General features: G+C 36.0%; 56 protein-coding genes, 1 tRNA gene and 1 pseudogene (1 of these 58 only partly in view). 30 read left to right on the top strand and 28 right to left on the bottom strand.

Translation table 11 applies throughout. The features are described 5' to 3' along the window. The first annotated feature begins 722 nt into the window (after window positions 1-722). Window positions 723-977, top strand: a complete 255-nt coding sequence (locus RM539_RS07795; RefSeq protein WP_311502825.1) for a helix-turn-helix transcriptional regulator — start codon at window positions 723-725, stop codon at window positions 975-977. 198 nt (window positions 978-1,175) lie between these two features. Here RM539_RS07795 and RM539_RS07790 read toward each other — a convergent pair. Next, window positions 1,176-1,307 (bottom strand): annotated as a pseudogene (locus tag RM539_RS07790) (IS110 family transposase); the annotation flags it as partial. Between the two features lie 482 nt (window positions 1,308-1,789). Further along, a complete protein-coding gene (locus RM539_RS07785) occupies window positions 1,790-2,020 on the bottom strand; it encodes a hypothetical protein (protein ID WP_311502824.1) in 231 nt (76 codons plus the stop codon). 180 nt (window positions 2,021-2,200) lie between these two features. On the opposite strand from RM539_RS07785, the gene RM539_RS07780 reads away from it, so the two are divergent. The 14 genes from RM539_RS07780 (at window position 2,201) to istB (ending at window position 17,162) form a co-directional block, all read left to right on the top strand. After that, window positions 2,201-2,476, top strand: a complete 276-nt coding sequence (locus RM539_RS07780) for a hypothetical protein (protein WP_311502823.1) — start codon at window positions 2,201-2,203, stop codon at window positions 2,474-2,476. A gap of 170 nt (window positions 2,477-2,646) precedes the next feature. Then, entirely contained in the window at window positions 2,647-2,997 is a 351-nt protein-coding gene (locus tag RM539_RS07775; RefSeq protein WP_311502822.1) for a hypothetical protein, read from the top strand. A 552-nt stretch (window positions 2,998-3,549) separates the two neighbouring features. Beyond that, the gene (locus tag RM539_RS07770; RefSeq protein WP_311502821.1) at window positions 3,550-4,521 is read left to right on the top strand and encodes a bacteriophage abortive infection AbiH family protein; all 972 of its coding nucleotides are present in this window, start codon (window positions 3,550-3,552) and stop codon (window positions 4,519-4,521) included. 129 nt (window positions 4,522-4,650) lie between these two features. Further along, window positions 4,651-6,069, top strand: a complete 1,419-nt coding sequence (locus RM539_RS07765) for a hypothetical protein (RefSeq protein ID WP_311502820.1) — start codon at window positions 4,651-4,653, stop codon at window positions 6,067-6,069. Window positions 6,070-6,235: 166 nt separating this feature from the next. Then, window positions 6,236-6,865 carry an AbiU2 domain-containing protein gene (locus RM539_RS07760; RefSeq protein ID WP_311502819.1) on the top strand — a complete coding sequence of 210 codons (630 nt, stop codon included), beginning with the start codon at window positions 6,236-6,238 and terminating at the stop codon, window positions 6,863-6,865. A 294-nt stretch (window positions 6,866-7,159) separates the two neighbouring features. After that, complete coding sequence (locus RM539_RS07755; RefSeq protein WP_311502818.1) at window positions 7,160-7,513, top strand: transposase; 354 nt, start codon at window positions 7,160-7,162, stop codon at window positions 7,511-7,513. Window positions 7,514-7,548: 35 nt separating this feature from the next. After that, window positions 7,549-8,259 (top strand): hypothetical protein, encoded by a 711-nt coding sequence (locus RM539_RS07750; protein ID WP_311502817.1) that lies wholly within the window; start codon window positions 7,549-7,551, stop codon window positions 8,257-8,259. Window positions 8,260-8,392: 133 nt separating this feature from the next. Further along, complete coding sequence (locus RM539_RS07745) at window positions 8,393-10,267, top strand: ParB N-terminal domain-containing protein (RefSeq protein ID WP_311502816.1); 1,875 nt, start codon at window positions 8,393-8,395, stop codon at window positions 10,265-10,267. Between the two features lie 3 nt (window positions 10,268-10,270). Continuing rightward, window positions 10,271-12,163 carry an SNF2-related protein gene (locus tag RM539_RS07740; protein WP_311502815.1) on the top strand — a complete coding sequence of 631 codons (1,893 nt, stop codon included), beginning with the start codon at window positions 10,271-10,273 and terminating at the stop codon, window positions 12,161-12,163. A gap of 2 nt (window positions 12,164-12,165) precedes the next feature. Continuing rightward, window positions 12,166-13,095 (top strand): DNA adenine methylase, encoded by a 930-nt coding sequence (locus RM539_RS07735; protein ID WP_311502814.1) that lies wholly within the window; start codon window positions 12,166-12,168, stop codon window positions 13,093-13,095. A gap of 14 nt (window positions 13,096-13,109) precedes the next feature. Continuing rightward, window positions 13,110-13,874 carry a Shedu anti-phage system protein SduA domain-containing protein gene (locus tag RM539_RS07730; RefSeq protein ID WP_311502813.1) on the top strand — a complete coding sequence of 255 codons (765 nt, stop codon included), beginning with the start codon at window positions 13,110-13,112 and terminating at the stop codon, window positions 13,872-13,874. Window positions 13,875-13,930: 56 nt separating this feature from the next. Further along, on the top strand, window positions 13,931-14,563 hold the full coding sequence (locus tag RM539_RS07725) for an HNH endonuclease (protein WP_311502812.1): 633 nt from the start codon (window positions 13,931-13,933) through the stop codon (window positions 14,561-14,563). Window positions 14,564-14,859: 296 nt separating this feature from the next. Next, entirely contained in the window at window positions 14,860-16,413 is a 1,554-nt protein-coding gene (istA, locus tag RM539_RS07720) for an IS21 family transposase (RefSeq protein WP_311502811.1), read from the top strand. Between the two features lie 23 nt (window positions 16,414-16,436). Next, window positions 16,437-17,162 carry an IS21-like element helper ATPase IstB gene (gene istB, locus RM539_RS07715; protein ID WP_311502810.1) on the top strand — a complete coding sequence of 242 codons (726 nt, stop codon included), beginning with the start codon at window positions 16,437-16,439 and terminating at the stop codon, window positions 17,160-17,162. Between the two features lie 70 nt (window positions 17,163-17,232). On the opposite strand, the gene RM539_RS07710 is transcribed toward istB, so the two are convergent. The 10 genes from RM539_RS07710 to RM539_RS07665 form a co-directional block, all read right to left on the bottom strand. After that, on the bottom strand, window positions 17,233-18,264 hold the full coding sequence (locus tag RM539_RS07710; RefSeq protein ID WP_311502809.1) for a tyrosine-type recombinase/integrase: 1,032 nt from the start codon (window positions 18,262-18,264) through the stop codon (window positions 17,233-17,235). Beyond that, window positions 18,248-19,255: a tyrosine-type recombinase/integrase gene (locus RM539_RS07705; RefSeq protein WP_311502808.1), complete on the bottom strand. Its 1,008-nt coding sequence runs from the start codon at window positions 19,253-19,255 to the stop codon at window positions 18,248-18,250. Before RM539_RS07705 ends, RM539_RS07710 begins: the two co-directional genes overlap by 17 nt. Then, window positions 19,248-20,480, bottom strand: a complete 1,233-nt coding sequence (locus RM539_RS07700; RefSeq protein WP_311502807.1) for a site-specific integrase — start codon at window positions 20,478-20,480, stop codon at window positions 19,248-19,250. The genes RM539_RS07705 and RM539_RS07700 overlap by 8 nt, the downstream gene beginning before the upstream one ends. A 704-nt stretch (window positions 20,481-21,184) precedes the next feature. Then, window positions 21,185-21,688 carry a hypothetical protein gene (locus RM539_RS07695; protein WP_311502806.1) on the bottom strand — a complete coding sequence of 168 codons (504 nt, stop codon included), beginning with the start codon at window positions 21,686-21,688 and terminating at the stop codon, window positions 21,185-21,187. 2 nt (window positions 21,689-21,690) lie between these two features. Next, window positions 21,691-22,893, bottom strand: a complete 1,203-nt coding sequence (locus tag RM539_RS07690; protein ID WP_311502805.1) for a pentapeptide repeat-containing protein — start codon at window positions 22,891-22,893, stop codon at window positions 21,691-21,693. A gap of 120 nt (window positions 22,894-23,013) precedes the next feature. Next, a complete protein-coding gene (locus tag RM539_RS07685; protein ID WP_311502804.1) occupies window positions 23,014-23,748 on the bottom strand; it encodes a hypothetical protein in 735 nt (244 codons plus the stop codon). Window positions 23,749-23,758: 10 nt separating this feature from the next. Further along, complete coding sequence (locus RM539_RS07680; RefSeq protein ID WP_311502803.1) at window positions 23,759-26,317, bottom strand: DEAD/DEAH box helicase family protein; 2,559 nt, start codon at window positions 26,315-26,317, stop codon at window positions 23,759-23,761. 2 nt (window positions 26,318-26,319) lie between these two features. Beyond that, window positions 26,320-28,284, bottom strand: coding sequence for a site-specific DNA-methyltransferase (locus RM539_RS07675; protein WP_311502802.1), 1,965 nt, complete (start codon window positions 28,282-28,284; stop codon window positions 26,320-26,322). Between the two features lie 483 nt (window positions 28,285-28,767). Beyond that, a complete protein-coding gene (locus RM539_RS07670; protein WP_311502801.1) occupies window positions 28,768-30,033 on the bottom strand; it encodes a site-specific integrase in 1,266 nt (421 codons plus the stop codon). Window positions 30,034-30,248: 215 nt separating this feature from the next. Further along, window positions 30,249-30,320 (bottom strand) — tRNA-Arg (locus RM539_RS07665). Window positions 30,321-30,432: 112 nt separating this feature from the next. Between RM539_RS07665 and RM539_RS07660 the strand changes: the two genes are divergently transcribed. From RM539_RS07660 to RM539_RS07645, 4 genes are all read left to right on the top strand, one after another. Next, the gene (locus RM539_RS07660; RefSeq protein WP_311502800.1) at window positions 30,433-30,732 is read left to right on the top strand and encodes a hypothetical protein; all 300 of its coding nucleotides are present in this window, start codon (window positions 30,433-30,435) and stop codon (window positions 30,730-30,732) included. A 37-nt stretch (window positions 30,733-30,769) separates the two neighbouring features. Beyond that, window positions 30,770-31,465 carry a DUF2490 domain-containing protein gene (locus tag RM539_RS07655; protein WP_311502799.1) on the top strand — a complete coding sequence of 232 codons (696 nt, stop codon included), beginning with the start codon at window positions 30,770-30,772 and terminating at the stop codon, window positions 31,463-31,465. A gap of 69 nt (window positions 31,466-31,534) precedes the next feature. Further along, window positions 31,535-32,488 (top strand): DUF1028 domain-containing protein, encoded by a 954-nt coding sequence (locus RM539_RS07650; RefSeq protein ID WP_311502798.1) that lies wholly within the window; start codon window positions 31,535-31,537, stop codon window positions 32,486-32,488. A 21-nt stretch (window positions 32,489-32,509) separates the two neighbouring features. Next, on the top strand, window positions 32,510-32,881 hold the full coding sequence (locus tag RM539_RS07645) for a hypothetical protein (RefSeq protein WP_311502797.1): 372 nt from the start codon (window positions 32,510-32,512) through the stop codon (window positions 32,879-32,881). A gap of 67 nt (window positions 32,882-32,948) precedes the next feature. On the opposite strand, the gene RM539_RS07640 is transcribed toward RM539_RS07645, so the two are convergent. Continuing rightward, window positions 32,949-34,502, bottom strand: a complete 1,554-nt coding sequence (locus RM539_RS07640; protein ID WP_311502796.1) for a M20/M25/M40 family metallo-hydrolase — start codon at window positions 34,500-34,502, stop codon at window positions 32,949-32,951. A gap of 137 nt (window positions 34,503-34,639) precedes the next feature. On the opposite strand from RM539_RS07640, the gene RM539_RS07635 reads away from it, so the two are divergent. Together RM539_RS07635 and RM539_RS07630 are read left to right on the top strand one after the other, a co-directional pair. Next, window positions 34,640-37,036 (top strand): S9 family peptidase, encoded by a 2,397-nt coding sequence (locus RM539_RS07635; protein ID WP_311502795.1) that lies wholly within the window; start codon window positions 34,640-34,642, stop codon window positions 37,034-37,036. A 27-nt stretch (window positions 37,037-37,063) separates the two neighbouring features. Continuing rightward, on the top strand, window positions 37,064-38,290 hold the full coding sequence (locus RM539_RS07630; protein WP_311502794.1) for a cysteine desulfurase-like protein: 1,227 nt from the start codon (window positions 37,064-37,066) through the stop codon (window positions 38,288-38,290). 264 nt (window positions 38,291-38,554) lie between these two features. Here the strand turns inward: RM539_RS07630 and RM539_RS07625 are convergent, their stop codons facing one another. After that, window positions 38,555-39,697, bottom strand: coding sequence for a cystathionine gamma-synthase (locus RM539_RS07625; protein ID WP_311502793.1), 1,143 nt, complete (start codon window positions 39,695-39,697; stop codon window positions 38,555-38,557). 163 nt (window positions 39,698-39,860) lie between these two features. On the opposite strand from RM539_RS07625, the gene RM539_RS07620 reads away from it, so the two are divergent. The 3 genes from RM539_RS07620 to RM539_RS07610 all read left to right on the top strand — a co-directional run bounded on the left by RM539_RS07620 (window position 39,861) and on the right by RM539_RS07610 (window position 41,992). Beyond that, window positions 39,861-40,631, top strand: a complete 771-nt coding sequence (locus RM539_RS07620; RefSeq protein ID WP_311502792.1) for a DUF3298 and DUF4163 domain-containing protein — start codon at window positions 39,861-39,863, stop codon at window positions 40,629-40,631. A gap of 82 nt (window positions 40,632-40,713) precedes the next feature. Next, window positions 40,714-41,067, top strand: coding sequence for an arsenate reductase family protein (locus tag RM539_RS07615; protein WP_311502791.1), 354 nt, complete (start codon window positions 40,714-40,716; stop codon window positions 41,065-41,067). After that, complete coding sequence (locus RM539_RS07610; protein ID WP_311502790.1) at window positions 41,060-41,992, top strand: DMT family transporter; 933 nt, start codon at window positions 41,060-41,062, stop codon at window positions 41,990-41,992. The genes RM539_RS07615 and RM539_RS07610 overlap by 8 nt, the downstream gene beginning before the upstream one ends. Here the strand turns inward: RM539_RS07610 and RM539_RS07605 are convergent. From RM539_RS07605 to RM539_RS07595, 3 genes are read right to left on the bottom strand one after another with little or no spacing between them, the layout of a single operon-like run. Then, window positions 41,959-42,537 carry a hypothetical protein gene (locus RM539_RS07605; RefSeq protein WP_311502789.1) on the bottom strand — a complete coding sequence of 193 codons (579 nt, stop codon included), beginning with the start codon at window positions 42,535-42,537 and terminating at the stop codon, window positions 41,959-41,961. The genes RM539_RS07610 and RM539_RS07605 overlap by 34 nt on opposite strands. 10 nt (window positions 42,538-42,547) lie before the next feature. Next, window positions 42,548-43,189, bottom strand: coding sequence for a hypothetical protein (locus tag RM539_RS07600; RefSeq protein WP_311502788.1), 642 nt, complete (start codon window positions 43,187-43,189; stop codon window positions 42,548-42,550). A 5-nt stretch (window positions 43,190-43,194) separates the two neighbouring features. After that, on the bottom strand, window positions 43,195-43,683 hold the full coding sequence (locus RM539_RS07595; RefSeq protein ID WP_311502787.1) for an acyl-CoA thioesterase: 489 nt from the start codon (window positions 43,681-43,683) through the stop codon (window positions 43,195-43,197). Window positions 43,684-43,787: 104 nt separating this feature from the next. Between RM539_RS07595 and RM539_RS07590 the strand changes: the two genes are divergently transcribed. From RM539_RS07590 to nadD, 4 genes are all read left to right on the top strand, one after another. After that, the gene (locus RM539_RS07590) at window positions 43,788-44,756 is read left to right on the top strand and encodes a YheT family hydrolase (protein ID WP_311502786.1); all 969 of its coding nucleotides are present in this window, start codon (window positions 43,788-43,790) and stop codon (window positions 44,754-44,756) included. Window positions 44,757-44,925: 169 nt separating this feature from the next. Continuing rightward, window positions 44,926-45,783, top strand: a complete 858-nt coding sequence (locus RM539_RS07585; RefSeq protein ID WP_311502785.1) for a YicC/YloC family endoribonuclease — start codon at window positions 44,926-44,928, stop codon at window positions 45,781-45,783. 1 nt (window position 45,784) lies between these two features. Further along, window positions 45,785-46,369 (top strand): guanylate kinase, encoded by a 585-nt coding sequence (gene gmk, locus RM539_RS07580; RefSeq protein ID WP_311502784.1) that lies wholly within the window; start codon window positions 45,785-45,787, stop codon window positions 46,367-46,369. Beyond that, window positions 46,366-46,950: a nicotinate (nicotinamide) nucleotide adenylyltransferase gene (nadD, locus tag RM539_RS07575; protein WP_311502783.1), complete on the top strand. Its 585-nt coding sequence runs from the start codon at window positions 46,366-46,368 to the stop codon at window positions 46,948-46,950. Before gmk ends, nadD begins: the two co-directional genes overlap by 4 nt. Window positions 46,951-47,067: 117 nt before the next feature. On the opposite strand, the gene lysM is transcribed toward nadD, so the two are convergent. Then, window positions 47,068-47,580, bottom strand: coding sequence for a peptidoglycan-binding protein LysM (gene lysM, locus RM539_RS07570; protein ID WP_311502782.1), 513 nt, complete (start codon window positions 47,578-47,580; stop codon window positions 47,068-47,070). A 336-nt stretch (window positions 47,581-47,916) separates the two neighbouring features. Here lysM and RM539_RS07565 point away from each other — a divergent pair, with 336 nt between their 5' ends. After that, a complete protein-coding gene (locus RM539_RS07565; protein WP_311502781.1) occupies window positions 47,917-48,912 on the top strand; it encodes an NAD(P)H-dependent glycerol-3-phosphate dehydrogenase in 996 nt (331 codons plus the stop codon). A gap of 126 nt (window positions 48,913-49,038) precedes the next feature. Here RM539_RS07565 and RM539_RS07560 read toward each other — a convergent pair whose 3' ends face one another. From RM539_RS07560 to RM539_RS07540, 5 genes are all read right to left on the bottom strand, one after another. After that, window positions 49,039-49,434 carry a hypothetical protein gene (locus RM539_RS07560; protein ID WP_311502780.1) on the bottom strand — a complete coding sequence of 132 codons (396 nt, stop codon included), beginning with the start codon at window positions 49,432-49,434 and terminating at the stop codon, window positions 49,039-49,041. After that, a complete protein-coding gene (locus RM539_RS07555; protein WP_311502779.1) occupies window positions 49,431-49,607 on the bottom strand; it encodes a hypothetical protein in 177 nt (58 codons plus the stop codon). Before RM539_RS07555 ends, RM539_RS07560 begins: the two co-directional genes overlap by 4 nt. Before the next feature lie 68 nt (window positions 49,608-49,675). Further along, window positions 49,676-50,695 (bottom strand): phenylalanine--tRNA ligase subunit alpha, encoded by a 1,020-nt coding sequence (gene pheS, locus RM539_RS07550; RefSeq protein ID WP_311502778.1) that lies wholly within the window; start codon window positions 50,693-50,695, stop codon window positions 49,676-49,678. Between the two features lie 104 nt (window positions 50,696-50,799). After that, the gene (locus RM539_RS07545; RefSeq protein ID WP_311502777.1) at window positions 50,800-51,489 is read right to left on the bottom strand and encodes a hypothetical protein; all 690 of its coding nucleotides are present in this window, start codon (window positions 51,487-51,489) and stop codon (window positions 50,800-50,802) included. Between the two features lie 3 nt (window positions 51,490-51,492). Further along, window positions 51,493-51,849: a hypothetical protein gene (locus RM539_RS07540; protein ID WP_311502776.1), complete on the bottom strand. Its 357-nt coding sequence runs from the start codon at window positions 51,847-51,849 to the stop codon at window positions 51,493-51,495. Window positions 51,850-51,894: 45 nt separating this feature from the next. On the opposite strand from RM539_RS07540, the gene RM539_RS07535 reads away from it, so the two are divergent. Continuing rightward, the gene (locus RM539_RS07535; RefSeq protein ID WP_311502775.1) at window positions 51,895-52,422 is read left to right on the top strand and encodes a CvpA family protein; all 528 of its coding nucleotides are present in this window, start codon (window positions 51,895-51,897) and stop codon (window positions 52,420-52,422) included. A 124-nt stretch (window positions 52,423-52,546) separates the two neighbouring features. Here the strand turns inward: RM539_RS07535 and RM539_RS07530 are convergent, their stop codons facing one another. The 5 genes from RM539_RS07530 to RM539_RS07510 form a co-directional block, all read right to left on the bottom strand. Beyond that, window positions 52,547-53,113: a carbonic anhydrase gene (locus tag RM539_RS07530; protein WP_311502774.1), complete on the bottom strand. Its 567-nt coding sequence runs from the start codon at window positions 53,111-53,113 to the stop codon at window positions 52,547-52,549. 108 nt (window positions 53,114-53,221) lie between these two features. Further along, entirely contained in the window at window positions 53,222-54,772 is a 1,551-nt protein-coding gene (locus RM539_RS07525) for a SulP family inorganic anion transporter (protein ID WP_311502773.1), read from the bottom strand. A 163-nt stretch (window positions 54,773-54,935) separates the two neighbouring features. Next, complete coding sequence (locus tag RM539_RS07520; protein WP_311502772.1) at window positions 54,936-55,229, bottom strand: hypothetical protein; 294 nt, start codon at window positions 55,227-55,229, stop codon at window positions 54,936-54,938. Between the two features lie 80 nt (window positions 55,230-55,309). After that, entirely contained in the window at window positions 55,310-56,056 is a 747-nt protein-coding gene (locus RM539_RS07515) for an SH3 domain-containing protein (protein WP_311502771.1), read from the bottom strand. A gap of 1 nt (window position 56,057) precedes the next feature. Further along, window positions 56,058-57,671 carry the 3' portion of a BatD family protein gene (locus RM539_RS07510; protein ID WP_311502770.1) on the bottom strand. Its footprint extends 144 nt past the window's final position, so only the last 1,614 of its 1,758 coding nucleotides appear in the window; the start codon falls outside the window, past its right edge; its stop codon occupies window positions 56,058-56,060.

Genomic DNA, 57,671 nt, shown 5'->3' with positions numbered 1-57,671 from the left:
TGACCTATTAAAATGTAAGAGCGAAAAACCGGTCCCGCTTACCTACGAAATAAAACTTCGCGTTTGCACGAAAAGAGAAAACCTACTACATTTATAGCAGTGCGAATAACCATATAATATAGTGGTCTTAAGCTCCTGTAGCAAATCCTCTATAGTTTGCGCAGGAGCGGACCGGTATGACCGGGCAAAAGGCTGGACTTTTTGCTACCGGTTACGCCACATTATTCTGGTGCACAAATTATGTTCTTTAAGATAGATTGAAGGGGGTGAGATTGTACCTGTTTCTGGCCACAATTATTTATGACCGCTGTAAGTAGGTTGCGGAAAATGGGGAATAGTGGTTTTGCAAACTTCGTTTTCATAATCTTAGCAGTTATGATATGATGTTTACTCCGAAAGTTAAGGAAATGCTTTAATGATTTAAAAAACCAATAAAGCGAGCCTCAATGCTTTGCAAGTGGTACCGTCAAGAACCGCCACGACCAGAGCCGTGGTTCCCCAAAGACTAACATGAGACCCGCCCTATTGGTATATCGCAAGATACAAATTCCAATAGATAGCGAGCTCATGGTCTACTCATAGGGAAAATTGACGGTTTTCTTGCATGAGTGACATCGTTAGTGGTGCATCTAGTACACCACTTTATTATCGCTTTTATCAACAGTACAAATATATAATGTTTGTTGTTAAACGGCAAACTTTTTTGTTAAAATTAAAAAAAAATGAGTAACACTAATAGATTGGACGAAATATTTACAGAGAGAAAGATTAATAATAGGGTCATAGCTAAATATTTAAAAAAATCAGAAGGCACTGTATCTAGATGGCGCAACAACAAAAGACAACCTTCTATTAATGAGCTAAATAAAATTGCGGAAATTTTAAGAGAGGATATTAGAAACCTTTTGAATAAGAGCGATTGGTCAAAAAGCAAGACTCCTACTTATTTGGAATTCAAAAAACATTTAAAGGGATAATTAGACATCTATGATAGTAGTCGATGTCTTAAAATTTAGAGAGACCTGGAAAAGATTATGCACCTGGAGTTGCTGGAAGTGATTGGATATACAACGAAGAATTTTGGTTTAGTGTAGGTTTTGGAATAAACTTAACTTCAAAGAATAGAGATTTATAAGTACTGGCTTAAGAAAAGTTAAAATAAAATTTAACTACTTTTAAACTAATTTCGATCTATAATTTTTATGATAATGGATTATTGATTTGGCAATTGCAAATGCTTGTTTTAGTAGCTTAGTAGGCACAGCAATCAGTGCCAGTTTTCTACTCTTCTTCTTTACTATCATCCGTGCTATAAAAATTTGTAAAATTAAGAAAGTATAAACTATTTTTAGTTTTATTCCCATGTGTACCATAACGCCTGCTTCTTTTTTTTAGAAGTATGAGCCGTAAAAAAATTACCTCCTTTATTTTCTAAACTACCGCTAAAACTTAGGATGACTATGGCTGCATGCCGTTTGATAATTTAAGCTGTTAGAAAGAAGACCTTAGTTTTCCAAATACGGAAATTGTATTAAATGATACAACGATGGAGAAAATTATTATAATTATTTAAATTTCGAAAGAACCGAACTTCAATTGTTTGAAATGGCCAATGGAGAGAGAGCCTACATCTTTAATGTAGTAAGTAAGCAAATCTTTTTAAAAAACTGAAAAGCAGTTGAATCCGGCGAATACTACGAAAAAACATTCGACAGAAATGGCAAAAAATTAAATCCAGATGTTGCTGAAAATAATTAATATTTATTTTTACGTATTCCAACTAGAAATTTTAGTATTTCCCATCAGAATAAAGATCTAATTTTTCTCCACATATAAAACTCACCATATTTACAATCCTGTTATTTTTAGGGTTATACTCCACTTCAACACAGAATTTGTCTAAGGCATACAAAGCAAATCTTGCTTTTGATTCGAACCTATGGGTTATAAAATCACCTTCATTAAAAAGTTTTCGATATTGCTCTTGCTCTGGCAATAATTTGGATTCGTAAAGTGTCATAACTTTTAAATTAGGGGAAAAACCACCTAGTAGGTTAAAAATACTTTCTATATTTTTCCTATAAAGTTATAAGAAGTGTTTAAATTAATAATTTTTCTTCTCTTCCCTGTAATTATGCACGGCCAAATTTTTAAAAGTTCGGCAACAGCACATATCATAGAGTCCTATGAGATTGAATTTATGGAAAGAACATTAGAAATTAGTAATGATGAGATAATAATTATCTCCCAGGGGAAGGAATATAAGGATATTCAAACACTGAATGTAGTTGAAATAGAAGAGAAGGAATTTGGAAATTTCGGTGTTTGTTTCTGGTATTATTGTAACACTAAGGATATACCTGGGTCGGAGAAACTCATTATTGTTCCTATGCAGGAAAAACCTAAACAAATAAGCATTTTTGAAACTTCGAAGGATGGAGCAGGTACTAAGGAGTTTAAGATAATGTTGAATTAACTAAATATCTGCGGGTTTACCACATCAGAACATCGGACATAATTGATAAATTTATCAAAAATTTGGTTTATCCATGTTATTAAATAACCCTTTTTTATTTCATGCTATAATGCGATAGTAGTAATTTGGAAAGTACTTAAAAACATAAAAGAAAACGAAGAAAATTAATTATGACAATAGACGAAATAAGAGAGCAAATCTCTGAAGAAATTAGTATAGATATGGAAGTCTGGAATGATGTTCTGAACAATACGAGCCCTGGAAATTACGGATGTGATTTTTGGGAAAGTGAAATAGATTATGGAAATATTTTTGTTGACATTCCCAAACGAGAGTTTACAGTAAAGAACGGTAATTTTTCGGCTGATTTAGTAATGGGGGCGAGTAAGGGTGACCATAGCTTTAATGAAAATTATAATAAACCTTTTTCTGCCACAGGAAAGTTTGATTTCAAAAATGCAAAGCAAATTATGATCACGGAAATTTCGATTGATATCGATTCTGATATTTATGGGGAATAAAAGCAATCATTGGTATGAAATATCTGAAAAGAAAATATGCGCATGGTAAAAGAAAAAATATAGAAAATTAGGATTATACCCCTAGTACTATTTTAACTAAGAATATACCTATAAAGGAAAAACACCGAATTCAACCTATACAATAAAAAACCTAAACAATTAAGAATTTTTAAACCTTCGAAGGATGGAGCTCAACCATATAATAGATGTTGTAAGCAAAGGTGCAAAAATGGGAATGAAGGTTAATGAAAGACTTTGGAGTGTTTTATTGATGTATATTTTGATCAAGATTTAGAGTATATAAAAAATAAATTCAAATGTAAAGTGATACCATATAATGCCAGGACAGTAAATATTTGGAACAATTAACGGCGTATAACAGCGGTTCATCTGAAATTCCGGGTTTCATAACACAGTAAATTAGGTTTCTAACAAACAAAAGCGTTAGCCGACAAGTCCGTGTACCTACACCCGAAACTTGCGAGAGAAACCTAGCATGCAAACCGTAATCGTTGGCAGCAATTACCTTTAGAAAAACGAAAAACAAACAATTTGAATAAATTATATATAATTGGAAATGGATTCGATTTATACCACTGTTTAGATACTTGGTATTCATCATTCGGCATATACCTTCAAAAGACTGATGAAGAAACATATGATCATTTATTAGAATATCTTTATCTACCCGAATTAGATGAGGAAGATGAAGTTAGTTTAAAAGACCCTTTATGGTCAACCTTTGAGAATAGTTTAGCAGGTCTAGATATCGAAGAAGTTTTAGAGAAATTTTCAGAATACTCGGCTAATCCAGGTTCCGATGATTTTAGTGATGGAGACTGGGATACGATTAGAGTGTATGTAAGTGAAGTAAAAAAACATCTAACGGACAAATTACTTGAAAATTTTAAAACCTTTGTTCAAAATGTTCATTACCCTGATACCGATGATTTAACCTTATTAAATTTAGAAGAAAATGCTATTTATCTAAATTTTAACTACACCAAAACTTTAGAACTATATTACAACATACCCTCTGATCAAATTCTTTATATTCATAATAAGGCCGATGGAATATCACCTTTAATTTTGGGACATGGTTTACATCCAGAAAAGTTTCGAAAAGAAGAACCTAAAATGCCAGAAAACATGAGCCTGGAGGAACAGGAACAATGGATGGATTTTCAGTCTAATAATTACGATTTATCAATTGAAAATGGACGGGACGAATTAATAGATTACTTTCAAACCACATTTAAATCAACAGAGAAAATAATTAGCAATAATATTTCTTTCTTTAATTCATTAAAATCAATTCAAGAGATAAATGTTTTAGGACATTCTATTTCCCAAGTCGATGCTTTATATTTTAAAACAATTATTGGTATGCCTAATAAGAATAAAATTACTTGGAATGTATCATACCATAAAGAAGATGAAAAACTGAAAAAGAAACAATCTTTAATTGATTTAGGTCTAGATGCATCTCAAATCAATCTTTGTAAAATGGAAGATTTTATCTAATTACGGTAAGAGCTGTCCATAAAAAGCTTATAGAAAGCAAAGATACTAAATCTGACAAATCCGTAGCTTCACCACCGCAACTGACGAATATACGTGACCGTAACCCCCTATTAAAAACCACAAATATCAATGATGAATGAAAGGACAATATTCAACTTAAAAATAGATATTAAGGATCTGAATATAAGTTCAGAAAACACAGAAAAAATTTTCAAGACAGAATTGCTCGTAGATGAAGCAAAAAATAATGAAATTTCTTTAAAAATTTTCTACGATGACGAGTTAGGTAGACAGATAATGTCGTGGACACAATTTCATTCAGATAATATTTTAAAAAGATTTCACTTTGTAGATGTTCAAGAACCTGAAAATCTAAAGAGAATCGAATTCCTGGATTATCGAGTAAAAGGAATGCATACGAGTACGGATTTTCATGAATCGGGTAAACAGTTTATAATTTTAAAATTAACCGGAGTAAAGAAAATATTTTACAATACATATAAGGATTCAAGCATTATCTACTTGAATAGAGAAGCTTTCAAATTAATAGAATTAAATTACATATATACCCATAGTCTTTTTTGGGACAAAGAATATAAATGGAAGCCGGTTAATAATATTCAAAATAATATTGAGTTCAATAAAATTAGTTTTGTTCCAAAGCACAAATTCACTCATGAGAATAATTCATCTCAAAAGGTTGTTATTAAAAAAGATCCAATATTTCATATTGAGTATAGTGAACTTAAGGTAAATGATATAAATGACCATGTCAAATTACTTTGCAAACTATACTCGTTCATAATCCATGAGAACATAGATTATTCTATTTCAAGGATTTTTACAGAAAATGAATTACATGTTGAAATCAAAGATGTAACTAATAATGAAGTAAATAGTCATGGTTTATTTTGGTTTGATTTTGGTCAAAATCCTCTAAATTTTATATTAAATGTAGATAGTCCACACCTATTAAAAAATTTAAATTTCCTTTCTAAAATTATAGATCGCTTTAATTATGCATTGAGAACTAGTGATGAATCTAAGTTTATGATACTATATAATATACTTGAACAAATTCGAAATGAATATATTTTATCCGGAAAAATAGATACCAATTTAGCTGGAGAAAAACCAAATCTTAAGAAAGTTGTTGAAGAATACAATTTTAATATAAGCAAAAGAAAAACGGATAAATTCATCTCTCAAAGCTTAGAAACAATAGCAGATATTATAAGCGAAGAAGACAAAGAGTTATTTATAAAGGAAATTAAATTTAAACTTACACCTATAAAAGTCAAATCGATGTCTAACCAGTTTAAAAGTCTATTTGAACATTTAAATATTAAACCGGAAGAATTTGAAATTGATTTTAAAGAATTAAAATCATTGAGAGACGCAATTTTTCATGGTCGCCCTATAAATGAAAATTTAAACGCTTTGAGAGAGATTAATCGATATGATAAACTACCAAAATTTGTGGGAAGAATAATTCTAAAATATTGCGGTATAGAAGATCTAAAAAATATTGAAAGAATTCCACTATAATAATACTGCATCGGGACAGCATACAATAACGGGTACTGCCGAAAAGTGTAATTTTAGAAACCAAGAAAGAAAATGATTAATCCGACAAGGCCGTGTCCTACTCCCGTAATTTACGAACGGTAGAGTTCTATGTAATGCTAAAATATAATCCAAATAAATTTTACTTATGGGTAAAAAGAAAGAATTTGAAGAATCTTTAAAAAGAATAATAAATATTTACTTTTCTGCGCAAGAAACCTTTTTGATAAATAAAGAACTTCATAAGAAAATTGATACTTCTGATTATGAAAGTTATTTGAAAAATATGAATCCATTTTTCTATTACTGCAAAATATACTTTTGGAGGAATACTGTAATAGAACTATCAAAACTTTTTAATGAGAACCTAAATGATAAATTCAACATTCCAAAATTCATATCAAAACTTAAACCTAACGGGCACTTTAGATTACTGAAGGTAGATGAAGAATTCTTGAAGGATATTTCAACCCGAATTGAATCTAATCAACATTTGATTGAAAATCTTATTGATCAAAGAAACAAGGTATATGCACACGAAGATAGAGACAACGAAGGAATAAGAAACTTAGTTAATCATAATCAAACTGAAGAACTTTTAGAAATTGCTAGAGATTTCATCAAAGAACTATATAGATTTCATTATAAAACTTCCTTGCAATTTGATGTGATATCATCACCAGCTATTAGTCTTAAAGATATAATAAACAAGTTATGCAGAATGGATTCTATAGAAAAAGATGAAGAGACTAAACTTTTTAACAATCTTACGAAATAGTACTGCTTAAAACAACGACTCATCGCAAATAAACGGCAGCTTTAGTAAGAAAATAATTAATTTCATCAACAAACCAGGTCTAAGCATACATTTACTAAAAACCAATGGGAACTATTACACCAACCACAGGGGAAAATCCAATGAGTCAAAATTCAAACAATATAAAACAAAAGCCTGCAAGGGATGCTCGGTGCGGGAATTCTGTACCACGGCCATAAACGGGAGGATCCTTGCCAGGAATATATTTACCGCTATTTATGAAGAAAACCGAAGTAATATGGAGGCCATCCTGAATTGTATCGGCAAAGGAAGGCCATCGTGGAACACCCCTTTGGGACTATGAAAAGGCAATGGGGCTTTGACCATATCCTTTCCACACAAGGCAAAAAACGTGCTTCTGCAGATGTTGGCTTCATCTTTATTGCCTATAATCTCAAACGCATATTGAACCTATTTTGTAAAAAAGCCCGGGATATACTCCTGAAGACTATTCATAGCTATTTTACAACCTGGTTACGCAGCCATAAATCGATTTTAAGGACTAAGAAGCATTTTGATTTAGCAGAATACATATTAGCGATCATTTTAAAACCTTCAGTAAAAAACCTTATTTTAGTCCATAATTGGCAGAAACTAAGAGGTTCTTAGACAGACTGCCGTTTGCAAGCATTTTTAAAAATAGAATGAACACACCATTATCTGACTTAATTACTGCGCTTGATAATATTGACAGAAAATATTACCAGATGCAAAATGTAGCTTTCAAAAATGGAATTCTCGAATTCGATTCTGACGAAGAACTAAAAAGTTATGAACGAAGATTTATGATGGAATTCGCGGTTCAATATTCCAAGATATTTGTAACGGATGCCGACGAAATTTATAAAGGAACTCAAAGGGACTTTGAAATTCCAAAAAAATTTATGTATTACAGAGTTCCAGATATCACAATTAAAGAAACATTTGAGAGATTAAGTAAAAAGGAATATAAGAAAAACTCAAGCTCAGAAGTAATGTCTCAATATTTCACTACTATTCCTGATTTTCTAATTCATAAGAGTCAAAATAATTCTAATGAGAAATTTCAAAAACTAATTGTCGAAGCCAAGACAAACCCTAATCCATCAAAAGTTGAAATATTTAAAGATATCTTCCACATAAACATTTATGCAGAAAAGTACAATTATCAGAATAGCGTTATTCTTTTAATTAATTACACAAAAGAGAAGTGGTTGGCTGACTTGAGAAGTTATCTGGCTAACCGCTACTATTTAGCAAGTGTACAAAATCAGCATCGCATATTTGTGGTTTTTAAAGAAAATTACGAAATGGAACCAACAATAAATTCATTAGTGGGACTAAAAACGATTTGCCAACATCGCTTTAGCAAATAGCGGGTTTGGCAAAAAAGTCTAATTTTATAAATCAAGAAAGTTAATATTTAATGCGTAAAATTTGTAATACCTAGGAAATTGTCCTTCATCCTAATTAATAATTATTAACTACCATCAATTAAAAAGAATCTGAATGGCACGTTTAAAACCAAAAGAATCAGTAATAAAGAGGTTATTCGCTTTATCAGGAAACCAGTGTGCTTATCCATCTTGTAAAGAACATATTGTTGATGAATTAGGCACTGTCATTGGGGAAGTTTGTCATATTGAAGCAGCAGAAATTGGAGGGGAAAGATATAATATAGATTCTAATGATGAATATCGCAGAAGTTTTGAAAATTTGATTTTAATGTGCAGTAACCACCACAAAAAAACCAATAATACTCAAAAATATCCCACACCTATATTAATCAAATATAAACTGGAACACGAGAATCACTTTGTAAATCAGCCCTATATCGCTACTGATGATGTGATAAACAAATCAATCCAAAACTTTATGCAACAGAAGAATAATAATACAGGACAAGGCTCCCAATTTAATAATCAAGCAAGTAAACAAAATATCAAAAATCAAATCGGGGTTCAAAATGTATACAATAACAGCCCCAAAATTGGATCACCTAATGTAGATGGTGCTAGACCCATCATTCAAAAATTTAAAACAATAATAGATGGCATTAACCAAGATGCGACAGCCCCTTCTAGCGATGTTATTGATTTTAGGAATGAGCTTAAGGAGAGATTTCCAAGGGATGTTAAGTCTATACCTACAAAGTATTTACGATTTAGAAAAAATAATGGGAGAATCATTGCAGATGTTGAAAGTTATGAAAAGGAAAACAACGTCGTTTTAAATGAAGAGGATGATTCTACTCAAGAAAAACTTCGTGAATTTTTACTTAATAATGATAAGGAAAAAAATGAAGAATTAAAACGATCATTGTCTCAAAAAGGACAGCAACGTCCCGCTATTATTACCTGTGATGGTTTTTTGATTAATGGAAATAGAAGAAAGATGGCTTTGGAAGAACTCTATAATTCCAAAAATCAAAATTCTCAATATGAAATGATGAGGGTTATCATTTTACCTGAAGAAGTAACAGAGTTAGAGATTCAAAGAATAGAAAACCGATATCAGTTACAAAGTGAAGGTAAATCAGAATATCAAGGTTTAAATAGAGCTATTAAATTTAAAAGAAATATTGAAAATGGTTTTACTCTCGCAGCTCAATTAAGAGATGATCCTAATTACCACGAACTATCAGACCGAGATTTTAAAAAGCAGGTAAAAAAATTTGAAAAAGACTTTATAAAGCCGCTAGAGTGTGTAGATAAATATTTAAATACTTTTGAAAGAGATGGGATGTATAATACCATTTCCGAAAATGCTAAAGATAGAGAAGGTAGATGGCAGGCATTTATAGACTACAGCAATTTTAAAACTGGAACTTTAGAAAATGAGAGGAAAACAACTCAACTAAAAATAAAGGAAAATGAGAAAGGAAGAATTGAAAATGCAGTTTTTAAAATTATTAGAAAAAGAAGTTTAAGCGTAAAAGGAACAGATTTAGGTAAAGTTCATGAGTTCGTTAGAAAAGTACCGAAATATTTAGCAAATGATGAAGCAAAAAAGTTAATCCTAGAAATTGCAGATGTTCCTGAAGATATTCCTGAAGAATTAAAATATGATAAAAGTGGTAATAAATTAAGTGAAAGAGAAATTGATGAAAAATGGGGTGCAAATAATAGGGAGAAAATTTTAGGCAATCTTATTAAAGCATATGGTCACCTTTCTAACCAAGAACAAAGAGATAAGCCATTGGAATTATTAGAGGACGCCTTAAAAAAGCTTCAACATGATAATCTTAAAATAGAAAATATGGGAATAGATTATTATGGTAAAGCTTTAGATTTAACCAAAAACATTATTGAGGAGGCTGAAAAAATTCATAAGGCAATTGATGATGCAAGATATAAAATGAAAAAGCTAAGTAAAAAGAAATAAAGTTTGAGAATAGTTGTTGAAAATAACCAAATAAGCTTATTTAACATTGAAGATTTAAAAAAGTATCAAATCTCTCAATTAGAGTTTTATGGGTTTATAAAAAATCAAAACTTTATTATAAAACAAACGCAAAATGTTGAAGGTGAACTATTGAAAATCATCAATTATTTAGAGGAGGAAAACATTGTATTTGATTTGTCCAAAACTACTGATGACATAATCAGGAAATCTATAAATAATAAGAAAGAATTAAATAGAGCTTTTTCTAGTGCAAAAAGAATAAAAGAGGAAGCCATTTTAGATTCAGATTTTGAACACTTTAAAAATTTCACAAACACATTACCAAGAAAACTAAAATTACATCAACTAAAATCAGCTTATCACTTTTATACGTTAAAAAATGGAGCAAATTTTTCTGTTCCGGGAAGCGGTAAAACAACAACCTTGTTATCTGTGTATGAAAAATTGAAATTAGAAGGTAAATGTAATTTACTCTTTGTGGTAGGTCCACCATCTAGTTTTCAACCTTGGAAAAATGAATTTCATGAAACTTTGGGAAGGAAACCCAAAGCTGTTATATTATCTGGAGGGAACAAATCTTTTCGTAAAAGTGAATATTACAGATCAAGCCAAAATATTCATGAACTTTATTTAAGTACATTTCATACAGTATTAAATGATGTCAATGATATTGTAAAATTCTTTTCACAAATAGATATTAATGTTTTTTTAATTATTGACGAAGCCCATTATATGAAACAAGTTGAGGGTTCTTGGGCAAATTCAATTTTAGAAATTGGAAAGTATTCTACTTATCGAGGTGTACTAACAGGGACTCCAATGCCTAAAAGTTATATGGATATTTTTAATCTATTTGATTTTTTATGGGAAGAAAATTCACCTTTAACTCAAAATGACAAAATTCAAATAAATATTTGGGAAAAGGATAAAAAAAATGAAGAAGTAAAGAAACTACTAAATGAAAAAATAGGACCTCTGTTTTATCGAGTAAGGAAAAAAGATTTAGGACTAGTCCCAGCAGTATTCCACGAACCAATTAATGTTATTCTAAAACCAATTGAAAAGAGCATATATGATTCTGTTAAAGCAAAAATTTTTGAGCTAGACAAAGAAGATTATTTTAGAAATGAAAATATATTAAATAAACTATGGAAAGGCAGAATGATGCGTTTAAGACAGTCAGTATCTTATCCAAAATTACTTCTTACTGCAATCGATGATTATGCTGAAAAATTCATCGATGACTCAGATTTACAGTATAAAATTCAAAATTACGATAAAATAGAAATTTCAGGCAAACTCGAATCACTGAGTAAATTAGTTTTAAAATTAAGAAGAGAGGGTAAGAAGGTTTTGATCTGGTCTAATTTTGTTGGTACGTTGAAATTAATTTGTAGGCATTTTAATTCCAAAGCAATGCGTTCTGAAATTATTTATGGAAAAACTCCAGTTAGAAAAGATGATATGGATTTGATAAATGAGGAAAAGACAAGAGAGGATATAAGAGATGAATTTTTGGATTTAAATAGCGGCTTGGATATTTTAATTGCTAATCCAGCAGCTTGTGCAGAATCAATTTCCTTGCATAAAACTTGTTACAATGCAATATATTATGATTTGTCATATAATAGTGCCCAATATTTGCAATCTTTAGATAGAATTCATCGTGTGGGGGGATCTGAAACCACGGAAGCTAATTATTATTTTTTACAGTATGAAAACTCAATTGATCAGGATATAAAACAAAATCTTGAAGTTAAAGCACAGAAAATGTATGATATAATAGAACAAGATTATTCAATTTACGATTTAGATCTTTTTGAAGATAATATTGAAGACGATATAGATGCATATAAACGTCTATTTAAAAAATAATTATGGAAGAAGTATTAATAATGAAATCAAAAAAAACAAAGAAAGTAAATGCTCCATTTGGTTATTTTGGTTCTAAAAATAAAATAGCTCTACAGTTATGCTCCAATCTACCTCCTCATAATTGTTGGGTCGAAGCTTTTTGTGGTTCTGCTGCTCTAACTTTAAGAAAAGATCCTGCTCCTATTGAAGTAATTAATGACATAGATAATGAAATTGTAAACCTGTTTAGTCAATTACGAAATAACCACGAAGCTTTATGTGATGAAATAAGTTTAACTCCTTACGCTCAACAAGAATTAATAGAAGCAAGAATTCCCAAAGAAGGATTATCGGATTTAGAAAGAGCACGACGTTTTTTAGTTCAATCAATGATGGCTATTAATGGCTTATTTGGTTCAGCTAGAGGAGGTTTTTCATATTCAGATTCTTATTCAAGAAATGGTCATGACGCTAGGGTAAACAGATGGAATAATTTACCGGAAAGATTAAGACTGGTTGTTTCTAGGTTAAAAAAAGTTAGAATCGAAAACAAAGATGCACTTAAAATTCTTCAGAAATATATAAATAGGCCTGCGACCTTAGTGTATTTAGATCCTCCATATCTTGGAAAAAGAACCAACGGATATAATATGGATGCCAATGATATAGATTTTCATGAAAAATTATTAAAGCTTTCAAATAAAGCAAAGTGCATGATTTTTATAAGTGGTTATGAAAATGACTTTTATGATTCATTGCTTAATGAAAAAAATGGATGGAAAAAGAAAACAATTGATACAGTAACGAAAGATTCTAAAGGGAATTCCCACGATAGGCTTGAGGTTGTTTGGATGAACAAATACTATGTAAGTGCACTTGAAATGAAAGAAGTTCCAATAAAACTTACTGAAAAAGAAATTAAACAAGGCAAATGCAATCCAATTAGAAAATAATTAATTCTGAAATAATGAATTGGCATAATATTCTAGACCATCGATTTAAAAAAGACTTTATAAATAAATGGCAAACCTTACTTGACGCAAATCATACTGAAAATTATTATCAAAATTTTCTTTCAAAGAATGCAGGTCTTTTTCTGGGAAATGAAAATTGTCATCTTGTAATTTCCAAACTTAAATTAGGAAGTGAACTAGAAACTGATTTCGTTACTTTAACAGATGGATTTAGTAATGGCAATCAGTTTGAATTAATCGAAATTAAACGGCCAAACTCTAAATTATTTACAAAAAAGGGTTTGATATCTTCGGATTTAAATAGGGCTGGCCAACAAATTAGGGATTGGAAACGCTGGCTAATAGAGAATAAGGCATGGTTTCATAAGTACCTCCCTACCACTTCTACAAGGGTGATTTCAGAAAGCTATTTGAATTTTAAAATAATTATTGGAAGAAGGTCTAGTAATCCTTATGAAATTGAAAAAAGAAATCAAATTGGAAAAGAAATAGGCGCAGAAATTAGATCCTTCGATTATTTAACCGATAAATTTAAGACAAGAACTTTTTATCCAAGATCTTGGCTCGAAAGTGGAGACCAATTTCTCGAATCAGAATTGGCTAATCCCTTTTATCAAGCCATGTCCGATTCAGAATGGAAAAAAATTTGTAATAGCAAAAAGTTATCAACTTTTCATTTTTATAGTTTGCATACAAAGCAAATTTTGGATAACAGAAGATATAATAAAGGATATTCTAATATCTATCATAATGAATAAATAATTTTCACTAAATTCATACAAACGGAATAGTTTTGAAATTGAACGGGAATTTATTGCAAAAAATACTAAAGCTTGAGGTTTCGCAAGCTTTATACCGGCAGGACGGCAAATGGTACCACAACGTTCAAAAATTTCCAGGGGCATTATTCGATGAAAATGGTTATGTGATTTTTAATGAGGAGAATGAATATCTAAATAATCCATTATTACAAATCAAAAAAGATCTACATGTGGTAGGTGGGATCAACAATTTACCAACATACAGAAATTTCACAAATTATGAGCGACTTTTAATTTACGGAGATAATCTTACCAATTTTTTGAATGATCATAAAAAAGATGATGAAGAAACGGTTAGGGTGCTACGAGAGATTCAGGTTATTCAAAGAAAGGGGAAATTAGTAAGTACTTTAAAAAAGATGTATAGTGATAGCTGTCAACTATGTGGCACAAAAGTTCCGATAAAGTCGGGTAAGTTTTATTCCGAAGTGCATCACATTATACCATTAGGTAATCCTCATAAGGGAAAGGATACACTTAATAACATGATTTCCGTATGTCCTAATCATCACGTGCAGCTGGATTTAAGAGCAATTCACTTAAACCCTTCCCAATTTGTTTTGAACAATCATGTTTTATCAAAAGAAAGTCTTCAATACCACAACAGTTTAGTTGAAGAGTTTTAAATATTTTAATCTCTATTTTCTTTTAATCTGGGTTGCTTCAAGACTGTATTTAGCAATATAATGGTCTAAATTAATTTTTAATGAATAAATCAAACGCTGAAATGTTTTAAAACTTTAGTATTATTTTTCCAGTGGATATCTCGGATCGATTTGTGCCAGTGATTTCGGTCGGCTAGTGCCAGGCATTTCGGTTCAAATTGTGCCACTTTTGGTTTTAAGTTAAGCCTATATCGGTTCGTTTTGTGCCACTTTGAAAGATCAAGTAAATAATACCTTGTCGCTTAAAAACAAGCGATATGGCCAATACACTTGATCCAATGGACTTAAAACAAATTATTTCCTTACATCTCGATGGATTTAGCAACCGTAAAATAGGTGCCACCCTTGGGATCTCCCGCAATACGGTAAATACTTATATGCGGCTGTTCAAGGCCAGCGGTTCTTCCCTTAAAGAATTATTGGCCCTTGATAATGCTGGCTTAGAAAAGCTTTTTCCTTCACACACTACTATTGACAACCCTCGTTATGAGGAACTGATGTTATATTTTGAGGGGGTCAACAAGGCCCGGAATCATCCAGGGTTTACTTTTTTATACCATTATCAGGAATATGTAGCGCAGGCTAAAGATCCTTATGGTTATACCCAGTTTATGGAACACTACCGGCGCAAATATACCAAGGTTAAAGGTTCGATGAAACTTGAACACGATCCTGGGAATGAAGTCTTTATTGATTATGCTGGCAAAAAGCTCCAAATTATTGATAAGGAAACCGGGGAACTGGTCCCGGTAGAAGTATTTGTAGCCATCCTTCCCAACAGCCAGTACACCTACGTGGAAGCCTGCAGGAGCCAGAAACGAGAGGACCTGATTACCTGTTGCTGTAATGCTCTGCACTTTTATGGAGGCGTGCCTAAAGCAATTGTCTCCGACAATCTAAAATCAGCGGTTACCCGCGCCAGCAGGTATGAGGCTGACATCAACAGGAGTTTTAAAGACTTCGCACGGCATTACGACTGTGTGATCAATCCTGCCCGGGGCTATGCCCCACAGGATAAAGCTTTGGTGGAGAATGCCGTAAACCTTGCCTACCAGCGGATCTATTATCCCCTTCGGGAAATGAGCTTCTTCTCTTTGGAAGATCTTAACCGGGAGATAAAACGCTTGTTGGAGCGGTACAATGACCTGTTGTTCTCCCGCAAAGAAGCCAGTCGCAGGGAACTCTTCCAATCCGTGGAACGGGAATACCTAAAGCCCTTACCAGAGACGGTCTATGAACTGAAAGGGTACCGAAGGGCAAAGGTTCAGAAAATAGGCTATGTATACTTCTCCCCGGATAAAAGCTATTACAGCGCACCCTATCGTTACATAGGAAAAGAAACCACTATCCATTATACGAGTTCCGTGGTAGAAGTATATTATTATCATCAGCGAATCGCCCTACACCAGCGCAACCCATCAAAAGGCAGTTATAACACTAATAAAGAGCACCTAAGTAGTACCCATAAATACTATAGCGATTGGAGCCCTGAATTTTTTAAAAAGAAAGCGGCCATACATGGCAAGTACGTACTGGGTTGTATCGAGCAAATAATCACCGCGGTGGACTATCCTGAAATAGGATATAAACGAGCTATGGGGGTCATCCAGCTCCATAAATCCTATGGCTCCCAGCGATTGGATGATGCCTGTAAAAGAGCTTTGCAGGCAGACGCGGTTACTTACCTGCGCATTAAAAATATCCTGAAAAACAACCTGGACAAAAGCTCTCTGTTTTACCAGGACCTCGAAGAAGATAAACCACACATCCCGGAACACGATAACTTGCGGGGTGCTTCTGCATATAAATAATAAACCTTTTAAATCTAATGAATATGAACAACAATCAGACTATTGAAAAACTTAAACAAATGCGCCTGGGGGCTATGGCCCAGTTGCACCTGCAGCACATAAAGGACAACCGCATAGAGAATATCACTGCTGATGAATACCTCGCTCTGCTGATCGATCACCAATGGGAAGACCGGCAGAACCGGAAGATAGAGCGGCTCTTAAAACAGGCCGGCTTTAAACAAGAGGCGAATCTGGCCGATGTAAATTACACTCAGCAACGCAACCTGGACAAGAACATGTTTACCCGCCTGGGGACACTGGATTTTATAACCAGAAAGGAAAATATTATCCTTACCGGGGCGTCCGGGGTTGGCAAAAGTTACTTGGCCCAAGCTTTAGGACATCAGGGGTGTATGATGGAATACAAAACCATTTACACCAACACCGCCCGTCTTTTTAAGAAATTAAAACTTAGTAAAGTGGATGGCACTTATCTTAAGGAACTTGGGAAACTCATCAAAGCGGATGTACTGATCCTCGATGACTTTGGCCTGCAGAGTTTTGATAATCATGCCAGGGAAACCCTAATGGATATCATCGATGACCGGTACAACAAAGCTTCCACAATTATATCTTCACAAATACCTGTATCCGCCTGGTATGATATTATTGGGGAAGGAACTATTGCAGACGCTATTCTGGACAGGATCGTAAACTCCTCACATCGGATCGACCTCAAAGGTTATGACAACAATATGGTTATGTAAAGCCCGACGTAAAGCGTGTTGATTTATAGCATATTACGTTACAACTTTACATTTAGGCTTTACATAAAAATTATACCTTACCCAATCCTTTCAGCCAAGTTATCAGGTTCTTGTTATCGATCCATTCTCCAGTTATCAGATTAGGTGTCAGACATTCTGATGCTTGTTCTATTGCTTCTCTTTTTTGCTTTGAATCGGCCCTTGCGTAAACCTCTGTAGTCTGGATAGAAGTATGCCCCAGCAAGTCTCTTATCCAAATTAAATTTACTCCAGATTGCAACAGGTGCATAGCTCGGCTGTGCCTAAGCTGGTGGCAACTAATTATTTCAGGAATAATATTAGAATTACATGCACGAGCCATATCTGCATATTTTTTTAAAATGTAGCTTATTCCAGCTCTGGTAAGTTTATTTCTCGCGCTATTACAGAAGATAGGTTTTTTCATACTCAACTCATAATCAATATTGTGTCTATCCATATACTTCTTGAGTATGTCCACAACATGGTCAGAAAGAGGTACTATTCTCACTTTTCTCCCTTTTCCATATACCCGGACTGAGTATGGCTTACACTGGATTTTTAATGACTCTAGCGTTAGGTCGACCAGTTCCTGTACTCTACAACCTGTATCATACATCAACGCCAGTATCGCTAAATGTCTTAACTCCTTATAACAAGAATTATCAGGTTGTTCCATTAGTAGTTTTATTCCTTCTTTTGTGAAGTATGCTGGAGTTTGATGTTCTTTTTTTAAGTTCTTGATTGCCATTATTTTTTGCCACTGTTCAAGATGTTCTATGGTTTCATACTGAAGATATGATACAAAGGAATGGATAGCTGCTAACCTACTATTTCGGGTGGCAATGCTGTTTCCTTGCTTTTCGATCAGCCATCGGAGATATTCAATCACATTATCTCTGTTAATGTCCAACAATGCTGTTTTTTCAATTTTTATTTGCTTTTCATCCCTCAAGTAGGAAAAGAAGGAGACAAAAGAATCGCGGTATGCAGCTATTGTATTAGGGCTCACATTTCGTTCGTGTGGGAGATATACGCCAAGGAAACCTGTCATATATTTTGCTAAGTTATTCGTTGTTGTCATATTTTTCCGGATATATAAAATTATTCAGGGAAGAGCATTGCTCCAGTAGCTTAGGGTATTCACTGCAAGTTAGCCTTACATATCCTTCAGTGGATGAGAGTGACTTGTGCCCAAGATTAGCAGACAGCAGTGGAAGAGCAGCGTATATATCTAAACCTTCTCTCACCATTTTTGCAAGAGAATGTGTTGCCATGGTGTGTCTAAGATCTTGTATCCGAGGTCCAAAGCGTTCCCCTTTATATGCAATCCCACATTGCCGGTATACCTTTTTGAACCAGTGGTATGCATTAGCGGAAGAAAGCGCTTCACCATTTAATTTGACAAAGAAGGGATGATCGTTGTCAGTAACACCCTTTACTGGAAGCATACTCCTGTAATGTAGATAGTTCTGAAGATTCTCCTTTAAGGTGTTGCATATAGGAACCAAACGTTCTTCTCCATTTTTAGTACTGCCCCATGTCCCTACTTTTAGGATATTTCTATTAAGATCCACATCATTGTTTCTCAATGAAATGGCTTCTGTGATTCTTAAACCCGTACTATATAAAAGCCTAATAAGGCAAGGTACTGATATAATAGGGTCATCTTTTCGATGACTTTGACGCTGGAGTCCGTCAGCCTCCTGGAATATGGACTGCATCTGTTCTTCTGAGAAGATATAAGGTAAGAAACCTCGATCATTCGTACATTTCGGCAAGGGCATTATATATGATTTAATCCCATGCTCGTTCATGTATTTAGCAAGTTGTGATAGTCTGGAACATTTTCCATAGAAAGTCCTGCTACAATCATTTACTCTCGACTTTGCCCAAGTACCTATCAGCTCTTTCGTAATGATTGGTTTCGATAAGCCATATTGTATGGTAAACTCATCGAACTCCTTGTAAGTCCATTTGGTTCCCATTACAGTTTGTCCGCAGGATTCTTTTATACGAATCAGGGCTTTCATATAGGGAGCCAGTACTCCTTGATAATCAAATGGATTAGTCATAAAACAACCCTCCTTTCTGCTTGTAGAAGTTATCCTGTGATCCTGGGACGTCCAAGACGCATCTAAGCATATGCACTAGGTCTATCCGCACATAGTTTCTTGTGGAATCTACTTCTGAATGGCCCAGGGTTTCTGATATAATTGGGATAGGTATGGATTTATCCAACATTCTCTGTGCTAGACTAAACCTCAATGCATGCCCCCCGTGATGCCTGTTCTCAATCTCTATTTTTGAAGATTTAAAAACAACACTGATAGCCAAATGAACAGATGCCCCATTAAGCTCTTCATACGGGGCACGACAACTTAAGAACACCTTGTCAGACGTAGATTTTGGTCGTGCATACCGTAGATAATCTATAATAGCATTACCAACTATTGGTAAAAGTGGAACGTTCAGGGGATTTCCAGTTTTAAACTGTATGAGATTTATTTTATTGTTTTCCCAATCTATATTGCTGAAGCTCAGATTAGCAACATCCGAGACACGCAGCCCTGTACGGGAGCATAATAACACCATAGCATAGTTTCGTTTCCCCACATTACTTGAACAAGATATCGACTGCTCTACCTTAAGCACTTCATTTGGAGCGTAAAATGAAGGGATTCTCACACGCTTGAATCTCTTACCAATGGATTTCAGCAAATAAGAGTAGTCCTTCGATATGAGGTTTTTGTGAAAGAGGAAGGAAAGGAAGCGCCTGGTAGTATCGATATATTCCTTCTGTTGACGTTCGCGACTTTCAATATACTTTATTATTGCTTCTTCTGTTATTTCTGAGAGATTGTCTATTCCTATCCCTAACAGATATTCAATGAAATTGCTCATTGTTTTTTTGTAACGCTGGAGCGTTTTCTTCTCGTCTATGCGTCTAGATTTCAAGAAGTCAAGATATTGATTAGCAGCGTCTCCAATTTCACCCCTTAGCGGATATTGTATTGGACGATGCATTCTTCCACCAAGTTTGTTATTCAACAACACATTGGTTAACACATCAATGCCCTTGATAAGGTCACGATGCTGGAATGTAACATTGGCTCCATCATGACATGTCATTGCAAATTCATTGCCGACATTTTCATTATACTCAACCAAATCTTTAGAGAACATATACGCAAGTATGCCTTTTTTCCACAACCAATTATAGGTTTCGATGCGACTACTTGAATATCTCTTTTCTTTTAAAAGTTGGTTGGCATGTTCAATAAGTTTTTGAATTTCCATAATTTCTGTTTTTTTAATGTTGATTTTGTAATATGCCACATTAAAATTATGGAAAGCTAATATGCGTAGTTCACCGGTAAATCACTGAATTTTAGAGTGTTTCACAGAATAGTAGAATGGTAATAGTCATAACCATATTGTTGTCATAACCTTTGTTATGGAAAGCTATACATAACAAAGGAGAATCACTAAGAAAAGGAGCTTTAAAGAACGAGTAACATTAATTTTTTATATAATTGCAGTATCTTTCAAAGTGGCACTGTTTGACCGAAACAGGTGGCACCATCACTCCGAAATAGCCATCCAGAAAAAAACCTAAAAATAACTGGTCTAGAGCTAAATATTTTATAGCCTTTTATAGATACCGTAAATTCTTATTAAAAAAATAATGCTACTTATGCACCGATAAAAGAATTAGCCATGATCATTGGGCGTAGTAATGGTTCAGCAGCTATTGAAAATAGCAAATTTTGATCACCTGGACCCGGTATTACCAGACAGGAATGTTTCAGGCTTGTATCCGTCCGAGCACTTTAAGTTTTTTGGACTGAATGTACCGCTATTGATATTTTTGGACAATCAAGCATTAGGGTAGCTTACAATTAAAATTTACTGATGACTAACTAACTTTCATGAAATAAAAGCTACCTTACCAGTTCTAGTTGTCTCGGACAAACAGCAAAATCATTTACGTATTCCCTATTTCAAAGAAGTTTCATATCCTTTAATTCATCCTGGCAAAATACTTTACCAAAACGAGGGAATAAATTATTAATATTAAACATATTTCTACTAAAGTTAGGCTCCGGCACTCTTGACATTTTTAGTAAACCAAATTCGAACTGTTTCCTGGTGATGTAAGCCAACCTCAAAACATTGAAGTCATTAGATAACTCAATTCCAATGAAAATATCAAATGGCTTTTTAATTTTAGAGGTACTACCCCGTTCATTCTCAAACGTTATCAACTTTACCGAAACTTTATCTCCATTATCATGACAAATGATGTCATATCCAGGTTCTGTTTGATTCAAAATAACTTCAGGAATTCTACCCTGTTGTTCTAAAAATGAATGCGCTATAGCTTCACCAATTCTACCTATAATATTATCATTTCCCTGCAAGACTGAATCTTGATCTGCATAATCCCTAAATTTTTTTCTAGCTTTTAGATATTCCCTGCTGAATTTTCTCCTTTTTTCATCCATTTCTATTTATATTTCCTAAAGGCTTGCACTGTCTGATAAATACCGTATCCAACGGCTATCCTACTTATAAAATCAAGAATATATAATTCTTGACTATCACCCAATTTCAATTCATTTACTTTATGAAGGGGGTTGAGAATAATAGCCAACCTCTTCCATTGCCAATTTTCGTAATTCCAAGTGTAATCAAACCCTCCAATATTAAAAAGCATACCGTTTAGAAATAAACCCGCGAAACCGACAGTAAAAATTGATGCTAACCAAAAATTACTACCATAATTATTAGAAATTCGATTTAAAAACATCATTGGAATATTTGCTAGATTGCTAACCAATCGATGTCCATGGCAAAAACTTTGAATCCAAATCAATTTATGAAAAGACCGATATTCCAATACTTTAAATCGGCTTCCAGAAATACCATCACCGTTTATGCTCGAGTAATGCTTCAGTAACCGGAAAGTTTCTTGTTTGTTCACTAATGGAATGTCTCCTTGATTATCAATAGCGTTTTGATAACCCTTGTTATCCTTATGAAAATATCGGCTTTTAAAATCAGAATAGTTTATTTTCAAATCAAAAAATTTCAATTGTCCTGAAATAATAGCTTGTGATAAATCAACCCCCTTTTTAAATTGGGTTCTAGAGAAAATCGATTTTCCACCCAGTAAAGAATATGTAAATAAAGCATTTTCCTCAAAAGTTGCCATACTAAACACCGCGGTTGCATTAAAATCTGATTTATAAAATATGACTCTATTTTTAAAAGTAGTTTTCCAAAAATCTGCTAAGCTTTGGAATTTGGTATTATTGAATTTAATCAACTCTACCTTACTATCATGAATTAAGAATTTTGCATTAAATGTAACTTCCTCTAAATTGATTTCTTTTTTAAATTCACAGTTATCACTGAACCTTATTTCATTTCTGATTTCCACATCTTCTTCTATATCGAAAAAATTATCTTCACTTTTTTCATATAACTCTATATCTTCAAGCCGATTAACGTCTTTACTGATAATAGCAGGGGAGAAAGAAATAGTTTCATTAAACTCACAGTCCTTAAAATGAATTGGCAATGTATCTCCAGGGATAACTACGTTAAAATTAAAGATTTTATTTTCTATTAAAACTTTTGCTTCGGTTAACAAAACAGCCAGCTGAAAGTTAGCTTTAAAATCTTCCTCAGTTATTACTGATCTCATATTGCTAATTATTTAATCCTCAAATTTGACTTACATTATTTCGACCTTTTATAACGGTCATGGATGTAAAACCCTTACTAATTATTAAATAGTGTCCCTCCAGTATTAGTTAGCCAATGTTTATCGATTAAATAATCTTTTTATCAAAAATCGAATATCACTTTCCTTAAGTAAAGTATTCCCAGGATGAAGGTACGCTTCTAATTCATCATGAACATTCGATATTTTCTTGTTATCAACCTCATAAATAAGATCTTGATAACTGGTTACTTTTTCCATTTTTTCAACTAAGAAGTACATGATATACATCTCTAAATTCCTAGATCTTTCACTAAAAACCCTGGGATATTTTTTTTTCAGGACGAGCAAATTACTTAACCAGTTACCATAAGGTTTTCCTTCAGATCTTTCCCACCTTGCTTTAAAAGATTCTAATTTCGCGTAAGGAGGATTTTTAGGAAGACAACTCTCAAAATCAGGATCTTGGAATAATACAAAAACAGGCTCTTGAAATTCTTTGTTTATCTTATACCACCCATAAACCTGAAAGATGTCAGCACCGGTATCAGGATAATAAAATCGTTGAGCTTTATCTTTTATCTCAAACCAAAAAACATTCCCAGCCTTAGTTACACAACGTATATCAGGAGCTATGGCCAATTTACCGTTGGGTAATTCAACACTTGGAGCTTTCCCCAATCTTTTCTTTGATTCATAGATAATACATTCTTCCAAAAGCGGAGCTATTTCATCTCGAATTGACAAAACAAAATCATTAGCTTTTTTCAAAGAATGGCCCTTGGTCCCTTGTGGTTCATCAGAGTCTATATAATGTTTTCTTGAATTTAGTGTCATAATTTAGGGATTAGAGATTCAGTACTTTATTTAGGGATTCCTTAAAATCATTTTCATTACTGTTATTGTAAAAGGGCACTCCAGTAATAGCATATTTATCTGAATGGATCTCTAAAATGTCTTTATCTTTACGGAGTGTCATCAAGAATTCTTCCTTCCACTTATCATTCGCAATTAAATGACCTCCTTTCGGCTCAATAAAAACTTGATATACTAGAGATTTATCATCCTTTTCTCTACAGAATAATAGGAAATCAGGTTCGAAAGCTCTTCCCTTATAATCATATATCTTAACTTCTCTTTCGTTTCGTACCAGATATATGTCTTCATATTTTTTTTCCAAATGTTCAAACCTTCGCGCAAACATCGAAACGAAGTTCTTTTCTTCTATTGTTCCATAATTCGCATTATAAGCGTACCACCGTTTTTCAGCTACTAATTCTTCTTGACCCTCATAACGTTCACTATTTTTAGCCACTTTTATTTCCTTGTCTTTAAAAATATTATGAACATAATCCGAAATGAAATTAGATCCTTGGTATTTAATCAAATTAGATTTAATCTCATCCTCTAAGGCTTGTAGAAGCCTCTCAAGGGCTTCCAAAAGGTCCTCGTTAGTAAGATTATTAATCCTCTTTTCTGTACCTAAAACAGTAATTTCCAACCCTCCTAAAAATTTATTGTTGCTAATTAGATAGGAATAACTAGATATTGAGGGAAAAAGCTTGGAAATATTATGAAAGAAAAAGAAAGGATTTTTTGTAAGTGCATAACGTATAATATGAGTGGGCATTTTCCTAAGTGGAAAATCTTTTGAAACTATCGAAGTTTCTTCTTCATCCTCTTCATTATTATTAAAAACGCCAGTGATTTTACCCAAACCAGAGGAGATAGTGTGAATGAAATTTTTCTTTGATACTCCCAATTCCGAAAAACTGTCGACATTCGCTCGTCCCTTTTCAATTCTTTTATTGAAAAAAACCTGACCTTTTTTATAAAAGTCAGTTCTCTTAAAATCCTTTTTTAAAAACAATTGTTTTGTTTCTAAATTATCCTCATCCTCGTAAATCCCTGTTTCTACTAAAGCTTTTTTCAATTCTGAAATATATCGACTATCCTCTTTTGTATGATAAAATAGCTCTTCAAGTATTCGAAGATCGTGAGTTAAGTCGTCATCATATTTACGTTTGTACTTTTCTTGGCCTTGCTCAACTGAGAAAGGAAAATATCTAGCCCCACGACCTATTAACTGGGCTTCTGAAATTGTGGTCTTACCAGGTTTCCCCGATTTACCATCTCGGCCTTCGTACAACCGAACTATATCGAAAAGGTTTAATACATCCCAACCTTCATTAAGCTTTTGAACAGCAAAAATTGCCCTTATAGGATTGTTTTCATCTTCTAGTGTATTTAAAAGAATTTGGTTTTTTTCAGCTTCTGCATCATTATTCGCACTAATACAATTTGTCTCTTTGAAGTTGATTTGAATCCTATTTAATAATTCGGAACTGGACAATCCTTTACTTTTAAAGTAAGAGAATGCCTTTTGAACAATAGGAACTGTAGAACTTTGTTTTACATTTTCGATTATCTCTGATGATAAATTTTCAATTAATAGGTGAAAATTCTGCTTATTTTCTTCTGATTCTTTGATTGTTCGACGAGCTTTAAACAAAATTACTGGTTTCAAATTGACATTGTGATCTGAAGCCAACTCCTGTCGGTAAAGATTCAAAATTAGGGCCTGAAGAATTCGCTCATTTTCGCCGTAAAATGACCGGACAAGATTTATTTCCTTAGAATATTTATCATTCCTGAATTCGGCCAAATCATATTTAAAAATTACTTTATCTTTATATTTCTCAGTAATTTCACGACTTTCATAATCTAATGTAGCAGTAAACTCAAGTAGTAAATTATCAATATTTGTATTCAATATTTTCAAGACAGTTCCTTCCCAGCCACCAAATAATTCACCATTTTTCTTTGTATTTGAACTAAGATGGTGGGCTTCATCGGCTATTAAGACAGTTTTTCTATCCTCGAAATCTTCATAAGTTATACTATTCTCCTTTGAATTGTTCAAATCTAAATGGAGCTGTTGAATCGTCGTAAACTTTATATTGATGTTTTCAGGATCCGCTTCGTCAAAATTGTCTACAGATTTAATTAGAACTTCCCTACCGTCTATTACAATACGATCTCTAAACAAATATTTAGAGGCTTGAGGATTAAGAAAATTCTCTATAGTTTTACTAATTATATTTTTCGTATTTACGAAGAATAGGAAGTTTCGGTAACCTTTCTCAAATAGATAAATAATAAGTCCTCCCATTACTAAGGTCTTACCACTCCCAGTAGCCATGTTATACATTAAATGCAGAGGTTTATATGGCTTCCCCTCAAATTCTTCGTTGTAACATAGCAAAAACCGCTTAAAGGCCTCTAATTGATATGGCCTTTGATCATATTTCTCCCAGATGTTATCAATAATGGAATCTGGAACTTTAGTTCTGGCAATCTCTCGTTTGCCAAATTCTTTGATTAAAGTGTTGTATAAATATTCCATTACTAACTTCTTATCTGATAAAAATCTTTTGATAATCTTTTTTCGGCTTCAGTGCACGAAAAATCCTGATCTTCGATAGAGGAAAGATTCACATAAAGTTGATTCTTATCTAACAATTCGATGAGATGGTCTTTCTGTTGTACTAATTTAAGTGATAAAAATTCTTCCATATGTTCTTCTTGTTTACTAAGATCAACATTATAGTGTAGGAAGGATTTATTTTTCATCTGCCCCCAGATTTCAACTAAGGCATCAGTATCTTCTGCATTATTGATTTCATTTACAAAATCTTGATTATACTTTTTTAATTCAAAATAAGAAAATGCTCCTCCACCTTTCCAATCAGCAAGCTTAGAAATTCCGGATGAATCGCCATTTATAACATTATTTAATCTTGCAGTGCTGTCATTTTTCCCATAATCAAGCTGCTCAATACCTATATACTGCCTCTGAAGTTTATGCGCCACGGCACAAGTCGTTCCACTTCCAAGATGATAATCTAATATTATGTCTTGCGGCTTTGTTGTTAATTCAATTATTCTCTTTAGAAGCAATTCTGGTTTTTTACCATTTTTCAAAGTAACTCCGCCTTCACTTGCAATTCCTGTAAAGCCTATATCTGTCCATACATCCGTCAGAGCCGTTGCTGGTAGAAATTCCCCATCGATTTCTTTGAAAGTATTCGCCCAGAAAACGATCATTTCTCCATTTAGAATATAAAATCCTTCAACGTCTTCATTTGGATGCTGCATTATAACTCGCTTGTTATTCTTAGATTCCTTAACCGTTTTTTTTCTTTTTTTCAAAGCCCCGCCACCTAATGCAGCTGTACGAAAAACTCGCTCTTTATTTTCATTTGCAAATGCCGCTATCTTCTTATCCAGAACTTCTTTAGGAAGATCCTTCTTTAAATCCTTTGAATCAGTATAACCCTCCTCCTTAGCTATTTGTTCTATAACAGTAGAATATTCCCACTTTGCAAAATGATCTTCTGGGTTTAAAAGAAAATATTTGTAGTTTTTATCATAAGTTTTTTCAACATATAATTTATTTAATTGCCCCTGTCCAGCTTCATTAGAATAGAAAAAAAGATGATTTGCTGTAGAGAAGATCTTTGCACTTGTTGCTTTAAATCCTGATGGAGCATTAGTAGACATAGTAATATGATTAAGGTAATTCTCCCTATTAAAAACTTCATCCAATAAGACTTGGATATAGGCAGCTTCATCGTTGCCGACATGTAAAACTATAATACCATCTTTTTTTAGTAAGCTTTTTGCTACCTCCAACCTATTTTTCATAAAGGTAAGCCAAGTCGAATGGTTAAAAGAATCATTATACCTAAACTCATCACTTCCAGTATTAAAGGGGGGATCGATGTATATTAATTTTATTTTACCCGAAAACTGCTTAGCTATAGAATGAAGGGCTAGAAGATTATTTCCTTTAATTATTAAGTTACTAGTTATTGTATCTGCCGGTAATTGTCTTGCTTCATTTATTGCTGAATCTCGAAGGAACTCTTCCTTGATCCCCTCTTTTTTATTAGAAAACACTTTAAGGCTTGTCAATACTTTTGGTTCTAACAACTGAGTTATTTCATCTTGAGCAAGAACCTTATTGAAGAACACCTCTTCCCTTTTATCCTCTTCTCGACTCTGTCCCCCCTCCAGAACACAATCCTTAAATGGCCACACTAGCGCCACTTCGTTTCTTTGATTAAGATATTTTCCCGAAATTGATAAGCCTACCTTATTTCTAAAAATAGTATAACTGTCATTCAAATAATTTTTCTGCTCTAAAAACTGTAAAAAATAATTCTGTTTGAATACTATAGTGTCACCAACATCTAAGAAAAACTCTTTTTTGAGCATCTCATTGCTCAATAGTAATTCTAGTAATTTTTGATCATAATTTTGTGCTTTATTATAGACTAACCATTTTTTTATTTCTCCGTTGTCGGACACAAAATTTGGTTCAGATTTCAGACATTCTGTGATGGTGCTATATAACTGCATAGGATTCTCTTGTAGAGTATTTTATTAAATTAATATTAACGGCTTTTATGTAAAAGCTAGTGAATTTTAAGATTAAAATTGTTAAGGCCTACCTTAAAAGGTAAAACTAAAGATTAAGTAAAAAACAAGAAACTAATTTGATTGCAACTTATAAAGAAAGATTACAAAATATTGAGGAAATGTGGAAAAATAGCGGCATAAAAACGAAAATCATTTAATTTCAAATGGTTAGCAATTTTTTAATTAATAGGAATTTGGGCTCTATAGTTTTCATAATCAGCTTAATTTTAGCAATGGTTTAAATCTATTATTTATTGACTGGAAGGAGCATTAAAGAACTTACCTACTTTTGATTTAATTAAAAGTGGCATCTTAAATTCTTGCAAAGCATTTCAATCTAAAATATTGCTAACGAAGTATTGCTTAATTTTTTCAGTTTTTATTTCTACTCGAATTCATATCATCTCCTTCCTTAGGCTTATTCAGTTTTTGCTGTAATAATTCCATATCCTCACCTACTTTACGCTCGATAACCTTCGCGTATATTTGGGTAGTAGATAGTTTTTTATGTCCTAAAATTTTAGAAACTGTTTCTATGGGAACTCCGTTAGACAAAGCAACCGTCGTGGCAAAAGTATGCCGGGCAAGATGAAAAGTCAGGTTCTTTTTAATACCGCACTTTGCTGCAATTTCCTTTAAATAACTATTCGCTTTTTGATTTGTGATAGTGGGCAAAAGGCCATTCTTTATCCTGCATTCCTCATTATGTTTATATTCTTCCAGGAAATTCATGGCCTTAGCAAGCAATGGCACCTTTACCTGGTTACCATTCTTTTCTCTTCTTGTAATAATCCAGAATTTCTTATCTATTCCAATCACGAGGTTTTGTGGTGTAAGGAGTATAAGATCTCCAAAACTTATTCCTGTGTAACAGCTAAATATAAAAAGATCCCTTACTTTTTTTAGCCTGGGAATTTCCAATTTAACTGATTCTATACGTTCTAACTCCTCAGGAGTTAAAAATCCCCGCTCCCTACGTTCAAGATGCGGCTTAAATTTTATAAAAGGATCTTTTTCAATCCAATCCAGATGATAGGCCAGGGTTACCATCTTCCTCAAACGCTGTATATGTTTCATAACAGCATTATGCTGAAGGTTCTTACGATAATGCCGTGGCTTAACAGCACGGAGATAATTCTCAAATTTTACAACAAAACTGTAGTCCAGTTCTTTTAGATAAAGGTCTTTCCTCCCATATACTTTTTTGACAAAACCTCTGATGTAATTTTGACTTGTAATATATAAGCGCGTAGTATTTTGCTTCAGTTTAGAAAACATATTGTTGTTGTGATACTCAAAAATATCCTCCAAAGAAAAAAGATGTTCTCTGTCTCCAAAGTAACGAGATTTGATAGTCTCCGCGGAAATAACAGCTCCTTCCATTCTCAAATCCTGATAACATTGAAATAATGTGGAGCGCTCCTGTTCCAGAAACTGGTTGAGCTCTTTAGCATATGGGCTCTTGCCCATAAGCTTTTGTTTCTTGGGGTCCCATAGATCAATATCAACCTTTCTCTTTAGGCTGATGTTTAATTTTCTACCGTTAATAGAGATTCTGGCGTAAATAGCGGTTTGATTCTCTTTGGCTCTTTTGGAATAAATCCAAAACAGGACGGAAAATGTTGACTGAGTTCGCATAATTTGTGGTTTTAAGTTAGACAATGTTGCGAAGTCAAACCACCATTATGAGTACAATTCAGGACATTAAGATAAGATTTTTCTGCTAAAAAAGTGTTGACGATCTGTGAACTTTTAAAGCGGTATCATTTGATATCATCCGATATCAAAAAAATTCAAAAACACTGGTAATCAACAAATTAACTATTTGTTAATTTTTGTTAAAGTGTCAATCGTAGCCTCACCAGGAATCGAACCTGGATCTAAAGTTTAGGAAACTTCTATTCTATCCATTGAACTATGAGGCCAAACCGGGCACAAAAATAATAATGTTTTTACGACTATATCAAATCTTTCTTAAATACTTCCAATATTTCCCCCAATCTTCGGTAAATTAGGCATGTTTAATATTCAAAAATCATGAAGTTCTCCAGCTTTTTCCTTTCATTCTTTCTTATGTTTTTTGTTGATACCTGCAATAAAAGCCGCGAAAACTTCATAGAAATTACCGGCACATTAAAAGCTAGCGGAATTAATTCATACCAGTACGGCACCCACATTATTAGAAATAAAGATTCCTATTACGCCCTAAAAAGTGATAATTTTAACCTTACCAGGTATGAAGGACAGAAAGTAACTATTCATGGAAAGGCTATAGAAGGATATCCTGTAGATGGCGGGCCGGAATTTATTTTGGTTAAAGAGATAAAAGAATATTAAATTTAAAAATTCCCTATTGAATATTATATTTACAAACATGAAAAAATCACTTCTTTTCTTAGCATTGTTTAGCCTCTTTGGAACTTTTTCTGCAAATTCCCAAATTGAAGAAGACCAAACCGGCGCCTGGTACATGTATTTCTGGAACACAAGCTTTGGGAACAGCCAATGGGGACTGCAGGGAGATGTACAATATCGTAACTGGGACCTTGGCGGTGATTTGGAACAATTACTAATTCGCGGTGGACTTACATATTCTCCTAAAAATGCCGATATAAAATTTACATTAGGTTACGGTAATATCACATCCGGAGAATTTGGAGATAGCAACGAAACTTCAGGCGAGAGCAGGATTTATCAGGAGGCCTTACTTCCACATAAATTAAGCAATCGTTTTTACCTTACCCACCGCTTTAGGTACGAACAGCGCTGGGTAGAAAACCAGGATTTTAGAACACGTTACCGCTACAACTTATTTTTAAACATACCTTTAAACCAGAACAACCTCAACAAGAATGCGGTTTACCTGGCATTATACAACGAAATCTTTATTAATGGTGAACGTGAAATTGGTAATGGGCGCTATGTAGAGCTTTTTGACAGAAACCGTTTTTATTCAGCTTTAGGTTATGCCATACAGGATAATCTAAAAGTACAGGCAGGTTATATGACGCAGACTACAGATAATGTTAGCAAAGGCCAACTTCAGCTTAGCCTGCACCATACGTTTTAATAAATTTTCAATAGAGTTTAGCTACCTTTGATAATGAACAAAATTTTACTTTTATTTTTTTTCCTAAGCATGAGTACCGCCTTTTGTTTTTCCCAAAACCCTGAAATTAAAAAAGATGCTTTTGCCCATACTTTTTCCATTGTTGCCAGAGATACTGCAACCGGTGAAATGGCTGTGGGAGTACAAAGCCATTGGTTTTCTGTAGGTTCTTTGGTTTCCTGGGGCAAATCTGGGGTAGGCGTTGTTGCCACCCAGTCTTTTGTGAATCCTGCTTATGGCCCGGAAGGGCTTCGACTTATGGAACAGGGAAAAACGGCAGATGAAGCTCTGGAAATCCTTGTAAATAATGACGGCGGAAGAGCTTACCGGCAGGTGGCATTTCTGGACATGGAAGGAAATACTGCTGCCTATACAGGTGAAAACTGCGTGGAAGCGGCCAGCGATATCAGCGGGAAAAATTTTTCAGTTCAGGCCAATATGATGCTGAATGATAAAGTAGTTCCTGCCATGGCAGAAGCTTTCTATCTCAATTCAAAACTTCCGTTGGCTGAAAGAGTAGTGGAAGTTTTACGTGCAGCACAAAAAGCAGGAGGCGATATCCGCGGAAGACAGTCGGCTGCGTTAATTGTAGTAGGCCCTGAGAACGCGGCAAATCCATGGGAAGACAAAAAAATAGATTTACGGGTAGACGATCATTCCAATCCCGTAGAAGAACTTTCCCGGCTACTTAAAACGGCGCGGGCTTATGAATTTATGAACCGTGGAGACCTGGCCGTGGAAGAGGGAAATATTGAAAAAGCGCTGAAAGCATATGGCGCCGCAGAAAAAATGTTTCCGCAGAACCTTGAAATGAAATTCTGGAAAGCAGTGGCCCTGGCAAACAGCGGGCGCCTTGATGAAGCCAAACCAATTTTTGATGAGGTGTTTACTGAAGATGAAAACTGGAGAACAATGCTTACCAGATTGCCAAAATCGGGACTATTAAATCTTTCCGAAGAAGAAATCGATGAAATTATCAATTAATCTAATTCAAAAAAGCTTGTTATGAAGAATATAGTTTTTAAAAGTTTCCTTTTTGTATTACTGACTGCAGGATTGCTTTCCTGTAAGGATACTGAAACTGAAAAAGAAACTGTTGCAGCACCATCTGTTGAATCCAGTTACCTGAATAAAGATCAAAGCACAAACAGCGAAAGCGAAGTAGCATACAATCCCGCCCACGGTCAGCCTAACCACAGGTGTGATTTACCGGTTGGTGCTCCTTTAGGGAAAGCCACAACAAGAACTGCTCCTGCCAGTTCTTCAAAACAATCTCCGGTGAGGCTAAAATCGGCAACACCAAAAATAAATCCGCCTCATGGAGAACCGGGTCATGATTGCAGCGTCCCTGTTGGCGCAGAATTAACTAGTTCCTAAAAAAAGCATTTAAAAAAGCAGCCAACAAAATCTGCATGTTGGCTGCTTCTTCCTATTCTTTAATTTTTTAATCCAGCCCGCCTTTTCTGGTAGCATCACGGGCTTCAGGCCAGGCCATGCGTTCCCCGGACCTTCTATCCACCGGCAGCACCCTCTGTTCTCTTGAAGTTTTTTCATTATCTTCACTGGCCTTATAAGCCAAAATTGCGGTAAGGATAACATTATCCCGCACATCGTCAAAAACAATTTTATCGTAGGTATCTCTGTTGGTATGCCAGGTATAATTCCAGTAATCCCAGCTAAGAGAACTAAGGTTAAAAGCAGGAGCTCCCGCAGCAACAAAACTGGCATAATCTGAACCTCCCCTACCAGGAGTTCCCGGAAAATTCGTTTCAATTCTTTCTGAAATCTCACCAGGAACCGCGTTTAGCCAGTCTCCTAAATAATCATAGGCATTTAAGAATCCGTTCCCGGAAAGGTTAACCACCCTGCCGGTTCCATTATCCTGGTTAAATAAAGCCTGCAGATTATCTACAATTTCAGGATGGTCTTTTACAAAGGCACGGGAACCATTAAGCCCCTGTTCCTCACTACCCCAGTGCCCGGCAATAATTGTTCTTTTGGGGTTTGGATAAACTTCTTTAAGAATGCGCATTGCTTCCATCATCACCATTGTTCCTGTACCATTATCTGTTGCGCCTGTAGCCCCGTCCCAGGAATCAAAATGAGCAGAAAGTATTACATATTCTTCCGGCTTTTCAGTTCCTTCAATTCTGGCGATAGTATTAAAGGTGGGAACTTCCCCTAGGTCCTTAGATTCTGCAACCACTTTAATTTTAGGAGTATCGCCGTTTTCAGCAAGCCTGTATAATAATCCATAATCCTCCAGGGAAATATCTATGCTTGGGATGTCATTGGTATAGGCACCAAAAACCTTGTTTACTCCAAAGCCACGGGACCAGTTGGAAGTTACTATGCCGGCAGCACCGGCTTCCTCAAGTGCTTTAGGTAATTCTCTTCTGCCATAACCGGTATTCTCCAGCCTGTTATCCCATAAATTATCCAGGGAATCCCGTTCTTTTTTCATTTTTTCAAAAGATTCTTCAGTAGCCCATTCTTCCCAGTTATCATCTGGCCGACCGGTAGTCTGCGGCATAGAAATCATTACAAATTTCCCTTTTACTGAAGATATCATATCTTGAAATGCTGCGGAATCTTCTGCTTCAGGAAGAATTACCACCTCTGCGCTCACACCCTTTTTACCCGTAGAAGGGCTCCACGCCAATTGCCTTCCTTCCAGTGTTTGCAGCCGTGGGCTAATCATATCAATATGCGTGATACCGCGTTCCCAGCCTTTCCAGGTACCCCATTGCTCATTTTCGGCATTTATACCCCAGGTTTTATATTTTTTTACCGCCCAATCATGAGCATTTTTCATTTGAGGTGTCCCTACCAGCCTTGGCCCAACCACATCAAGCAGTTCATGTGCAATTTCTTCCAGTTTAGAATTGCTGTTGGATTCTTTGATAATATCCTGTACTACCTGGTCCTGCTCCTGCGCAACCAGGATCGCGGTACTAACTATAAACAGGAATGATAAAAATTTAGTCTTGATTTTCATTATAAATGGAAAGATTAAAAATGAGTGTTTCAAATATATCATTTAAAATTGAAGGAATTCTGTGCGCATCTAAATTTCAGATTTAAAAAATAATTGCATTTTTAAGTATATTGCCATTTATACTTCAATAAAAATTCATGAAAAAGCTTTTATTTCCATTTACTGCAAGAAAAAGACAATTCCTTTTGTTGCTCTTTATCTGTGTATGCTTCTCCGGCATTGCGCAAAAAAGTGAACTTTCTGTAGAAAAAATAATGCAGGATCCTTCCTGGATAGGAACTTTTCCCTCTGATATCAGCTGGGGGGCGAATAGTAAAAACATATATTTTAATTATAATCCAGAAAAGAATGCTTCAGATTCACTTTATAAGATAAGTCTTGAAAACAGGGATGAAATTGTTAAGGTAAGCCTTCAGGAGAAACGAAAAATGCTGCCGCAGTGGGGGGACTTCAACCGGAAAAAAACAAAAAAAGTTTATGCTGAAAATGGCAATCTTGTTCTTTACGATTTAAAAGCTGAAGAAGCCACTGAAATGCTGGATCTTGATGCGAATATTGAAGATGCCGAATTTCTTCAGAATGAAGATAAAATTTCATTTATTTATAATGACAATGCCTTTATCCTGAATCTCGAAAACGGGCAAATAAGTCAGCTCACCCACATCAGAAAAGGAAAGGAAAAAGAAGAGAAATCGCCTGAAGTTTCAGAGCAGGATACTTGGCTGGAAAAGGAAAATCTCGGTTTGCTGCAGGTTGTGAACGAGCGCAAAGAGAAAAAAGAAAATTCTGAAAATTACCGAAAATCTGTTGCTGAAGAAGAACCTTTCAGCTTTTATCTTGGTGAAAATTCCCTGCGCCGGTTACAGGTTTCCCCTAATGGAAAATATGCCGCTTATCAGCTAATAAACCGTGCAGAAAACAAAAGTACAAATGTACCCAATTATGTGGACGAAAGCGGTTATACTGCAGATCTTCCTGCCCGAAGTAAAGTAGGTGAAAAAAGCGATAAGGTAGATTTGGCTATTTATAATGCTGAAAAAGATACCGTTTTTATAGTAGACACCTCAATCCTGCCGGGGATTAACGATTTGCCTGGTTATACTGAAGACTACCCGGAAAAGGAATGGGAGAAAAAAGAAAGGCAAATTATCCCTTCAGGCACCTATTTTTCAGCAAACGGGGAAAGTGCCGTGGTAAACCTGAGATCTGCTGATAATAAAGACCGCTGGATTGCTGAAATTGACCTGAAAACGGGAAAATTAAACGTGCTGGACCGGCAGCATGACAATGCATGGATTGCCGGGCCCGGGGTTGGTTACACCTACTGGGGCGGCGGCACTATGGGTTGGCTTCCCGATAATGAGCATATTTACTTTCAATCTGAAGAAACCGGCTATTCCCATCTTTATCTTCTGAATGTTGAAAGCGGAAAAAAGACAGCCCTCACTGAAGGAAAATTCGAAGTTTTTGATCCATTCCTTTCCAAGGATAAAAAGTCATGGTACTTAACTACTTCTGAAGTAGATGCCGGGGAGCGCCATTTTTATAAAATGCCTGTAATGGGTGGCAAAATGGAGCAACTTACGCAGATGACGGGGAAGAACGAGGTGTATCTATCTCCTGATGAAAAGTATATGTCTATTCTGCACTCCTACAGCAACAAGCCCGAAGAGCTCTATATTAAAAAGACCAGTTCCAATGCCAAACCAGACCAGTTAACATCAGGTCAAAGTGAAGCTTTTTCTTCCTATAACTGGCGGGAACCGGAATTTATAAAATTTAAAGCTGAAGACGGGGCAATGGTGCCGGCAAGGCTATACCTCCCGCAGGAAAATGTAAAAAATAATGCTGCCGTGGTTTTTGTGCATGGCGCAGGATATCTTCAGAATGCCCATAAATGGTGGTCCAGTTATTTCAGGGAATACATGTTTAACAATCTGCTAACCGACCTTGGTTACACGGTGATAGATATTGATTACCGTGGAAGTGCCGGTTATGGCCGCGACTGGAGAACAGGAATTTACAGGTATATGGGTGGCAAAGATCTCAGCGATCAGGTAGACGGGGTGAAATACCTTATCAAAAACCACAATATCAATCCTGACAAGGTTGGTATTTACGGTGGAAGTTATGGCGGTTTTATAACTTTAATGGCTATGTTTACCGAGCAGGAAACCTTTAAAGCAGGGGCCGCTTTACGATCGGTGACAGACTGGGCACATTACAATCATGGCTACACCTCCAATATTCTCAATGAACCCGCACTGGACCCAATTGCTTACCGCAGGTCTTCCCCCATTTACTTTGCTGATGGCCTGGAAGGCGATTTATTGATTGCACATGGAATGGTAGATACCAATGTGCATTTTCAGGATGTGGTAAGACTGGCACAACGGCTTATAGAGTTGGGCAAAGATGACTGGGAACTTGCCGTTTATCCCGTAGAAAGCCACGGATTTATAGAACCCAGCAGCTGGACCGATGAATACAGCAGGATCCTGGAGCTATTTAATGAAAGCCTACTTAATAACTAAAAAGCACCTATTTAACCTAAACAATTTATGGATATTGATTTTGTACGCAGGCAGTTCCCTGCATTAAACCGTGATTTTATTTTTATGGATAATGCCGGCGGTTCACAAGTGCTGGGAAAGGTAATTGAAAGAATTTCCGGTTACCTTACCCACCATAACGTTCAGCTGGGTGCATCTTACCAGGTTTCCAGGGAGGCCGGTGAAAAACTGGCTTATGCCACCAAACAGGTTTCAAAATTCATCAACGCTTCCAGGAGTGAAGAGGTGGTGATTGGCCCATCTACTTCCATGTTATTGCGGATTCTCAGTTTATGCATAAGCAATCAATGGCAACGGGGAGACGAAGTAATCGTTACTAATACAGACCATGAAGCAAACGTTTCCTGCTGGACAGACCTTAAAGAAAAAGGCATCAATATTAAAATCTGGAAAGTAAACCCGGAAACCCTGGAACTGGAGCTTAAAGATTTAAAAGCCCTGCTCTCCAAAAGAACAAAGCTGGTGGCGGTAACCCACTGCTCCAATATTCTGGGCACTATAAACCCTATCAAAGAAATAGCCAAAATGGTTCATAAAGCCGGGGCTTTAATTTGTGTAGACGGCGTTGCTTATGCTCCACACCGCCAGGTTAACGTGATTGAGCTTGATGTGGATTTTTACGTTTTTAGCTGGTACAAAGCATACGGGCCACACCTTGCGGTAATGTACGGAAGGTATAACCAGCTGTATAAGATGAATGGAATTAACCACTATTTTTTTAAGAAAAAGGATGTTCCTTATAAATTTCAGCCGGGAAATTTCAATTTTGAACTCACCTACAGTTTGTTGGGCTTAACTGAATATTTCCAGGAAATGTTCAAGCATCATTTCCCGCAAATTGCCACAATTCCTTTTCAGAAGAAGGTTGAAAAGGTTTATGAGGTTATGGCCAGCCATGAAGAAGAATTGAGCGGAATCCTGTTTCAGTATTTAAACTCCAACCCAAAAATTCGCATTATTGGTTCGCGGTTTTCCAATCAGATTAAACGTGTGCCTACTATTTCATTTATACATTCTGAATTAAAAAGTGATGAAATTGTAGAGCAGGTTGATAAATACCGGATAGGAATCCGTTTTGGAGATTTCTATGCTAAAAAGCTCATACAGGACCTGAGCCTTGAAGAAAAAAGCGGGGTGGTAAGAGTAAGCCTGGTGCATTACAACACCAAAGCCGAAGTTGATCGACTGGTATGGGCATTTTCGAAGATTTTGTAGATACGCTGGAAAAGTGAAGAGTGAAAGTTCGGTGTTCAGGTTTTCTGGATTAAAAAGAAAATTTTACCCTTCCGTCTTAATCAGCTTAGGCTGATTAATCCACCTTCCCTTAAAAAAGTGAAGGAGCCATTTTACATGAATTTTTCTGCTCCCATCCTTTTTAAGGAGAGGTGGCCGAAGGCCGGGGTTGTTGTAAATTGATATTATAAAAAAAGCCCAAAGTATATACTTTGGACCTTTAAACTTTCACTTTCAAACTTCTATTTATCCCAAAGCCTGCTTTAAATCTTCAATAAGATCTTCTTCATCTTCCACTCCAACACTCAGGCGAATTAAAGAATCTACAACCCCTGTTTTAGCACGTTCTTCCATAGGTATAGAAGCATGTGTCATGCTCGCGGGATGCCCGGCAAGGGATTCCACTCCGCCAAGAGATTCGGCCAGGGTAAATACCTTAAAGTTTTCAACAACTTTAACTGCACTTTCCAGCGTGTTTTCAGCAGTGGTAAAAGAGATCATTCCGCCGAAACCAGTCATCTGTTTTTTGGCAATATCATGATTTGGATGATCTTCAAAACCCGGCCAGTATACCTTATCAACCTTTGGACTGGATTTTAAAAATCTTGCCACTGCTTCTCCATTCTCACAATGCCTTTGCATTCTTAAATGCAGGGTTTTAATTCCGCGAAGCACAAGAAAACTATCCTGAGGTCCACAAACTCCACCACTCGCGTTTTGTATAAAATATAATTTTTCTGCCAGTTCCTCATCCTTTACCACGAGGCTTCCCATCACAACATCGCTATGCCCGCCAAGGTATTTTGTGGCGCTGTGCATTATAATATCAGCCCCCAGGTCCAACGGCTGTTGCAGGTATGGAGTGGCAAAAGTATTATCTACCGCCAGAAGTACATTCTTGTTTTTGGCAATTTTAGCCACCGCTTCAATATCTATAATATTCATCATTGGGTTTGTTGGCGTCTCCACCCAAATGAGCTTTGTTTTATCGTTAATATACTTTTCAATATCATTGGCTTCATGCATGCCGATAAAATGAAATTTAATCCCCCATTTTTCGAAAATAGAGGTAAACAACCGGTAAGATCCGCCGTACAAATCGTTGGTGGAAATAATTTCATCGCCGGGCTTAAACATCTTCATCAATGCGTCTATAGCCGCCAGCCCGGAACCAAAAGCCAATCCATATTTGCCATTTTCAATACTGGCCAGTGCACTTTCCAGGGCTGCCCTGGTGGGATTTCCGCTTCGGCTGTATTCAAAGCCTTTGTGCCCTCCCGGAGTGCTTTGGGAATAAGTACTGGTTTGGTATATTGGCGGCATTACAGAACCGTAAGCCGGATCGGTATTTTCCTGGCCTCCGTGAATTGTCTTGGTATTAAATTTCATCTATTCTTTATTTTAAGCCCGGTTATTTCCTTCCGAAGAAAAAATATGGGCAGTTAATATATTTCTCTTAAAGATACTATCTTTCGCTCAAATGTACTATAGATGTTGGGCAATCACAAAATTGCATGTACCTTTATCATTAACTTTAACACCGCTTTTTGTTGTGAAAAAATTTCTCCTAATCCTTTTAACAGCCGTGGTTTTAACCAGTTGTGAGAAGGAAAAAAAACCGCTGCAGTTCACCAACTATTCTGTAGAAAAATCTTACGACCAGTGTAATCCTGAAGAAGGAGATTGTGCTTTTATAAGCATTAGTTATCCTGTTGCTAAAAAAGAGAGCGAAGCGGCTTCCCGTATTAACGAGGAAGTAAAAAACCATATTATTAAGATTGTTGATTATCAGGAAGAGGAAAAAATAGCTTCTGTTGAAGATCTTGCCATCCATTTTATTGAAAATTATAAAAATACCGCCCGTGATTTTGCTGAATATGAATTGCCCTGGGAAGGTTCTGTTTTTGCTGAAATAGCACGGCGCACGCCAGAACTTATATCCTTCAGGTTCAATTCACGTATGTTTACCGGCGGAGCACATGGTTACAGCAGTATTTCATTTCTAAATTTTAATCCGGAAAACGGGGAAAGCTATGCCCATGAGGAATTATTCACACCGGAATTTAAAAAATTTTTCGAGCAAAGATTTAGGGAAGACCAGAATATTCCACAGGGAGATCCTATAAACAGTACAGGTTTATTTTTTGAGGATGATACATTTGTACTTCCGCAGAATATCGGCTTTACAAAAAGCGGAATAGTTTTGCATTATAATGCTTATGAAATCGCCTCTTATGCTGAAGGAGAATTCACTTATAGGTTTTCCTATGATGAAATTGAGCAATATTTAAAACTGCAAATGGAAGAGTCTCCTGCTGAATAATCTTTGTTCCAACAGAACTTTTGACTACGGTTTAAAAACATTTAATTTGCAACTTCTAAATGTATAATCATTTTCTGTAATAATGAAGAAAGTTTATTACCTCTCTACCTGCGATACATGCAAACGAATCCTGAAAGAACTTGATCTTCCCTCTTCCTTTATCCTTCAGGATATTAAAAAAGAAGAAATCACTGAAATCCAACTGGAAGAAATGAAGCAACTGGCAGGAAGTTATGAATCACTTTTTAGCAGAAGAGCGCGATTATATAAAGAAAGAGATCTTAAAAATGAAAAACTTACCGAAAACAGGTATAAAAACCTGATTTTAGAGCATTACACTTTCTTAAAGCGCCCGGTGATTATTAACAATGATGAAATTTTTATAGGAAATTCAAAGAAAACGGTAGCAGCAGTCAAAGCATCTATAAATGAATAGCAGGGCCCTGGCCATTATTGCCGCCTTTCTGGCAAGCGCAATTTACGGCATTAACCATACCGTGGCCAAGGGTATCATGCCGGTATATATTGAGCCTTTTGGATTTATTTTTCTACGCGTTTTTGGAGCGGCAATCCTGTTTTGGGCGATCAGCTTTTTTACACCCAGGGAGAAAATAGCCACCTCAGACTGGCTGCGGGTATTTGGCTGCGCGGTTTTTGGAATGGTAATTAACATGCTGTTTTTCTTTAAGGGGCTAAACCTTTGCACTCCAATTAACAGTTCAGTGATTATCACACTGTCTCCTGTTATGGTGCTTATACTTGGTTCAATTTTGGTAAAGGAACGTATTACATTAATAAAGAGCATTGGAATTGTGGTTGGTCTTGCCGGCGCACTAGTGCTGGTGCTTTTTAGCCATTCCGGCAACCACAATGCTTCCAATATTCCGCTGGGTAACCTTCTTTTTATCATAAATGCTTTTTCCTACGGATTATACCTTATCCTGGTAAAACCTTTAACTAAAAAATACAGTTCTATTACCCTTATGAAATGGCTTTTTCTAATAGCCGTTTTTATAAATTTTCCCATTACCATAGGTGAGTTTACCGATGTAGACTGGACAAATTTGCCTTTTGAAGCAATATGGGGAATGGCCTTTGTGGTTCTAGGCACTACTTTCGCTACCTACCTGCTGAATATTTATGCTTTAAAACAACTTTCGGCTTCCACCATAAGTGCTTTCATATATTTACAGCCCTTAATAGCTATAATTTACGCTGTAGCCACAGGAGCTGATTCTATTACATTAGTTAAGGCTATTGCCGCTGTACTGGTTTTTACCGGAGTATATATGGTAACTATAAAAAAAACCAAAACAAGGGGAGAAACTCAAAAGGAAGGATTGGCTAAAAATTCTGGATAACTACAGGATTTTAAATTTTTCAGCGTTTCCATACTTAGGGAAAGGTGTCGCATTGCTACTTCAAGATTTTCCTTTTCCTTAGTGCCCGAGGCTTCCAGACCGAATGTATAAGCTTTTAACTGCAAAAATGGAATTTCAAAAATGGCAAATTCTGCCTCACATTTTTCTTTAATATTTTCTGCGGAAGTAAAATTCACCTTCCCTTCATTTATCCCGAACTGCTTCTTAAACCTTATCTTTTTCACTTCAATCCAATCCTGAAGTAAAGCCGAATTCAATATATTTTCTTCGTCTTCATAACTCCATTTACTCCAATGCTGAATTATTCCTAAATCTGATTTTTCATCTTCAGCTGTTTTCACCTTAAGCTCATGACGGCCTTCCCTTATCTTTATCCCCGCTGAAGGTGTAGCCGATTTTAAATAAAAATCACTTCTTTCTCCTTCAGGATTACCTTCCCCAATCTCTTCCAGATTGAAGAAAATATCCCACAACACCTCTTTGCTGTTTGAAAACCACCTGGCTTCCGAAGTTTTTAAAGGCATGAATCTTTACTTATTTGGACGTTGCTATAATTTCCGGTAGTTGGGTTTCCAAAGGAGTACCTTTTATTCCGGTTTTTCCACTAAAGTATTCCAGTAACTCTTCATCATTTAAATCATATATCTCTCTTATACCCGAAATAATTGTGGAGATATAAGCTCTGTTCGGGGCATTTATTTCTTCCTCCAGGTAATGTTCACTGGTAAAGGTGAAAACAGGCCTGCCGTCCCGATGGCCAAGACATACCAGCTGCCCATACCTGCCGCCGGGGGAGCAGATAAAAGATCCTTTTTCAACTAATTCTTCAAAATTTATTAGCAACTCTCCTTCCATTTTTAGTTCCTGCTTTACAAGCTCCACAAACTGGTCTGAAGTGATTAGATACTGTCTTCCCAGAGTTACAGATTTACTTTTTTCTTCTGGCTTCAAAAAACCTATTCCTCCACCATTCCATGTAATCGCCTCCTTTGCAAAGTAAAGTTCCCTGTTAATTTCTATAGGATGATTTTCCTTTGGAGCAGCCCTGTTGGCACAACCCGCAAAATTACGTATCGCACCTTCCGGCGTTCCTCCTTCTATATAACATAAAAACCTTTTTTCTTTAATATTTGAACCGTAACAAGCATACCATACTTCATCTGATTCCTCCTGCATAAATTTTATAGTTTTGAAGGATCAATATCCTTCGGTTTTTTTCCAAATTTTCGCGTATTCTCTTTAGTTAGCACTTTAAAATCTTCTGTATGCTGAAGGTCCTTTAGATGCTCAAAAAGTTCCTCAGGCAAAGCAGTTAGTTTTCTTTCCTTTAAATCTATCCATGCTCCCATCATTTCACAAGAAGCAAAATTCCGACCTTTATGATCGTAGAATTCATGGGCAAATTCAAAATACATTCCGTCTTCAGACACACCTTTTAACTGCAAACTAACCTTTACAGGCATTCCTGCAAAAACTTCTTTATAATAATAGATATGTTCATAAAAAACCACCGGCCCACTATTCTGCCTGGCCAGTTCCTTTTGGCCAAACCCATTTTCCATTAGAAAACTCATACGGGTATGACTCATAAAATTTACATAAGCAGTATTGGCCAAATGCCGGTTTGCATCAATATCGCTCCAGCGAATTTCAAATTCTTTGGTGTACATAAAATTTAAATTTGGTTTAAAATTAAGCAAATAATTATGCACGCATAACTATTTTTGTTGGCAGATCTTATGTGCCTATGCTTTAATTCTATTAATTTCACCAGATGCCTGTTTTAAAGAGCAACTATAAAGCTCCCCTGCCATTCCAAAATGCCCATCTTGCCACCATTTATGCGGCTATGCTGCGCAAAGTAAAGTTAGAGATTAACCGGCGCGAACGTTTAGAACTCGCCGACGGTGATTTTCTTGATCTGGATTGGTGTTATGCTGAAAATATCCATTCCGATAAACTGCTTATAGTTACCCATGGCCTGGCCGGCAATGCGCTGCGGCCGTATATGTTAGGGATAGCAAAGGCTTTTACTGAAAAAGGCTGGAATGTTGCCCTGCTGAATTTCAGGAGCTGTAGTGGTGAAATCAATCGGCTTTATCGCAGTTACAATGCCGGTGCCACAGAAGATCTGGCAGAAGTAATTCAGTTTGCAATTCAGAAGAAAAATTACAAAAAAATAGCTCTTGCTGGTTTTAGCCTTGGTGCAAATCTACTGCTGAAATACCTAGGCGAACCAGGGGAAATTCCGAAGGAAATTCAATCTGCAGTAGCGGTCTCGGTGCCCTGTGATTTGGGCGCCTCTCTGAAAGAATTGAACAAAAGTACAAATTCCATCTATTCCAAACGATTTCAAAAAAACCTGAAAAAACAACTTTTTGAAAGGCAGCTTTTATTTCCGCAAGAAATTAGCAAAGAAGAAATTACCGCCTGTAATTCGCTTAGGGCTATAGATGAATTGTATACCAGCAGAGCACATGGTTATCAAAATGCCGCCGAATATTATGAAAAGTGCAGCTGCCTTGGATTTCTTTCCAACATTAGCATTCCCTCCTTAATTATTAATGCCAAAAACGATTCTTTTCTTTCTTCAAATTCTTATCCGGTAGAAATTGCTGAAAATTCTGATATGCTTTATCTGGAAATTCCAAGGTATGGCGGCCATGTGGGTTTTATTCAAAAGGGAAAATATTACTATCATGAAAAACGGGCACTGGATTTTATCAATTCTCATTCAACGTAAAAATTTCTTCATTATCTCTTTAGCCGATGGCTGAAAGCTCGTTTTCAATTGTTCATTTGAACCCCACATGTAATAACTGACAATCGACCACCTTTTCAACTTCTAACCTCGTACTTCTTTGTACTGCTTCAGAATTGATTATCTTTGCACAACCTTTTAAAAATCAAGCATGATTCAATCTATGACAGGCTTCGGGAAAAGTGTTTCAGAACTCCCAAAGAGAAAAATCACCGTAGAAATAAAATCTCTCAATAGTAAAAACTTTGACCTGAACGCCAGAATTTCTTCCCAGTATCGTGAAAAAGAACTGGAACTGCGCAAAATAATTTCAAAATCGCTTATCCGCGGGAAAGTAGATCTTTCTGTTTATGTGGAAAATACCGCTGAGGACTCCTCTTCCGTAGTAAACCAGGCAGCAGTGCAAAGTTATATGGAACAGTTACGGGAGATTGTAAATGCTGAAGAAATTGAATTGCTGAAAATGGCCATGCGTATGCCCGATGCTTTAAAAACAGAACGTGAAGAAATTGATGAAACTGAATTTAAAGCTATTGAAGACGCAGTTAAAGAAGCTCTTACAGAAATAAATAGTTTCAGGACCGCTGAAGGGGATGCGCTGGAAAAAGACTTGGTGCTAAGAGTAAAGAATATTGAAAATTTGCTGAACCAGATTATCAAAATGGATCCGGATAGGATTGAAGGTGTAAGGGAACGGCTGAAAAAAGGTATTGAAGACATTAAAGAGACGGTGGATGAAAACCGTTTTGAGCAGGAACTGGTATATTATATTGAAAAATTTGATATTACCGAGGAAAAAGTGAGACTGGAAAACCATCTCTCCTATTTTAAGGAAACCATTAACAGCTCTGATTCCAACGGAAGAAAACTTGCTTTTATTTCCCAGGAAATGGGCCGGGAAATCAATACAATTGGAAGTAAGTCCAATTATGCACCAATGCAGCAACTGGTGGTTCAAATGAAGGATGAACTGGAAAAAATAAAAGAACAACTCCTTAACGTACTTTAATATGAACGAAGGGAAACTTATAGTATTTTCTGCACCTTCAGGATCGGGAAAAACAACCATCGTACAGCACCTGTTGGGAAAAAAAGAATTAAAACTTGATTTTTCCATTTCTGCCACCTCACGCCAACCCCGGGGAGATGAAGTAGACGGCAAGGACTATTACTTCCTGTCGCTGGAAGAATTTAAAAAGAAGATAAAAGCTGATGAATTTCTGGAATGGGAAGAGGTTTACCGTGATAATTTCTATGGCACGTTAAAAAGCGAAATCGAGCGTATCTGGAAAGAAGGCAAGCACGTAATTTTTGATATTGATGTGGTCGGCGGCCTGGATATTAAAAATATATATCCGGAACAAACCCTGGCAGTTTTTGTAAAACCACCAAGTATAGAAGAGTTAAAGATCAGGCTGAAAAAACGAAAAACGGAAACTCCCGATAAAATAAATATGCGCGTGGCTAAAGCTTCTATAGAACTGGCTACTGCACCACAATTCGATTTTATTATTGAAAATAATAATTTAGAGATCGCTCTTAACGAAGCTTATAACCTGGTTGCAAACTACATTGGCACAAACACCGGAAAATGAATAGAAAGGTAGGTTTATTTTTTGGAACGTTTAACCCTATACATATAGGCCATATTATCATTGCCAATCATATGGCTGAATTTTCCGATCTTGAGGAAATCTGGCTGGTGGTAACTCCACATAACCCGTTAAAGAAAAAAAGTACGCTTCTGGAAAACCATCATCGCCTGGAAATGGTATATAAAGCCTGCGAAAATTTCGAAAAACTAAAACCGAGCAACATAGAGTTTAACCTGGAACAGCCAAATTATACTGTTAAAACCCTGCTTCATTTACAGGAAAAATACCCCAGCAACCAATTCTGTCCCATTATGGGAGAAGATAATTTAAAGAGTTTGCATAAGTGGAAAAACCACGAAGTAATCCTGGAAAACCATTCTATTTACGTATATCCCCGTATTTCAGGAGAAAAAGTACAAAACCAGTTTAAAGATCATCCAAAAATTAAAAGAGTTGCTGCACCTGTAATGGAGATTTCTTCAACTTTTATAAGGCGAGCCATTTCTGAAGGTAAAAATATACAGCCAATGCTCACTCCTGATGTATGGGATTACATTAAGCTGATGAATTTCTATAAGTAAAAAACTGTTTAAAAATTTGTTTTGAGTGCTCTGTTTAGCTGATTGAACCTACTTTTTTCATTGTGGAACTACAAGCTTAGAACTTCGACTGTTCCTGATGTAGCACCCTCAAAACTTTTAAACAGTCTCTTTATTTTCTATTACAGGAATTCGTAAAACCTGTCCCGGATAGATTTTAGCGGGATCCTGTAACATTGGATGATTCGCTTCAACAATAAATTGGTATTTTTCCTGATCTCCATAATGATCTTTTGCAATCTTTTTTAAATCATCATCTCTTTCTACAGTGTGGAAAACAGACTCCTGCTCATTTTTTGTCATCTGCAGGCGCTCATCTACTTTTGCTATTCCCTCAGAGTTTCCTATAAGCAAAACAAGCTTTTCACGGGTGGCCTGATCTTTTGCATTTCCTGAAAGTATTACCGTATCCCCTTCAATTTCTATTTCAAGATTATCTACTTTTAATCCTGCTTCGTCGAACCTTTTTTTCAGTCTTTCAATGGCCTTTTTATCTTCTTTTTGCTCTTCTGCTTCCCGGCTATCAGAAATTTCATTACTCTCTTCAGCCTTTGCTTTTTCAATTCCGAAAAGCTTTTCCCCTGACTCTTTAATAAAGGAAAATACACTCATATATTGTAATTGTTTAGATTAGAGTAATTTACAAAAGGTACAAATATTGGCAAGCATCTGATTCCTAAAGTTTTGTTAGAATTAAAAAAGAAAAACCACCCCTGAAAAAGAGGTGGTTTTAAACTAAATAACTAACCAAAAACTAATACGTACTCTAGATTTCCTAAAGAACATATATATAACGCTGTCAGGCCTGTTCCAATTGTGTTCCTGTACAAATGATTATGTTAAATTTTATCCTGATTTTTGAAGAATTCTCAGGATGCATGCTTAAAAAGAGATGGAAATGAATATCCCTATAATTTTCCTTATTTTTGAAGAAGATAAAATGATTTTATGGATACATCTCCTAAGTTTGCCGTAATTGGCGGCGGAAGTTGGGCTACTGCAATTGTGAAAATGTTATGTGAAAATGTGGAAACTGTGTGCTGGTACATGCGCAGTATATATGCTATTGAACATTTAAAAAAGCAGGAACATAATCCAAATTACCTCAGTTCTGTTGAATTTGAAATAAGTAAACTGCAGCTTAGTAACGATATTAATGAAACTATACAAAAAGCTGATTATGTGATCTTTGCTATCCCTTCGGCTTTTCTTAAAAGGGAACTGGATAATTTAAAGGTACCGCTGGATAATAAAATTATTTTTTCAGCTATTAAGGGCATTGTTCCGGAAAGCAGCCTTATTGTAGGCGAACATTTTGAAGAGTACTATGATATTCCTTATGATAATATTGGAGTGATTACCGGGCCCTGTCATGCTGAAGAAGTTGCCTTAGAACGGCTTTCTTATCTTACCATTGCCTGCGCCGATGAGAAAAAAGCCAAAATACTGGCCGATCATTTGGGCAGCGATTATATTACCTGCAAAATAACCGATGATGTTACCGGCACCGAATATGCTGCTGTTTTAAAGAATATTTACGCCATAGCCGCCGGAATTGCCCATGGGCTGGGCTACGGAGATAACTTCCAGAGTGTGTTGATGAGCAACGCCATAAGAGAGATGAAAAAATTCATCAAGAAGGTGCATAAAATGAAACGTAACATTAATGATTCTGCCTATCTGGGCGATCTGTTAGTTACAGGCTACTCTGTTTTTAGCCGCAACAGGATGTTTGGCAATATGATTGGCAAGGGTTACACCGTAAAAAGTGCACAAATGGAAATGAGCATGATTGCAGAAGGGTATTACGCTACTGAAAGCGCTTATAAAATCAATAAGGTGAAGCGCGCTAAAACACCCATAATAAATGCAGTTTACGCAATTTTGTATGAAGGCAAAAATCCGAAGAAAGTATTTAAAAAATTAGCAGATAAACTGGATTAACAGGAGCCTTTAAAATATGGATTTTCGACACCCTGGCCTATCTCCTGCTATTTTAGCTTCTTATTCCGAAGCTTTGTAAAGCATACATAAGAGGTAGTACCAATTTCACTTTAACTGCTAATAAGACTACTCTGCCAGAACACCTTTCTTAGGAATAACCGGCAACCCGTCTAAAGCTTTTTCAGAAACGCTGTTTTTCTTAAAGCTGAAACTTTTCTCGTACATTTTATTTTCAGCAAAAAAAGTAACCAGATATTCATTATCCAGCTGAAGCACCTCATCCTGAATAAATTCAATTTTCGCAAATGACCGTGCAGGTAATTTTTCCAGTTTATGCCGCATTACCGAGGTTTGTTTCTTTTTGTCTCCTCCCCGGGCAACGATCAACACCATCTCAATTGGTTTAATTTGATTATTGATAAGATATACATTCCATTCTTCTGCACGGAATTCTTCATTAAATTCCCGCACAGCAGCAATATGCACATCTTCAACTTCAGGTATTTCTATATCTTTTTTCAAAAATTCTTTTCTACTTTACTCCTTACCTTGTTATATATAATCCATAAAATTACTGCAGCAACTAAAAACAATATTGCTCCAAATAAAAATTCAATTACTTTAATAACAATTGTCACATAAAGGATAATCCCAAGGATTACAACCGCCAGAATAATAAAACCTGTTTTTTTCATATTTAAAAAATTACAAGTCATTTTTCAGCTTAATTCCGGCTGTCTATGACTATGGATTAATAATCTATTTATAAAGAAGATTTAAACTGCTCCAGAAAACGCACATCATTTTCATAGAACATTCTTATATCTCCAATCTGGTATAACAACATTGCAATGCGTTCTATTCCCATTCCAAACGCAAAACCGGAATATTCCTTAGGATCAATTCCGCAGTTTTTTAAGACATTTGGATCTACCATCCCGCAGCCCATAATTTCCAGCCAGCCGGTACCTTTGGTAATCCTATAGTCGGTTTCGGTCTCAAGGCCCCAGTAAATATCAACTTCAGCACTTGGCTCGGTAAATGGGAAATAAGAAGGCCTGAGCCTTATTTTCGATTTTCCGAAGAGTTGCTTTGTAAAATACAAAAGCGTTTGCTTTAAATCTGCAAAAGAAACGTCTTTATCAATATAAAGTCCTTCCACCTGGTGAAAAATACAATGGGAACGGGCAGAAATAGCTTCATTTCTAAAAACCCTTCCCGGGGAAATGGTCCTGATAGGTGGCTGATTATTTTCCATATATCTCACCTGCACCGAAGAAGTATGCGTACGTAGCAAGATATCAGGATTGGTCTGGATAAAAAATGTATCCTGCATATCACGGGCAGGATGATATTCCGGAAGGTTAAGGGCTGTGAAATTATGCCAGTCATCTTCTATTTCCGGGCCTTCGGAAACATTAAACCCAATATTTGAAAAAATCTCAATAATCTGATTCTTTACAATGGAAATTGGATGGCGGGATCCTATTTGCACAGGTTCTGCAGGACGGCTAAGGTCACCGTAAATTCCTTTTTCCTCTTCCCTGTTTTCCAGATTTTCTTTTAAAGTGGAAACCTTATGCTGTGCAGCGGTTTTTAGCTGATTTATTGCCTGGCCAAAATCTTTTTTCTCCTCATTCGGCACCTGTTTAAATTCTGCAAAAAATGAATTTAAAATACCTTTCTTTCCCAAAAATTTAATTCGGAAAGCTTCAATTTCCTCCGTTGTTTCAGCCTGAAAAGCCTCTACTTCAGCAATGTATTCCTTTATCTTATCAATCATTTGAGATAGTTCTTTTTCAGAAAACAAATTTATAAAAAATTGCGGCTTGAAAGGTTTTTTAAGGCGCTATATTAGACTTCATCCCAATTGCACTATAATCTTTGTTAAACCCGGGAAGACCTGGCAACGTAACCGGAATTTTTAAATATATAGCTCATCAGAAAGAAAACCGAGATAGCGCCAAAAGAATGCCACAGCCAGTGCGTACCCATTTCCAGGTTGTCCATAAATTTATCCAGCACTCTAAAAATAAGAGCTATACTGAAGCTTAAAATCGCCAGGCTTATTGTACCCCAATACCTGAATCTGGTTTTATATAGATAGATAAAAACTGGCAGCAGCAGACCTAAAGCCGTTCCTACATAATTCATGGAAACCTGAAATTTTCCAAAGGGTATATAACGAACTCCAAAAACTAAAAGAAGTGCAACTACGGCCAGAGTTAATCTTTGCCATAACAACCGGCTGGAGAGAAATATAAAATAAACCGCTACGGCCAGGCAAAGTAATAAGATAGGAAGCCAGTCCATAATAAGCCATATTTCATGGCTTCTGGTGGCATGGTATATAGTACCCCCAATAAAACCAACAAAAAGCACCGGCAGACTATATGCCAGGAAAAGTTGTTTTTTATAATCAGGATAGACTTTTCTGGCAAAATAAACCGCAAATACCAGAAAAAATAGGTTACTAAACGTATTAAAAGGCTCTACAGGAAATCTTCCCGCAATAGTCTCCTGATAAATAGGGCCACTGTCATTAGGAAAGGATAGCAATGTAAAAAGCACAGCCATTTTCTACGAAATATACTCTTTTTCCAAAAAATACTGCACTATAGCTTCTTTCATTAACACTGCCTGCTCCCCTGCCTTAAGCACCGGTAATTGCTCCATTATCTTATAGTGGGGCCAGCCCTCATCATCAAAATAATCAAATTCATAATATCCGTACGGCTCCAGTAAACGGCAAATTGCAATATGCATTAAATCAAGTTTATGGTCCTTTTTAAACTTGCGGTGTATTTGCCCCAGCTCCTGCACTCCAATAATGTAAATAATGGCATCCAAATCCATTAATTCTCCGTCTGCAAACTGATTTGAAAGCTTTTTTTGCAGCCCTCCCCAGCGCTCCTTTAATTGTTCATCTCTTGCCATGCCGCAAAGATAATATCTTAAGCTCTGAATTACTATATTTGGAATATGAATATAGTAGACATTATTCTGGCCCTCATCCTGCTCTACGGAACCATCCGGGGCTTCTTCAGGGGCCTTTTAGCTGAAGTTGCTTCTCTTGTTGGCATTGTGGTGGGGATTTACGGCGCGATAAATTTTTCACATATTTTAAGCGGATTCCTGGAGCAACATGTTGAATGGGATATGCAGTATGTAAACCTTATTTCGTTTGCGATCACCTTTTTTATCATCGTATTTCTGATTTCGCTTGCGGGAAGAATCCTTACAAAAATTGCCAGTTTTGCCGCTCTTGGAATTGTGAACCGACTGCTGGGGGCAGGTTTTGGTCTTTTAAAGGTAGCCTTTATTACCAGTGTAATAATCATGTTCTTTAAATCTACCAATGAAGTAATTGATCTTGTTGAACAAGAAACCCTGGAAGAATCCCGGCTTTATGAGCCTATAGAAGTTATTGCTCCTGTACTTCTTCCCTCTATTTTAAGAGAAGCCCGGGAAAGGAATATTATCGAAGACCTGGATGCCATAACAGAATAATTTACATTTAGATACTGATGCAAACCGATTGATTTACCTGGTATAAAGTAAAAAACCTGTAAAGTGCGAACAAAAAAAGGCTGCCTTTACAGGCAACCTTTGTAAATTCAATTAATTTCGGATTTTACAGAAAATCCACTTTCCCGGAATCCAGATTATAATATGCTGGTACGATTTTTACCTTCCCACTTTCCGCAGCTTCCCTTATAATTGTAGAACGGGTTTTAAGCTCTTCGGCAGTTAATTGTGCATTTTTCTTCACCACATCATTTACAGGAGCATCTTTACCTGAAGCAGAAATGGCCGGAGCAATATGGGAAAGAAGATGGTTTAAATTATACCCGTTATCTCCTCCGCTCAAAGCGGCAGTTACAGCTCCACAACTTTCGTGACCCATTACTACTATAATTTCGGTATTTAAATGTGCCACTGCATATTCCATACTTGCAATGGAGGAACTATTAGCCACATTTCCAGCTACCCGCACGGTAAATAGTTCTCCCAGGCCGCTATCAAAAGCAAGCTCGGGCACAACCCGGCTATCGGCACAGCTTAAAACAATGGCGTATGGCGATTGCCCTTTGGTTAACTCCTCCCTTCGGGATTTATCCTGTAATTTACCTTCTTTATTATCGGCAGTGAAACGTTCATTACCTTTTTTTAACCTATTTAATACTTCGTCTTTTGTCATAATATATTTCTTAATTATTCAATTTTCTTCTTTTTCACTAATTCACAACAATTATGCTTGATTCACTTCTATTGTTCAAAATTAGATTTTATAAAATTGAACTACTATTTATGCCGTTTTCTTTTTTAAGGCAAAAAAATCCTGGTAACTATCAGGATTCTCCACTTCACCTCTTTCTGAGATTATTTTTATAGTTATATTTTTCTCAGCTGCTTTAATTCTGAAATCATCAAGAATTTCAATAATATCACTATCCAGATATGTGGTTTTGGTAACATCTAAAATTAAAACCGAATTTTCTTCAAGGTTATTTAATTCTTTAATAATAGCACCTTTATTGATAAACGTAACCTCTTCAGCTAATGTCATCTTTACGGTTTTGTTCCCGTTATCCTGATGTTCAATATGAAGAAAATACGAATTCTGGTAAGATTTAATAAGAATTACTACTATACCAACGGCTAAACCTAAGCTGATACCTATTAGCAAATCGCCAAACACAATTCCCAAAATAGTTATAATAAAAGGAACAAATTGCTTCCACCCGGCCTTATACATCTTTATAAACAAAGCAGGTTTAGCGAGTTTATAACCAACAATAAACAGAATTGCGGCAAGTACCGAAAGTGGTATATAGTTCAGTATGTTAGGTATAACAATTACTGAAATAAGCAGTAAGAATCCATGAATAATTGCAGACATCTTGGTTTGCCCGCCAGATTGAATATTCGCAGAACTTCTTACAATTACCTGAGTAATTGGAAGACCACCAATTAAACCTGAAAGTATATTACCGCTACCCTGAGCAAAAAGTTCCCTGTTGGTAGGCGTAGTTCGCTTATGCGGATCCAGTTTATCTGTAGCTTCAACGCATAAAAGAGTTTCAAGACTTGCTACCAGTGCTATGGTAAATCCGGTAATCCAAATTTGTACGGTTCCAATCATTTCAAAGGAGGGAATTGTAAATTGCCCTATAAAGGAATCAAAGCTATCAGGGACAGGTACATTTACCGAATGCTCCGGAGAAATAGCCAGTACTGAAGAGTCCGCAGTAAACAAATAAAACAACATTCCTACCACCACAGCCACTAATGGCCCCTGTACCAGCCGGAAGATTTTTGCTTTTTTAGTTAAAACAGTATCCCATAAGATTAAGATTGCGAGACTTACGATCGCAATTAATGTTTCTCCCGGACTTATACTCCTGAAAGCGGTCCAAATTCCTTCTAAGGAATAAATGTCTCCAATGTTACCGTCATATCCAAAAAAGTGTGGAATTTGCTTCAGGATAATAATTATCCCGATCCCGGTTAACATCCCCTTAATAACTGATGAAGGAAAGTAGTAACCAATGATTCCTGCTTTTAAAACACCAAATCCAATTTGAATAATTCCCCCAATAACCACGGCCAACAGCAAATTTTCATATCCTATATCGGTAATTGCTGCAAGTACAATTGCTGCAAGCCCGGCTGCAGGCCCGCTAACTCCAAGACTGGAGCCACTAATACCCCCCACAACAATACCACCAATGATACCGGCAATTAATCCGGAAAACAGGGGAGCCCCACTCGCAAGTGCAATCCCCAGACAAAGCGGGATGGCGACAAAGAATACAACAATACTGGCGGGCAAATCTTTATTAAGATTCTTAAACATAATATCTACGAATTAAAAGCAGAGGTTCTTTTAAACCTGCTTTGATGTTAAAAATAAAAATTAGAAAAAAGGGAATTTGCCAGTTTAAAAAAACAAACTATAGCTTTCCATGCCATTCTTTTCTAATGACGCAGATAAGGCAATTCCGGTAAATAGTAGAATATTATGCTTCTTTTGGAGGTGGTGAGATTACATCTAAAAATACATTGTGATAATCCTGATCAAAATAATGATCTACAATTTTTTGCTCCTGCAGAAAATGAATACTATCATAATTGGAGCGATGATTAGTTTCTTCAAAGTGAATTTCGAAGAAATTATAATTGGAAGAACTTTCTTCTTCATTTACATTAAAAGCGGCCGACACATCCACAGAATTATCTATGCATACCACCAGGGTTGGCGTTGCAATAAACGCCAAAAAGATAAAAGATAATATGTATACGAGCTTTTTCAAGATTTACAAAAGTAGAATAATTTACGTCAACATCAAGCTTCATAACGATTCTTTAAAAATAAAATCGTTATTAAATTTATTTATAATTTCCTGATACTCTTCTTATTGATCCAACCCTGGTTTCCATTGGCCAATTCAATTTTTACCCATTCCTGGTAATCTTCAATCACCCGGGCTTTGGTGCCTTCGTGTAATAAAAAAGCTCCGTCTCCTCTTAGAGAAGGTTCATTTCTTACCTGGGCCTCTTCACTAAAAACAATAGCGAACTGGTTGTTTTCCATAATTTCTTCCTGAGAATAGGCAAAGTAGATACTAAGGAATCCGCAAAAAACCATCAAGATGGAAATCCCAAAGAAAATCCTCTTCACAAGCGGCTTCTGGATATAGTAATAGGCAAGAAAGAAAGCCGCAAATAAAGCACAGCAAATAATGGCTATTATGGCCCAGGAATTTGCCGTGAATGTAGAAATAAGATTATCCATGCTCTGGCTGAAACCGGTTTGCTCCACCTCCTGTATATCGTCTATAGCCATATTGCGGGCAAATTCAATATTATTCCTAATATCTTCGTCACCGGGATCCCGCAACAATGCTTTTTCAAAATTATAAATACTCTCCGCTACATTGTTGAGCTTATAATGGGCATTTCCGAGATTATAATACAAAGCGGCAGAAGCTTCACCCGACTCAAGAATCTGATCATATTTTGTGATAGCTTCCTCATAATTTCCTGCGGAATAAGCTTCATTGGCCTCTTGAAACAGCGCCTCATTTTGTGCAAACAGAGATGCTGAAAGAAATAATAGGAGATATATAATTCTTTTCATTTTACAACTGTTTATCTAAGGTTGAAATTACATTAACGGCTTTCTCGTAATCCTGTTCCATAGTTACGGTTGATGCCGGGGTGTAACGGGCAAATTCACAACTTTCCAGCAGGCTTAGAAACTCCTTAATGGTAACCTCATCCACCCCTTTTTCAGCAAGAATTTCACTAATCCGGTCCTTGCTCATTTCACTGGTTTGGATATGCAGCTTTGCCTTCAGGTAATTGTGCATGGCTTTCTCCAGCGCCACATAGAATGCCGCCTGTTCTCCAAGATTCTTTTTTGCTTCTGAAAGGTATTTCCTCGCCAGCCTGTCTGCCTTTTTCCTGCGGTTTCCCGTAATATCATTAGCTCTTTCTTCCCGTTTTTTTCCGAAGAGGATCGCTACGGGAATGATAACAAAAGGAAGACAAACAAGGCTCCAAAACGGCACCGATTTGAAAAACTGCTGTTGCTGAATAGGTTTTAGATCGCTGTCCAGTTTAATATAGCGAAACTGCTCTGCACTGGCTACCGGCTGTCTTGCAGCAGCTCCCGGTGTGGTGGCAACAGCACCTGCAGCAGGACCGTTTTCAACATCAATCAGGATTTCTTCTGAAGTAAGGGTTTTATAGGTTTCACTATTCAAATCAAAATAAGAAAAACTCAGGGCCGGAATGGGATATTTCCCTTTTCTGGTAGGAACAATGGTGTAATTGTCTAATATACTCCCCTGCATACCGTTAAGGGTGGTATTTACATTTTGCGAATGTTCCGGCTCGTACTTTTCAAGAGAAGGAGGCACAGTTAAAACCGGAAGGTTAAAAAGTTTTAAATTTCCGTTCCCACTAACCTCTACGGTAGCCTGGAAAGATTCTGAAGCATCCAGATTTTTTTTGCTGGTGGTAACTTCAAAATCAAAATTTCCAACCGCACCGGAAAAATCTGCCGGTTTCCCTTCTTGCGGCAGGGGCTTTACATTTATGGTCCTGCTGCCTGCTGCAACGGTTTTTTCTACCGTCCTATAAATCCGGCTTCCAAAAATATCCCTGCGCTCACTGGGAACATCTACAGAAACCGATAGCGCCAAAGGTTCAATTTCCAATTCCCCTGTTTTCTGCGGATAAAGGATGGTTTTTCTTAGCACCACGTAACGGTAAGGCTGACCCTGATATTCACCATTTTCAACCCGAAGCTGGCGAATATCAATACTCTGGCTCCAGAAATCAGTAAATTTAGGATTATCTATTTCCCTCCAGTTGCTCACACTTATACTCGGGCTTACGTATAGTTTATAAACCACTGTTATAGCTTCATTTAAATAAGGATTGGCTTTGGATACTTCTGCCACCAAATGCAGGTTTTCAGAAGCAACAATATCGGTGTTAGAACCTGCTTCCGATTCTTCCACCGCCGCAGTCACTTCAATATCAACCGGGGAAGTTTTGTAGATCTTATCATCTATTTCAATTTCTGCCTGGCCTATGCTTAGTTTTCCACGGGATTCCGGTTGAAGAAAATAGGTATAGGTTTTGGAATAACTACTTTTACCATTAAAAATGCTTCGGCTTACCGATTGGTTAGGGCCTCCAATTACTCTCCAGCCGTTAAACGACGGTGGACGAAAATTGTCTCC

The sequence above is a fragment of the Autumnicola musiva genome, from assembly GCF_031846585.1.
Taxonomy (GTDB): domain Bacteria; phylum Bacteroidota; class Bacteroidia; order Flavobacteriales; family Flavobacteriaceae; genus Autumnicola; species Autumnicola musiva.
This window is presented reverse-complemented; position numbering and strand designations above follow the sequence as displayed.

Excerpts from the sequence above, each read along its gene's own strand:
- RM539_RS07605 (WP_311502789.1), bottom strand. The coding sequence starts at position 42,537 with ATGCCTTTAAAAACTTCGGAAGCCAGGTGGTTTTCAAACAGCAAAGAG.
- istB (WP_311502810.1), top strand. The coding sequence starts at position 16,437 with ATGAACAACAATCAGACTATTGAAAAACTTAAACAAATGCGCCTGGGG.
- gmk (WP_311502784.1), top strand. The coding sequence starts at position 45,785 with ATGAACGAAGGGAAACTTATAGTATTTTCTGCACCTTCAGGATCGGGA.
- RM539_RS07670 (WP_311502801.1), bottom strand. The coding sequence starts at position 30,033 with ATGCGAACTCAGTCAACATTTTCCGTCCTGTTTTGGATTTATTCCAAA.
- RM539_RS07640 (WP_311502796.1), bottom strand. The coding sequence starts at position 34,502 with ATGAAAATCAAGACTAAATTTTTATCATTCCTGTTTATAGTTAGTACC.
- RM539_RS07730 (WP_311502813.1), top strand. The coding sequence starts at position 13,110 with ATGAATTGGCATAATATTCTAGACCATCGATTTAAAAAAGACTTTATA.
- RM539_RS07515 (WP_311502771.1), bottom strand. The coding sequence starts at position 56,056 with ATGAAAAGAATTATATATCTCCTATTATTTCTTTCAGCATCTCTGTTT.
- RM539_RS07545 (WP_311502777.1), bottom strand. The coding sequence starts at position 51,489 with ATGGCTGTGCTTTTTACATTGCTATCCTTTCCTAATGACAGTGGCCCT.
- RM539_RS07710 (WP_311502809.1), bottom strand. The coding sequence starts at position 18,264 with ATGACAACAACGAATAACTTAGCAAAATATATGACAGGTTTCCTTGGC.
- RM539_RS07555 (WP_311502779.1), bottom strand. The coding sequence starts at position 49,607 with ATGAAAAAAACAGGTTTTATTATTCTGGCGGTTGTAATCCTTGGGATT.
- RM539_RS07530 (WP_311502774.1), bottom strand. The coding sequence starts at position 53,113 with ATGACAAAAGACGAAGTATTAAATAGGTTAAAAAAAGGTAATGAACGT.
- RM539_RS07650 (WP_311502798.1), top strand. The coding sequence starts at position 31,535 with ATGAGTACCGCCTTTTGTTTTTCCCAAAACCCTGAAATTAAAAAAGAT.
- RM539_RS07565 (WP_311502781.1), top strand. The coding sequence starts at position 47,917 with ATGGATACATCTCCTAAGTTTGCCGTAATTGGCGGCGGAAGTTGGGCT.
- RM539_RS07525 (WP_311502773.1), bottom strand. The coding sequence starts at position 54,772 with ATGTTTAAGAATCTTAATAAAGATTTGCCCGCCAGTATTGTTGTATTC.
- RM539_RS07795 (WP_311502825.1), top strand. The coding sequence starts at position 723 with ATGAGTAACACTAATAGATTGGACGAAATATTTACAGAGAGAAAGATT.
- RM539_RS07585 (WP_311502785.1), top strand. The coding sequence starts at position 44,926 with ATGATTCAATCTATGACAGGCTTCGGGAAAAGTGTTTCAGAACTCCCA.
- RM539_RS07780 (WP_311502823.1), top strand. The coding sequence starts at position 2,201 with ATGGAAAGAACATTAGAAATTAGTAATGATGAGATAATAATTATCTCC.
- RM539_RS07680 (WP_311502803.1), bottom strand. The coding sequence starts at position 26,317 with ATGGAATATTTATACAACACTTTAATCAAAGAATTTGGCAAACGAGAG.
- RM539_RS07765 (WP_311502820.1), top strand. The coding sequence starts at position 4,651 with ATGATGAATGAAAGGACAATATTCAACTTAAAAATAGATATTAAGGAT.
- RM539_RS07535 (WP_311502775.1), top strand. The coding sequence starts at position 51,895 with ATGAATATAGTAGACATTATTCTGGCCCTCATCCTGCTCTACGGAACC.
- RM539_RS07625 (WP_311502793.1), bottom strand. The coding sequence starts at position 39,697 with ATGAAATTTAATACCAAGACAATTCACGGAGGCCAGGAAAATACCGAT.
- istA (WP_311502811.1), top strand. The coding sequence starts at position 14,860 with ATGGCCAATACACTTGATCCAATGGACTTAAAACAAATTATTTCCTTA.
- RM539_RS07705 (WP_311502808.1), bottom strand. The coding sequence starts at position 19,255 with ATGACTAATCCATTTGATTATCAAGGAGTACTGGCTCCCTATATGAAA.
- RM539_RS07590 (WP_311502786.1), top strand. The coding sequence starts at position 43,788 with ATGCCTGTTTTAAAGAGCAACTATAAAGCTCCCCTGCCATTCCAAAAT.
- RM539_RS07600 (WP_311502788.1), bottom strand. The coding sequence starts at position 43,189 with ATGCAGGAGGAATCAGATGAAGTATGGTATGCTTGTTACGGTTCAAAT.
- lysM (WP_311502782.1), bottom strand. The coding sequence starts at position 47,580 with ATGAGTGTATTTTCCTTTATTAAAGAGTCAGGGGAAAAGCTTTTCGGA.
- RM539_RS07630 (WP_311502794.1), top strand. The coding sequence starts at position 37,064 with ATGGATATTGATTTTGTACGCAGGCAGTTCCCTGCATTAAACCGTGAT.
- RM539_RS07735 (WP_311502814.1), top strand. The coding sequence starts at position 12,166 with ATGGAAGAAGTATTAATAATGAAATCAAAAAAAACAAAGAAAGTAAAT.
- RM539_RS07635 (WP_311502795.1), top strand. The coding sequence starts at position 34,640 with ATGAAAAAGCTTTTATTTCCATTTACTGCAAGAAAAAGACAATTCCTT.
- RM539_RS07785 (WP_311502824.1), bottom strand. The coding sequence starts at position 2,020 with ATGACACTTTACGAATCCAAATTATTGCCAGAGCAAGAGCAATATCGA.
- pheS (WP_311502778.1), bottom strand. The coding sequence starts at position 50,695 with ATGATTGATAAGATAAAGGAATACATTGCTGAAGTAGAGGCTTTTCAG.
- RM539_RS07695 (WP_311502806.1), bottom strand. The coding sequence starts at position 21,688 with ATGGATGAAAAAAGGAGAAAATTCAGCAGGGAATATCTAAAAGCTAGA.
- RM539_RS07745 (WP_311502816.1), top strand. The coding sequence starts at position 8,393 with ATGGCACGTTTAAAACCAAAAGAATCAGTAATAAAGAGGTTATTCGCT.
- RM539_RS07750 (WP_311502817.1), top strand. The coding sequence starts at position 7,549 with ATGAACACACCATTATCTGACTTAATTACTGCGCTTGATAATATTGAC.
- RM539_RS07760 (WP_311502819.1), top strand. The coding sequence starts at position 6,236 with ATGGGTAAAAAGAAAGAATTTGAAGAATCTTTAAAAAGAATAATAAAT.
- RM539_RS07690 (WP_311502805.1), bottom strand. The coding sequence starts at position 22,893 with ATGAGATCAGTAATAACTGAGGAAGATTTTAAAGCTAACTTTCAGCTG.
- RM539_RS07685 (WP_311502804.1), bottom strand. The coding sequence starts at position 23,748 with ATGACACTAAATTCAAGAAAACATTATATAGACTCTGATGAACCACAA.
- RM539_RS07660 (WP_311502800.1), top strand. The coding sequence starts at position 30,433 with ATGAAGTTCTCCAGCTTTTTCCTTTCATTCTTTCTTATGTTTTTTGTT.
- RM539_RS07540 (WP_311502776.1), bottom strand. The coding sequence starts at position 51,849 with ATGGCAAGAGATGAACAATTAAAGGAGCGCTGGGGAGGGCTGCAAAAA.
- RM539_RS07615 (WP_311502791.1), top strand. The coding sequence starts at position 40,714 with ATGAAGAAAGTTTATTACCTCTCTACCTGCGATACATGCAAACGAATC.
- RM539_RS07775 (WP_311502822.1), top strand. The coding sequence starts at position 2,647 with ATGACAATAGACGAAATAAGAGAGCAAATCTCTGAAGAAATTAGTATA.
- RM539_RS07700 (WP_311502807.1), bottom strand. The coding sequence starts at position 20,480 with ATGGAAATTCAAAAACTTATTGAACATGCCAACCAACTTTTAAAAGAA.
- RM539_RS07645 (WP_311502797.1), top strand. The coding sequence starts at position 32,510 with ATGAAGAATATAGTTTTTAAAAGTTTCCTTTTTGTATTACTGACTGCA.
- RM539_RS07655 (WP_311502799.1), top strand. The coding sequence starts at position 30,770 with ATGAAAAAATCACTTCTTTTCTTAGCATTGTTTAGCCTCTTTGGAACT.
- nadD (WP_311502783.1), top strand. The coding sequence starts at position 46,366 with ATGAATAGAAAGGTAGGTTTATTTTTTGGAACGTTTAACCCTATACAT.
- RM539_RS07595 (WP_311502787.1), bottom strand. The coding sequence starts at position 43,683 with ATGTACACCAAAGAATTTGAAATTCGCTGGAGCGATATTGATGCAAAC.
- RM539_RS07610 (WP_311502790.1), top strand. The coding sequence starts at position 41,060 with ATGAATAGCAGGGCCCTGGCCATTATTGCCGCCTTTCTGGCAAGCGCA.